This window comes from Streptomyces thermospinosisporus, assembly GCF_039526425.1.
In the GTDB taxonomy this organism is placed as follows: domain Bacteria; phylum Actinomycetota; class Actinomycetes; order Streptomycetales; family Streptomycetaceae; genus Streptomyces; species Streptomyces thermocarboxydovorans.
Genome location: NZ_BAAAIZ010000017.1, coordinates 50242 through 106665 on the forward strand (window position 1 = coordinate 50242; position 56424 = coordinate 106665).

52 protein-coding genes and 2 pseudogenes (1 of these 54 only partly in view) are annotated in these 56424 nt (G+C 71.6%); 32 read left to right on the forward strand and 22 right to left on the reverse strand.

The features are described 5' to 3' along the window. The 3 genes from ABD207_RS07350 to ABD207_RS07360 form a co-directional block, all read left to right on the forward strand. A partial coding sequence (locus ABD207_RS07350; RefSeq protein ID WP_344010991.1) for a hypothetical protein occupies positions 1-869 on the forward strand: 869 nt, incomplete at its 5' end. A gap of 424 nt (positions 870-1293) precedes the next feature. Further along, positions 1294-1968, forward strand: a complete 675-nt coding sequence (locus ABD207_RS07355) for an RNA polymerase sigma factor (protein ID WP_344010993.1) — start codon at positions 1294-1296, stop codon at positions 1966-1968. Continuing rightward, positions 1968-3134, forward strand: a complete 1167-nt coding sequence (locus ABD207_RS07360; protein WP_344010995.1) for a hypothetical protein — start codon at positions 1968-1970, stop codon at positions 3132-3134. Before ABD207_RS07355 ends, ABD207_RS07360 begins: the two co-directional genes overlap by 1 nt. 616 nt (positions 3135-3750) lie before the next feature. Here the strand turns inward: ABD207_RS07360 and ABD207_RS07365 are convergent. Next, on the reverse strand, positions 3751-4668 hold the full coding sequence (locus tag ABD207_RS07365) for a L,D-transpeptidase family protein (RefSeq protein WP_344010996.1): 918 nt from the start codon (positions 4666-4668) through the stop codon (positions 3751-3753). A 168-nt stretch (positions 4669-4836) separates the two neighbouring features. Between ABD207_RS07365 and ABD207_RS07370 the strand changes: the two genes are divergently transcribed. Continuing rightward, on the forward strand, positions 4837-6417 hold the full coding sequence (locus tag ABD207_RS07370) for an acyl-CoA mutase large subunit family protein (RefSeq protein WP_344010998.1): 1581 nt from the start codon (positions 4837-4839) through the stop codon (positions 6415-6417). A gap of 112 nt (positions 6418-6529) precedes the next feature. After that, the gene (leuE, locus tag ABD207_RS07375) at positions 6530-7186 is read left to right on the forward strand and encodes a leucine efflux protein LeuE (protein ID WP_344010999.1); all 657 of its coding nucleotides are present in this window, start codon (positions 6530-6532) and stop codon (positions 7184-7186) included. 90 nt (positions 7187-7276) lie between these two features. Here the strand turns inward: leuE and ABD207_RS07380 are convergent. Next, positions 7277-8156, reverse strand: a pseudogene (locus tag ABD207_RS07380) (FAD-dependent monooxygenase); the annotation flags it as partial. On the opposite strand from ABD207_RS07380, the pseudogene ABD207_RS07385 reads away from it, so the two are divergent. Then, positions 8144-8485, forward strand: a pseudogene (locus ABD207_RS07385) (TetR/AcrR family transcriptional regulator C-terminal domain-containing protein); the annotation flags it as partial. The pseudogenes ABD207_RS07380 and ABD207_RS07385 sit on opposite strands and share 13 nt — an antisense overlap. A gap of 61 nt (positions 8486-8546) precedes the next feature. Here the strand turns inward: ABD207_RS07385 and ABD207_RS07390 are convergent. From ABD207_RS07390 to ABD207_RS07400, 3 genes are read right to left on the reverse strand one after another with little or no spacing between them, the layout of a single operon-like run. After that, positions 8547-9668: an acyltransferase family protein gene (locus ABD207_RS07390; protein ID WP_344011001.1), complete on the reverse strand. Its 1122-nt coding sequence runs from the start codon at positions 9666-9668 to the stop codon at positions 8547-8549. 40 nt (positions 9669-9708) lie between these two features. Next, positions 9709-11052: a polysialyltransferase family glycosyltransferase gene (locus tag ABD207_RS07395; RefSeq protein WP_344011002.1), complete on the reverse strand. Its 1344-nt coding sequence runs from the start codon at positions 11050-11052 to the stop codon at positions 9709-9711. After that, positions 11049-12029, reverse strand: coding sequence for a glycosyltransferase family 2 protein (locus ABD207_RS07400; RefSeq protein ID WP_344011004.1), 981 nt, complete (start codon positions 12027-12029; stop codon positions 11049-11051). The genes ABD207_RS07395 and ABD207_RS07400 overlap by 4 nt, the downstream gene beginning before the upstream one ends. Positions 12030-12249: 220 nt before the next feature. On the opposite strand from ABD207_RS07400, the gene ABD207_RS07405 reads away from it, so the two are divergent. The 4 genes from ABD207_RS07405 to ABD207_RS07420 all read left to right on the forward strand — a co-directional run bounded on the left by ABD207_RS07405 (position 12250) and on the right by ABD207_RS07420 (position 17187). Then, positions 12250-13569, forward strand: coding sequence for a DUF6716 putative glycosyltransferase (locus ABD207_RS07405; protein WP_344011005.1), 1320 nt, complete (start codon positions 12250-12252; stop codon positions 13567-13569). 134 nt (positions 13570-13703) lie between these two features. Then, the gene (locus tag ABD207_RS07410) at positions 13704-14990 is read left to right on the forward strand and encodes a cytidylyltransferase domain-containing protein (RefSeq protein ID WP_344011007.1); all 1287 of its coding nucleotides are present in this window, start codon (positions 13704-13706) and stop codon (positions 14988-14990) included. A 107-nt stretch (positions 14991-15097) separates the two neighbouring features. Continuing rightward, positions 15098-16033, forward strand: coding sequence for an N-acetylneuraminate synthase family protein (locus tag ABD207_RS07415; RefSeq protein WP_344011009.1), 936 nt, complete (start codon positions 15098-15100; stop codon positions 16031-16033). Between the two features lie 8 nt (positions 16034-16041). Next, entirely contained in the window at positions 16042-17187 is a 1146-nt protein-coding gene (locus tag ABD207_RS07420) for a hypothetical protein (RefSeq protein WP_344011010.1), read from the forward strand. Here ABD207_RS07420 and ABD207_RS07425 read toward each other — a convergent pair. Then, positions 17114-17788 (reverse strand): class I SAM-dependent DNA methyltransferase, encoded by a 675-nt coding sequence (locus ABD207_RS07425; RefSeq protein WP_344011012.1) that lies wholly within the window; start codon positions 17786-17788, stop codon positions 17114-17116. The genes ABD207_RS07420 and ABD207_RS07425 overlap by 74 nt on opposite strands. A 329-nt stretch (positions 17789-18117) precedes the next feature. On the opposite strand from ABD207_RS07425, the gene ABD207_RS07430 reads away from it, so the two are divergent. The 8 genes from ABD207_RS07430 (at position 18118) to ABD207_RS07465 (ending at position 28502) form a co-directional block, all read left to right on the forward strand. After that, entirely contained in the window at positions 18118-19347 is a 1230-nt protein-coding gene (locus ABD207_RS07430) for a M20 family metallopeptidase (RefSeq protein WP_344011171.1), read from the forward strand. A 243-nt stretch (positions 19348-19590) separates the two neighbouring features. Beyond that, positions 19591-20634, forward strand: a complete 1044-nt coding sequence (locus ABD207_RS07435) for a BMP family lipoprotein (protein ID WP_344011013.1) — start codon at positions 19591-19593, stop codon at positions 20632-20634. 889 nt (positions 20635-21523) lie between these two features. Then, a complete protein-coding gene (locus tag ABD207_RS07440) occupies positions 21524-22570 on the forward strand; it encodes a BMP family lipoprotein (protein ID WP_344011014.1) in 1047 nt (348 codons plus the stop codon). A 195-nt stretch (positions 22571-22765) separates the two neighbouring features. Beyond that, positions 22766-24343, forward strand: coding sequence for an ABC transporter ATP-binding protein (locus ABD207_RS07445; RefSeq protein WP_344011015.1), 1578 nt, complete (start codon positions 22766-22768; stop codon positions 24341-24343). Then, a complete protein-coding gene (locus ABD207_RS07450) occupies positions 24343-25467 on the forward strand; it encodes an ABC transporter permease (protein WP_344011017.1) in 1125 nt (374 codons plus the stop codon). The genes ABD207_RS07445 and ABD207_RS07450 overlap by 1 nt, the downstream gene beginning before the upstream one ends. Beyond that, positions 25464-26738, forward strand: coding sequence for an ABC transporter permease (locus tag ABD207_RS07455; protein ID WP_344011019.1), 1275 nt, complete (start codon positions 25464-25466; stop codon positions 26736-26738). The genes ABD207_RS07450 and ABD207_RS07455 overlap by 4 nt, the downstream gene beginning before the upstream one ends. Next, positions 26735-27145: a cytidine deaminase gene (locus ABD207_RS07460; RefSeq protein ID WP_344011020.1), complete on the forward strand. Its 411-nt coding sequence runs from the start codon at positions 26735-26737 to the stop codon at positions 27143-27145. Before ABD207_RS07455 ends, ABD207_RS07460 begins: the two co-directional genes overlap by 4 nt. 79 nt (positions 27146-27224) lie before the next feature. After that, the gene (locus tag ABD207_RS07465; protein WP_344011172.1) at positions 27225-28502 is read left to right on the forward strand and encodes a thymidine phosphorylase; all 1278 of its coding nucleotides are present in this window, start codon (positions 27225-27227) and stop codon (positions 28500-28502) included. Positions 28503-28585: 83 nt separating this feature from the next. Here the strand turns inward: ABD207_RS07465 and ABD207_RS07470 are convergent, their stop codons facing one another. After that, positions 28586-30850 carry an NACHT domain-containing protein gene (locus tag ABD207_RS07470; protein WP_344011022.1) on the reverse strand — a complete coding sequence of 755 codons (2265 nt, stop codon included), beginning with the start codon at positions 30848-30850 and terminating at the stop codon, positions 28586-28588. A 78-nt stretch (positions 30851-30928) separates the two neighbouring features. Between ABD207_RS07470 and ABD207_RS07475 the strand changes: the two genes are divergently transcribed. Further along, positions 30929-31258, forward strand: a complete 330-nt coding sequence (locus ABD207_RS07475) for a hypothetical protein (RefSeq protein WP_344011024.1) — start codon at positions 30929-30931, stop codon at positions 31256-31258. A 70-nt stretch (positions 31259-31328) separates the two neighbouring features. On the opposite strand, the gene ABD207_RS07480 is transcribed toward ABD207_RS07475, so the two are convergent. Next, positions 31329-32369 (reverse strand): bifunctional lytic transglycosylase/C40 family peptidase, encoded by a 1041-nt coding sequence (locus tag ABD207_RS07480; protein ID WP_344011026.1) that lies wholly within the window; start codon positions 32367-32369, stop codon positions 31329-31331. A gap of 324 nt (positions 32370-32693) precedes the next feature. Between ABD207_RS07480 and ABD207_RS07485 the strand changes: the two genes are divergently transcribed. From ABD207_RS07485 to ABD207_RS07510, 6 genes are all read left to right on the forward strand, one after another. Next, positions 32694-33170 carry a hypothetical protein gene (locus ABD207_RS07485; RefSeq protein WP_344011027.1) on the forward strand — a complete coding sequence of 159 codons (477 nt, stop codon included), beginning with the start codon at positions 32694-32696 and terminating at the stop codon, positions 33168-33170. Positions 33171-33172: 2 nt separating this feature from the next. Continuing rightward, on the forward strand, positions 33173-33463 hold the full coding sequence (locus tag ABD207_RS07490; RefSeq protein ID WP_344011029.1) for a hypothetical protein: 291 nt from the start codon (positions 33173-33175) through the stop codon (positions 33461-33463). Between the two features lie 81 nt (positions 33464-33544). Continuing rightward, the gene (locus tag ABD207_RS07495; RefSeq protein ID WP_344011173.1) at positions 33545-34264 is read left to right on the forward strand and encodes a DUF8175 domain-containg protein; all 720 of its coding nucleotides are present in this window, start codon (positions 33545-33547) and stop codon (positions 34262-34264) included. After that, entirely contained in the window at positions 34261-35739 is a 1479-nt protein-coding gene (locus ABD207_RS07500) for a hypothetical protein (RefSeq protein ID WP_344011031.1), read from the forward strand. Before ABD207_RS07495 ends, ABD207_RS07500 begins: the two co-directional genes overlap by 4 nt. Beyond that, positions 35736-37190 carry an SCO6880 family protein gene (locus tag ABD207_RS07505; protein WP_344011032.1) on the forward strand — a complete coding sequence of 485 codons (1455 nt, stop codon included), beginning with the start codon at positions 35736-35738 and terminating at the stop codon, positions 37188-37190. The genes ABD207_RS07500 and ABD207_RS07505 overlap by 4 nt, the downstream gene beginning before the upstream one ends. 7 nt (positions 37191-37197) lie before the next feature. Then, the gene (locus ABD207_RS07510) at positions 37198-38793 is read left to right on the forward strand and encodes an ATP-binding protein (protein ID WP_344011033.1); all 1596 of its coding nucleotides are present in this window, start codon (positions 37198-37200) and stop codon (positions 38791-38793) included. 619 nt (positions 38794-39412) lie between these two features. On the opposite strand, the gene ABD207_RS07515 is transcribed toward ABD207_RS07510, so the two are convergent. Beyond that, positions 39413-39883, reverse strand: a complete 471-nt coding sequence (locus ABD207_RS07515) for an HIT family protein (protein WP_344011034.1) — start codon at positions 39881-39883, stop codon at positions 39413-39415. Between the two features lie 74 nt (positions 39884-39957). Further along, positions 39958-40878, reverse strand: coding sequence for an AEC family transporter (locus tag ABD207_RS07520; RefSeq protein ID WP_344011036.1), 921 nt, complete (start codon positions 40876-40878; stop codon positions 39958-39960). Between the two features lie 286 nt (positions 40879-41164). Between ABD207_RS07520 and ABD207_RS07525 the strand changes: the two genes are divergently transcribed. Further along, positions 41165-41551, forward strand: a complete 387-nt coding sequence (locus ABD207_RS07525) for an STAS domain-containing protein (RefSeq protein WP_344011038.1) — start codon at positions 41165-41167, stop codon at positions 41549-41551. On the opposite strand, the gene ABD207_RS07530 is transcribed toward ABD207_RS07525, so the two are convergent. Next, positions 41435-42448 carry a sigma-70 family RNA polymerase sigma factor gene (locus ABD207_RS07530; protein WP_344011040.1) on the reverse strand — a complete coding sequence of 338 codons (1014 nt, stop codon included), beginning with the start codon at positions 42446-42448 and terminating at the stop codon, positions 41435-41437. The genes ABD207_RS07525 and ABD207_RS07530 overlap by 117 nt on opposite strands. Before the next feature lie 260 nt (positions 42449-42708). Further along, entirely contained in the window at positions 42709-44121 is a 1413-nt protein-coding gene (locus ABD207_RS07535) for an MFS transporter (RefSeq protein ID WP_425580642.1), read from the reverse strand. A gap of 63 nt (positions 44122-44184) precedes the next feature. Here ABD207_RS07535 and ABD207_RS07540 point away from each other — a divergent pair, with 63 nt between their 5' ends. Continuing rightward, on the forward strand, positions 44185-45153 hold the full coding sequence (locus tag ABD207_RS07540; RefSeq protein ID WP_344004527.1) for a LysR family transcriptional regulator: 969 nt from the start codon (positions 44185-44187) through the stop codon (positions 45151-45153). Positions 45154-45202: 49 nt separating this feature from the next. Here the strand turns inward: ABD207_RS07540 and ABD207_RS07545 are convergent, their stop codons facing one another. Then, the gene (locus ABD207_RS07545) at positions 45203-45958 is read right to left on the reverse strand and encodes an alpha/beta hydrolase (protein ID WP_344011046.1); all 756 of its coding nucleotides are present in this window, start codon (positions 45956-45958) and stop codon (positions 45203-45205) included. A 168-nt stretch (positions 45959-46126) separates the two neighbouring features. Between ABD207_RS07545 and ABD207_RS07550 the strand changes: the two genes are divergently transcribed. Then, positions 46127-47284, forward strand: a complete 1158-nt coding sequence (locus ABD207_RS07550; protein WP_344011048.1) for an adenosine deaminase — start codon at positions 46127-46129, stop codon at positions 47282-47284. A 138-nt stretch (positions 47285-47422) separates the two neighbouring features. Continuing rightward, complete coding sequence (locus tag ABD207_RS07555; protein ID WP_344011050.1) at positions 47423-47776, forward strand: ATP-binding protein; 354 nt, start codon at positions 47423-47425, stop codon at positions 47774-47776. Between the two features lie 135 nt (positions 47777-47911). On the opposite strand, the gene ABD207_RS07560 is transcribed toward ABD207_RS07555, so the two are convergent. The 5 genes from ABD207_RS07560 to afsQ1 form a co-directional block, all read right to left on the reverse strand. Then, on the reverse strand, positions 47912-48118 hold the full coding sequence (locus ABD207_RS07560) for a PspC domain-containing protein (protein ID WP_344011052.1): 207 nt from the start codon (positions 48116-48118) through the stop codon (positions 47912-47914). A gap of 60 nt (positions 48119-48178) precedes the next feature. After that, entirely contained in the window at positions 48179-48760 is a 582-nt protein-coding gene (locus tag ABD207_RS07565) for a VanZ family protein (protein WP_344011054.1), read from the reverse strand. A 175-nt stretch (positions 48761-48935) separates the two neighbouring features. Next, positions 48936-49586, reverse strand: a complete 651-nt coding sequence (locus ABD207_RS07570) for a hypothetical protein (protein WP_344011056.1) — start codon at positions 49584-49586, stop codon at positions 48936-48938. Continuing rightward, complete coding sequence (locus ABD207_RS07575; RefSeq protein ID WP_425580645.1) at positions 49586-51520, reverse strand: sensor histidine kinase; 1935 nt, start codon at positions 51518-51520, stop codon at positions 49586-49588. Before ABD207_RS07575 ends, ABD207_RS07570 begins: the two co-directional genes overlap by 1 nt. Next, positions 51517-52194 carry a two-component system response regulator AfsQ1 gene (gene afsQ1, locus ABD207_RS07580; RefSeq protein ID WP_309141370.1) on the reverse strand — a complete coding sequence of 226 codons (678 nt, stop codon included), beginning with the start codon at positions 52192-52194 and terminating at the stop codon, positions 51517-51519. Before afsQ1 ends, ABD207_RS07575 begins: the two co-directional genes overlap by 4 nt. A 242-nt stretch (positions 52195-52436) precedes the next feature. Here afsQ1 and ABD207_RS07585 point away from each other — a divergent pair, with 242 nt between their 5' ends. Both ABD207_RS07585 and ABD207_RS07590 read left to right on the forward strand, forming a co-directional pair. After that, a complete protein-coding gene (locus ABD207_RS07585) occupies positions 52437-53174 on the forward strand; it encodes a SigE family RNA polymerase sigma factor (protein ID WP_344011058.1) in 738 nt (245 codons plus the stop codon). Between the two features lie 303 nt (positions 53175-53477). Beyond that, on the forward strand, positions 53478-53624 hold the full coding sequence (locus ABD207_RS07590) for a hypothetical protein (RefSeq protein ID WP_344011060.1): 147 nt from the start codon (positions 53478-53480) through the stop codon (positions 53622-53624). A gap of 185 nt (positions 53625-53809) precedes the next feature. Here ABD207_RS07590 and ABD207_RS07595 read toward each other — a convergent pair whose 3' ends face one another. Further along, entirely contained in the window at positions 53810-54526 is a 717-nt protein-coding gene (locus tag ABD207_RS07595; RefSeq protein ID WP_344011062.1) for a uridine kinase family protein, read from the reverse strand. Positions 54527-54584: 58 nt separating this feature from the next. Between ABD207_RS07595 and ABD207_RS07600 the strand changes: the two genes are divergently transcribed. Beyond that, positions 54585-54992, forward strand: a complete 408-nt coding sequence (locus tag ABD207_RS07600) for a hypothetical protein (protein WP_344011064.1) — start codon at positions 54585-54587, stop codon at positions 54990-54992. Between the two features lie 105 nt (positions 54993-55097). Here the strand turns inward: ABD207_RS07600 and ABD207_RS07605 are convergent, their stop codons facing one another. From ABD207_RS07605 to ABD207_RS07615, 3 genes are all read right to left on the reverse strand, one after another. After that, a complete protein-coding gene (locus ABD207_RS07605) occupies positions 55098-55349 on the reverse strand; it encodes a type II toxin-antitoxin system RelE family toxin (protein ID WP_344011065.1) in 252 nt (83 codons plus the stop codon). Continuing rightward, positions 55350-55598 (reverse strand): type II toxin-antitoxin system Phd/YefM family antitoxin, encoded by a 249-nt coding sequence (locus ABD207_RS07610; RefSeq protein WP_344011066.1) that lies wholly within the window; start codon positions 55596-55598, stop codon positions 55350-55352. Positions 55599-55748: 150 nt separating this feature from the next. Continuing rightward, positions 55749-56424: the 3' portion of an aldehyde dehydrogenase family protein gene (locus ABD207_RS07615; RefSeq protein WP_344011068.1), read on the reverse strand. It continues 218 nt past the right edge of the window; the window shows 676 of its 894 coding nt (coding positions 219-894); its start codon lies beyond the right edge, outside the window — the gene reads right to left on this strand; its stop codon occupies positions 55749-55751.

Genomic DNA, 56424 nt, shown 5'->3' on the forward strand with positions numbered 1-56424 from the left:
GCCGCTTCTCCTACTCGAACACCAACTACGTCCTGCTCGGCCTGGTCGTAGAACGGGTCACCGGCCGTTCCTACGCCGCCGAGGCCGAGCGGCGCGCCCTCGCCGCCTTCCGCGCCGCCCGCGACAGCGGAGCACACCGGGCGCGCACCCGGCGCCGCGACGACTGGCGCCCACGCCGGCGGCGGCTGGGCGGCCACTCCGTGAAGGCCCTGCTCGGCGTGGTGCTCGGCGGCCTCACCCTCAGCGGCGTCGCCGTCGCGGGCATCGGCACCCCCGGATCCGGCCAGGACGCGCCGGCCGACCCCGACCGCACCACCACCCCCTCCTCTCCCCGTTCGTCCGCCCCGCCCACCGGGCGCCCGGCGCCCGGCGCCACGGCCACCGACGAGACGTCCGACCCGTCTCGCCCCGCCCCCGCCCGGGACACCGAGGCCCACTGCCGCGCCTACGAGAAGGTCCGCGACCGGGGCAAGGCGCTGCAGGCCCCCGCCTGGCAGCGCCTGGTGACCGCGGCGGGCGGCGAGGAGAAGGTCGACGCCTACTGTGCGGAACTGACCGGGGAGCGGAACGCCGGGAACGCGGAGACTTCCGAGGAAGACGAGAACGCGAACAACGCGAACAACGCGAACAACGCCGGAAACGCGCAGAGCGGGGAGAGCGCGGGAAGCCAGGAGATTCCGGAGATCCCGGAGAACGCGGGGATCCCGAAGAAGGCGGAGATCCCGGAGATCCCGGACAAGGTGCCCACCGGGCCGGCCCGGGAGGCGAACGGCGCCGGGAGCCTGCCCACCGCCGGTCAGGGCGGCGGAACCGAGGACGAGAGCGGCGACCGGGGTGCGCCTGGCCGGCCGGGCGGCGCGACCCCGTAACCTGCACACCCGTAACCTGAACAGGTCACCAGGCGGAACGCTCAGGCCGTACGACACCGGACGCGCCTGTGGCGGCGGCGGTGTGCCACGGCCAAAGCAACGGCCGGGGCCGCCACCCCCCACAGGAGAGGCCCCGGCCGTCGCGCGGCACGGACCGCGCGGCGGCCCGTACTTCCTACAGCGCCGGGGGTGCGTTTTCTGTCACACCCCGCTGTGTCACGGGTTAGTTGCATCCTGGACAGACATGGACGGCGAGTGGTTTCAGGTCGTAACGTGCCTTTCGCGCCATCGTGGCGGGTGCAGGATCACCGCGACCACCTGCGGTTTCTGACGCCGCGACGACCGCACGACCAGACGAGGAAACACAACGGCGAGCGACCCGGTCCGCGTAAGCGGCGCCGGTTGGGGCGCAGAAGGGCCTGCGGTGCTGGGGGACGACGCGGAGCTGACCGCCGCGGTGCGTGCGGCACAGGACGGGGACGAGACCGCGTTCCGGACTGTGTATCGCGCCGTGCATCCGCGGCTGCTGGGATATGTGAGGACACTCGTCGGCGAACCCGACGCCGAGGACGTGACCTCCGAGGCCTGGCTGCAGATAGCCCGTGACCTGGACCGGTTCAGCGGTGACGCGGACCGTTTCCGCGGCTGGGCCGCCCGGATCGCCCGCAACCGCGCCCTGGACCACATACGCATGCGCGGCCGCCGTCCCGCCATCGGCGGCGACGAGACCGAGCTGGCCGGGCGGGCCGCCGAGTCGGACACCGCGGGCGAGGCTATCGAGGCCCTCGCCACCGACGGCACCTTCTCCCTCATCTCCCGGCTGCCGCAGGACCAGGCCGAGGCCGTGGTGCTGCGCGTGGTCGTGGGCCTCGACGCGAAGACCGCCGCCGAGACGCTCGGCAAGCGGCCCGGCGCCGTACGCACCGCCGCGCACCGGGGCCTGAAACGGCTGGCGGACATGATCGGCGACGACCCGGAGACACATCCGGAATCCGCCGGGGTGCTCGACGCCCTTCCGCCGCAGCGAGAACCGCACCGGCGTGCGGTGACGTCCGCGAGTGTGACGCATATGCGAGCGCGGACGCAGAAGGACATGTGATGGCCGACGAGCAGCACAGGTGGCTGGACCGCGACACGGCGGAGCGTTTGCTGAGCGGACTGCCGCCCGAAGCCGCCGATCCGGCTGCCCGGGAGAAGGCCGAACGGCTCGCCCGGACCCTGGGTGCGCTCACTCCGCCCCCGCTGACCTGCGAAGAACTTCCCGGCGAGGCGGCGGCCCTGGCCGCCTTCCGCAAGGCGCGCGAGGAGCGGGAGGGCCGGTTCGAGACGGCCGGCGCCGAACGCGGCGGAGGCGCCCGGACCCTGGAGGCGGGGCTCGTCCGCATCGGCGGTTCGCGCCCCGATGCAACCGCAACCGTTCGCCGGTCGCGCTGGACCCGCCCGGTGCGGCTGGCGCTGGCCGCCGCGATGGCCGCCGGCATGGTCGGCGGGGCCGCTGCCCTGGCCGGAACCGGAGCCTTCCCCGGCCCGGCCGGCGACCCCGGGACCGACCCGGCCGCCTCCGTGACGGCCAGCGCCACACCGAACGAGCGACCCCTGGTGACGCCCCCGCCGGACAAGGGCACGGGCGGCGGAGCCACCCCGGACGAGGACGGTGGGCGGCCCTCCCAGGGCGCGGCCGGCTCGGCCCAGCCGGGCGGGCCCGCCACCTCCGGTGACCAGGGCCAGGACACGGGCGCCCCGGCGGCGCCCGGCACGGACTCGAAGGACCCGGGGTCCCGTGCGGGCCGGGGCTGGAAGGAGACCGTCGCCGCCTGCCGCGCACTGCGCGAGGGCCGGCACCTCGACGGCGACCGCCGCCGCCTGCTCCAGAGCGCGGCCGGTGACTCCGCCCGCGTCGGCCGCTACTGCAAGGGCGTGCTGGCAGCGGCGGGTTACAGCTCCAAGTTCCGCAAGGGCGATCAGGACTCCCGCGAGCGTTCGGACTCCCGCGAGGGTTCCGACTCCCGCGACCGCACGGACGACGGCGGTGACGCGGACAAGGACGGCGACAAGCGCGGCGGTCACGGCAGACACGGCGACAAGAAGCACCGGCACGGCGGCAAGAACCGCTACGACCGGAACGACCGGAACGACCGGCACACCCGCGCCGAGCGCCGGCGTGCCGACGACACGGGCTCCGGCATCCGCCGCGCCGGGCACGCCCGTCTCACCGCCCAGGCCGGCGGCACCGGAGTGACGGGCACCGTCTCACTGACCGCCTGACCTGACGCAGCCCCCCGCCCGACCAGACCCGACGCCCTGCCCGGTCCGGCGCTCGACCCGCTCCGGTGCCCTGCCCGGCTCGCTGTGACGCCCGGGCTCGACCCGCTCCGGTGTCCTGCCCGGCTCGCCGTGACGCCTGGCCCGACCTGCCCCGGTGTCCTGCCCGGCTCGCTGTGACGCCCGGGCTCGACCCGCTCCGGTGTCCTGCCCGGCTCGCCGTGACGCCTGGCCCGACCTGCCCCGGTGTCCTGCCCGGCTCGCCGTGACGCCTGGCCCGACCTGCCCCGGTGTCCTGCCCGGCTCGCCGTGACGCCTGGCCCGACCTGCCCCGGCGCCCAGCCCGCCCCGGTGCCGTCCGGGTCCTCGCTCCCTCCTCCGACTCACCGGCGCCTCTGACCTGCGATTTTGTCAACGCCCAAAATTTTTTCGTTGAGGGTGTGACGTTTTTGGAGGCCGCGGCGCAGTAATGAGTGAGCCGACTGGTCATCGGCCGTCGCACAGAGCCGGGGTTCCCCCCGTACCTGCGGCTCGTGCATCGGCGCGGGCGGGACACGTTCCCCCGGTCCCGCCCGCGCCCCGAATCTCTTCTCCCGCTTCTCCGTCGCCGTGCCCGGTCTCACCAGTGCACGACGACCTTGTCGCCCTTGCGCACCTGCCCGAACAGCCGGGCGATGGCCGCCTCGTCCCGTACGTTGACGCAGCCGTGCGAGGCACCGGCGTAGCCCCGGGCGGCGAAGTCGGCCGAGTAGTGCACCGCCTGCCCCCCGCTGAAGAACATCGCGTACGGCATCGGCGAGTCGTAGAGCGTGGAGACGTGGTGCCGGGACTTCCAGTAGACGCGGAAGATGCCCTCGCGGGTCGGGGTGCCCCGGGAGCCGAAGCGCACCGGCAGGGTCATGAGGGTGCGCCCGTCGATCATCCAGCGCAGGGTCCGGCTCGACTTGCTGATGCACAGCACCCGCCCGGTCCGGCAGCGCGGGTCGGGCGTGTCGGCCGGCTGCCCGCCCATCAGATACAGCTCCCATTTGCCGGGCTCACGCGTCATCCGCACCAGCCGCTGCCAGGTCGCGGCGTCGACCGACCCGGTGCGGGGCAGCCCCCGCTTGGCCTGGAAGCCCCGTACGGCCTTCTCCGTCGGCGCGTCGTACCGGCCCGTCGGCCCGTGGAACAGCCAGGCTGCCTGGCGCAGCCTCGCCTGGAGCTCACGGACGTCGCGTCCGGTGTCACCGCGGGACCACAGCACCTTCGAGGGCGCGGCCGGCGGGGGCGCGGGCTTCCTCGGCGGGGACTTCTTCGGCGCGGGCCGCGGCGGTGCGGGGCGCGGAGGTGCGGCCCGCGGCGGTGGGGTGGCCCGCGCGTCGGCGGACTTCTTCGGCCGGGGCTTCTCCGCCCCGGACGGCGTCTCGCTCGGCCAGTAGATCCGGATGGGAGCCTGCTTGCCGTCTCCGTCGCCAGGCTGCACCGTGCACCCGGCCGCCGCACAGAGCGACACGGCCGCCAGCGCCGAGACGGCGGCGCTCGTTCTCTTCCTCATGCCCGTCCTACGCACCCAAGCCCCCCGCCGTCTCACCGGGACACCACCTGGCCCTCGTCTGACAGATGTCTCCCCTGGCGTGAAGGGTTCCGAACAACGGGGCATGGTGGTGAGTGACCGAACGACATCCTGTACCCATCACCCACCAACCGGCGGGAGGCTCACACCATGGCGCGCGAGTCGGAGTCCGGACTGCCCATCGAGCCGGTGTACGGGCCGGGGGCGTTGGAGGGCTGGGATCCGGGGGAGAAGCTGGGTGAGCCGGGGTCGTATCCGTTCACCCGTGGGGTGTACCCGACGATGTACACCACTCGGCCCTGGACGATGCGCCAGTACGCCGGGTTCGGGACGGCCGCGGAGTCGAACGCCCGCTACCGGGATCTGATCGCCCACGGCACCACGGGGCTGTCGGTGGCGTTCGACCTGCCCACCCAGATGGGCCACGACTCGGATGCGCCGATCGCGCACGGCGAGGTCGGCAAGGTGGGCGTGGCCATCGACTCGGTCGAGGACATGCGGGTGCTGTTCGCCGGGATCCCGCTGGACCAGGTGTCGACCTCGATGACGATCAACGCGCCGGCGGCGCTGCTGTTGCTGCTGTATCAGCTGGTGGCCGAGGAACAGGGCGCCGGTGCGCGGCAGCTGACGGGGACGATCCAGAACGATGTGCTCAAGGAGTACATCGCGCGGGGCACGTACATCTTTCCGCCGAAGCCGTCGCTGCGGCTGACGGCGGACATCTTCAAGTACTGCCGGTCGGAGATGCCGCGGTGGAACACCATCTCCATCTCCGGCTATCACATGGCCGAGGCGGGGGCCTCGCCCGCGCAGGAGATCGCGTTCACGCTGGCGGACGGGATCGAGTATGTGCGCACGGCGGTGGCGGCGGGGATGGAGGTGGACGATTTCGCGCCGCGGCTGTCGTTCTTCTTCGTGGCGCGCACCACGCTGCTGGAGGAGGTGGCCAAGTTCCGTGCGGCGCGCCGGATCTGGGCGCGGGTGATGCGGGAGGAGTTCGGGGCGAGGAATCCGAAGTCGATGATGCTGCGGTTCCATACGCAGACGGCGGGGGTGCAGCTGACGGCGCAGCAGCCGGAGGTGAATCTGGTGCGCGTGGCCGTCCAGGGGCTGGCGGCCGTCCTCGGCGGGACGCAGTCGCTGCACACGAATTCGTTCGACGAGGCGATCGCGCTGCCCACGGACAAGTCGGCGCGGCTGGCTCTGCGTACCCAGCAGGTGCTGGCGTATGAGACGGATGTGACCGCGACGGTGGATCCGTTCGCCGGCTCGTATGTGGTGGAGTCGATGACGGACGAGCTGGAGGCGGCGATCGTGGAGCTGATGGGGAAGGTGGAGGACCTCGGCGGGGCCGTGAACGCCATTGAGCGTGGGTTTCAGAAGAGTGAGATCGAGCGGAACGCCTACCGGATCGCTCAGCAGACCGACAGCGGTGAGCGGGTCGTGGTCGGCGTCAACCGCTTCCAGCTCGACGAGGAGGAGCCCTACGAGCCCCTGCGCGTCGACCCCGCCATCGAGGCCCGGCAAGCCGAGCGCCTGGCCCGGCTGCGCGCCGAACGCGACCAGCGGGCGGTGGACGGCGCCCTGACCGCGCTGCAGAAGGCGGCGGAGGGCGAGGACAACGTCCTGTACCCGATGAAGGAGGCCCTCAAGGCCCGCGCCACCGTCGGCGAGGTCTGCAACGCCCTGCGGGAGGTCTGGGGCACCTACGAGCCGAGCGACGTCTTCTGAGCCGCTCGCCGGTCCGCCCACGCCGGTGTCTCACACGGGGTGTCTCACACGGGTGTCTCACCTGGCGAAAAGCCGGAGATGACAGTCGTGTCTCCGTGCGACACTCCTGTCCATGTTCGGTGTGCACGATCTTCCCACCTACCTCGCAGGTCTCGTCCTGATCGTCCTGCTCCCCGGCCCCAACTCGCTGTATGTGCTCTCGGTGGCCGCCCGCAGGGGCGTACGCACCGGCTATGCGGCGGCGGCCGGAGTCTTCACCGGGGACACCGTCCTGATGACGCTGGCGGCGCTCGGCGCCGCCTCCGTGCTCAGCACGACCCCGCTGCTGTTCCTGGTGGTGAAGTACGCCGGAGCCGCCTACCTGGCCTGGATGGCGTACGGGATGCTGCGCTCGGCGTGGGCCATGTGGAAGGAGCGGGGCGCGCCCGCGAAGCCGGCGGAGGCGCCCGCCGCTACGTCCGCCGCCGACGAACACCCCTACCGGCGCGCCCTGATCGTGTCGCTGCTCAACCCGAAGGCGATCCTCTTCCTGATCTCCTTCTTCGTGCAGTTCGTCGACCCCGGCTACCCCTACCCCGCGCTCTCCTTCCTGGTGCTCGGCGCGCTGCTGCAGACGGCGAGCTTCCTCTACCTCTCGCTGCTGATCTTCAGCGGCACCCGGCTGGCCGAGGCGTTCCGCCGCAGGCGGCGGCTGGCGGCGGGGGCCACCTCGGCCGCGGGCGCGCTGTTCCTCGGCTTCGCGGCCAAGCTCTCGCTCGCGAGCGCCTAGCAACCTAGCCGCTCTCCGCGTTCCGGGGACGGCCGGTCAGCGCCGGGTTCCGGGGACGGCCGGTCAGCGCCGGGTTCCGGGGACGGCCGGTCAGCGCCGGGTTCCGGTGGGGGCCGGCCGGAGCCCGATTGCCGCGAAGTACCCGCCCAGTCCGTCCGCCGTGTCCCCGGTCCAGCCGACGTAGCCGTCCGGGCGGACCAGGAAGACGCCGGGGCCGTACGCCTCCGGGGCCGCGGGCAGGGTGCGCACCCGCTCCGGTGCGTCGTCCGCCTGCCCGGCGCCCAGCAGGGTCCAGTGCGGTCCCCGGAACGCGTCGAAGAGACGGACGCCGATCACCGTGCCGTCGGGTGCGCGGTCGCCGGCGCGCACCCGGCCGGGGGCCGTGCGGGTCTCCCGGCTGAGTGACGAGTCCCGGTAGCCGAGCCCCAGTTGCCGGGTCGCCGCGCCCCGGCGCACCTCGCCGCGGTGGACGCCGGTCGACAGGCGCAGCATGTCCGCCGCGATCGGGCGCCGCTCCTCCTCGTAGGTGTCGAGCAGCGCCGGGTCCGCTCCCTCCCGCAGTACCGCGCCGAGCTTCCAGCCCAGGTTGTAGGCGTCCTGGACGCTGGTGTTGAGGCCCTGCCCGCCGGCGGGGGAGTGCACATGGGCGGCGTCACCGGCGAGGAAGACCCCGCCCGCGCGGAAGCGGTCGGCGAGCGCGGCGCGCCTGACGGAAGTCCGATGCCCAGCGGACCTCGGTGACGTCCGAGGGGGAGAGATGGGTGCGTTCGGCGACCACCCGCCGCACCCCTTCCGGTGAGAGGTCGACCCGCGTGCCCTCCGGGAAGCGGGCGACCAGCTGGAAGTCCTCCCCGGGCAGCGGGCACAGCGTGAGGAAGTCGCCGCCGTCCCCGCGCGGCGGGAAGATGTGTCAGTTGTCCCGGTCCAGGCCGGTGACCCGCACATCGGCGACCAGCATCGGGCTCGGCTCGCACCGCCCTGGTCCACGCCGAGGCCCAGGAGGACAACCTGCGCCTGCTCACCGGCGCCGGACTCACCCTCGCCCAGGCGGTCCGGGCGCTCACCACGACCTTCGTCTACACGCTCGGCTTCGTCACCGAGGAGCAGGGCGTCCAGCCGCTGCCCGGTGAGCGCCGCGAGGGCTACGACCTCGAGGAACGCGCCCGCCTGATGGCCGACTTCCCGCTGGCGGCCCAGGCCGGCGCGGAGCTGTTCGCCGACTTCGACCGGCACTTCGAGGAGGGCCTGGCGCTGATCCTCGCGGGCATCGAGGCCAGTTACCGGCCGAAGCCCGCCTGATCCGGCCCGGCCCGCCTGATCCGGCCCGGCCCGCCTGATCCGGCCCGGCGGCCGGCGCACCTCAGCGCGATGGTGAGGACAGCAGCGCCCGCAGCCGCGGAGTGGCCGGCCTCTCCACCCGGCGGTGGATCAGCCACGCCAGCAGCAGCATCGAGGCGACCGTCAGCGCGAACGTCACCGCCGACGGCAGACGCAGCCCCCGGTGCAGGGCGCCGATCACCACCCAGCCGAGGTGCTCGTGGACCAGGTAGAACGGGTACGTGAGCGCCCCGGCCACCGTCAGCCAGTGCCAGTCGGCCCAGTCGAGCCGGCCCAGCGCGACCGCCGCGACGGCGGCGAAGCCCAGGGTCACGATCAGGACGATGACGGCGGAGGAGCGGTGGGAGAACGCGTCCCCGCCGGGCGCGTGCCACAGCTCCCGCACCGCATGGTGCTGGCCCAGCAGCCAGCTCACGCCCACGATGCCCCAGGCGTGCACGTCCCGCCGGTCACGGTGGACCAGGTACAGACCCACCCCGCCGACGAAGAACGGCGCGTACTCGGGCATCAGCACCAGGTCCAGCAGCGGCTCCCGCGCGGCCTGCGCGATCACCGCCGCCGGCGTCCAGCCCGCGCAGAACAGGACGACCCGACGCCGGCTCGCCCCGGGCACCACCACGCACAGGGCGAACAGCGCGTAGAAGCGCAGCTCCGCCCACAGCGTCCAGCACACGCCCAGCACCCGGTCCGCACCCAGCGGCATCTGCAGCATCGTCAGATTCACCAGCGCGTCGCTCGGCGCCACCGCCTGGTACGCCACCACCGGCAGCGCGAACACGGCCACCACCAGGGCGACGGCACACCAGTAGGCCGGCAGCAGCCGCGCCGCACGCGAGGCGAAGAACGCCCCGAGCGCCCGGCCCCAGCCGCTCATGCAGATCACGAACCCGCTGATCACGAAGAAGACCTGCACACCCAGGCACCCGTAGGCGAACCAGGTGTGCAGGGTGGGGAACTGGAGCTTCGGGGACGTGCCCCAGGCCTCGGCGACCTCACCGCCGCGACCGCCGTAGTGGTAGACCGCCACCATCAGCGCGGCCAGCAGGCGCAGGCCGTCCAGGGCCCGCAACCGGCCTTGGCGGTGCGAGGTGTGCGGCCGCAGGGTCGTGTCGTGGGCCGGGCGGCCGGCGGTCAGGCTGGTCATGTACGGCTCCCAGGGCCGTGAGCCGGGATCGGCGCCCCGCTCATCGCCGCACCAGCCGTCGCAGCCGTCGCAGCCGTCGCAGCCGCGGTGCCGCCCGCCGCACCGTGGGGCTGCGGAGCAGGAAGGCGAGCCGCGCCGGCACCCCGCCGGGCAGGCCCAGGGAGGTCAGCCGCTTCCGTTTGAAGTAGCGCCGGGTGCGGTCGTCCAGCCGCGTCGACAGACAGCGCTCGGCGTCCTGCCGCAGCTCCGGCAGGATCCTCGGCTGCATGGCGAAGCCGACCGCCCGGATCAGTTCGCCGAGGCTTTCGGTGTCCTGGCCCCGGCGGCCCTCGGCCACCGCATCACGGTCCGTCAGCTCGGGCAGCAACGCGTCGACGATGGTGACGGGCACGCGGTTGCTGTTCTCGAACGGCGTCAGCCGGTCCAGCAGCAGCCCCGTCCCCGCTCGCGCCACCGGCAGCCCGTACAGCTCGGAGGCGGTGATCAGGGCCGTGGAGAAGCAGCCGGTGACCAGCGCCGGACGCATCCGCTGGTACAGCACCTCGGCGAGCACCGGAGCATCCAGCACCGTCAGTTCGGCGCCGAGCCGGTCCGCCTCCGCCTCCAGCAGCCGGCTGAAGCGGGCCGGTGCCGTGGGATGCGGCTTGAACACCACCCGCCGGTGACCGAGCCGGACGACGCCCCGCAGCATCTCGGCGTGCAGCCGCTCCTCCTCCTCGGCGGAGAGGATGTCCAGCGCCGACAGATACTGGCCGAGCAGCAGCGCGGGCCTCTCCACCTCCGGCAACCGCATGTCGGCGTCGGCCAGTTCGGCCAGCACCTTGGTGAACGCGGGCGTCGGCACCAGCTGTGCCGGGACGCCGAACTCGGTCAGCAGCAGCGGGCGCAGCCCCGGTACCAGGTCCAGATGCAGCAGCCGTTCCACCCGCGTGCCGACGAGCGGGTCCAGCTTGTTGCGGGTCGGCCCGTAGCTCATCAGACCGTCCGCGTAGACCGTCAGGGGCGCGTCGGTGAAGATCTGCGCCAGCCCCAGCGCCGGGTTGACCTGGATCGACTCGACGGCCAGCGACACCTCGTCGTCGCCCAGCCCCCACGCCGCCCGCAGGAAGCGTTCCCACAGCGGGGCGTCCTCCGGGCGCGGCGCCCAGCCTCCGGGATGGAACGGGAAGATCGTCTCGTTCCACGACGCCACCTCGTCGAAGCGGCCGCGCAGCCGCTCGAAGCCGGGCAGTTCGTCCACCGCCGGTGTCGTCTCCGGAGTCGCCGCGTTGTTGGACACCAGCAGCAGCCGCCGGCCGGCCGGGGCGAAACACCCGGCGTCCAGGGCGGCGGCCAGCGTTGCCGTGCCGTACAGCGTCGACGCCATGAAGATCTGCGTGGTCATGCCGCCGCCCTCCCCGCCAGGACCGGGCGCCGCCGCAGCCGGCGCAGCCGGGCGGCCCGCTCCAGGTCCATCGACGCCAGCGCCTCGTCGAGCACGTCCTGCGGCATCCGCCGCAGCGCCGCCGCGCTCATCGCCTTCAGCTTCCGGGCCACGGGCGCCTCGAACTTCTCGATGGAGGCCAGGTGATGGGCGATGATCGCGCAGTAGGTGCGCACGGCCTTCGGCAGCAGCGCCGCCGCCTCCGCATCCGCCGCGGTCTCCGCGACCACCTGGTCGAAGGCGCGGATGAAGTCCAGCTGCCGGGCGTCCCCGATCTGCGTCAGCGAGGAGGACACCCCGCGCCGGTAGAACACCCCGAGCAGGCCGGTCACCGCGAACGACTCCGCCTCACGGTGCAGCCTCCAGATCCACGGCCGGTCCTCGGCGGTGCGCAGCCCGTCGGTGAAGTGCAGCAGCCCCCGGTCGGCCAGACGGCGGTGGTAGATGCCGGCCCAGGCGTAGGCGTAGTCCACGGCGGTGCTCCGGTGCGCGGGCAGGATGGCCGCACGCGGCGAGAGCACCACATTGCGGCGGCCGTGCGGCACCCGCTGCACCGAGCGGGCCCGGGCCGTGCACCGCACATGGTCGGTGCGCACGAAATCGCAGCCCAGCCCTTCGATCGCCTCGAGCAGCCGCGCGTAATAGCCGGGCGCCAGCCAGTCGTCGCCGTCCAGGAACGTCAGATACTCCCCGCGCGCCCGGTCGATACCGGTGTTGCGGGCGGTCGCCAGACCCCCGTTTCTCTCGTGCCGGACCAGCACCGCGCCCGGCAGTTCGCGTTCGCCGCGCGCGAGAAGTTCCGCGGTCCCGTCCGAGGAACAGTCGTCGACCAGAATGAATTCGAAGTCCTCGCGCGCGTTCGCACGAAGACTGCGCAGGGCATCGGGGACGTATTGCCGCACGTTGTAGAACGGCACGATGACAGAGAGCTTCGGCACCCCGCAGACGTTAGGTGGCACCCCGGCATCCGTCTTGACCTGCACCTTGAGGCAGAGTGAACGACGCGTGGCGAAGTGGTGAACCGGTCACTTCCGCGCCGGTGAAAATCCGTTCGCGACTTTCCGGGCCGGGCCGATTCGCCATTCGGCGGCGCGCTGTTCACCTTTTGTTGGATTCGGGTTGGGCGGCTCCTTGGAATTCCTTCCTAGCGTCATCGACGTGCCAGCAAGTGCAACGAAAGCCCTGCGGGTGGCGGTCCTCGCGGATTCCGACACCCGGTGGAAATGGGGCGCGCTCACCGCGATACGCCTCGCCCCGGCCGGCGGCGACCGGCCGGCCCTGCGGCTGGACGGATTCCTGCTGCGCGGCCGGGCCACCCCGACCGCCCGCCAGCTGACCGAGGTCGGCGTCCGCGCCGACTCGATCGGCGAGGTGACCGCGGCCGAGTTCCTGCGCACCATGCGCGACACCGGCCACGACGTCCTGGTGCTCGCCCTGGTCGGCGGCAGTGTCCAGGCCCTGCTGCACGGCCTGCGGCACATCTGGCAGGACCGGCGGGACCGTCCCGTCGTCGTCACCGGATACGTCGGGGTCGTCTACGAGAAGCTCGCCGACGGCCTGCTGCTGCGGCACGGCGCCGACCTGGTCCTCGCCAACTCCCGCCAGGACGCGAAGCGTTTCCGCGCGGTCTACGAGGGCGTCGGCGCCGACGCCGGTGCGGTCACCGAGGTCGCGCTGCCGTTCCTCGGCGGTGCGCCGTACACCGGCCCCCGCGAGCCGTACACGGTGGTGTTCGCCGCCCAGCCGTCCGTGCCGGAGAGCCGCAAGGACCGTACTTACCTGCTGGAACGGCTGATACGGCACGCCCGCAGCCACCCCGAGCGCGAGGTGCTGCTCAAACTCCGCTCCCGGCCCGGCGAACACACCACCCACATCGAGGAACTGCCCTACCAGAAGCTGGCGCAGAAGCTCGACCTGCCGCCCAACCTGCGCCTGGTGTACGGGCACATGGGCGAGGTGCTGGACCGCACCGACCTGCTGGTCACCGTCAGCTCCACGGCCGCCCTCGAGTCCCTGCACCGCCGCATCCCCACGGCGATCCTCACCGACCTCGGCGTGCGCGAGTCCCTCGGCAACCACCACTTCATCGGCTCCGGCTGCCTCGCCTCCTTCGACCAGCTCGACGCCGGCCACCGACCGGAGCCGGACCCGGAGTGGACCGCCCGGCAGGGCGTCGCGGCGGACGGGACGTACGAGACGGCCTTCGACACGGCCCGCGAGCGCCTGCTCAAGCTGCTCTCCTCGCCCGCACTGCCGCCGCTGACCCCCTACTACACACCGGCCACCGCGCCCGGCTACCTCCCCGGCATCCTCGCCCGCCACCACCTCGCGCCCGACGGCAGCCTGCTGCCCGGAGCGCCGGCAGCGGACCAGCGGCCCGGGCCGGTGCGCCGGATCGTGCGGCGGGCCGCCCGCGGCGCCTACCGGCACGGGGTGCAGCGCGTGGCGCCGGTCATCCGGCGGATGGGGGAGCTGTGAACGCCCGCGCCCAAGACGGCCGTACGCCGCCCAGCGCAGCACCGCCGGGAGCGGCTGTCCCTCAACGGAATGGCCCCGCACCCGTCCTCGGTACGTCCGCCTCACCCGCCCCCTCGCCTCCAGGAGTGCACGCCATGCCCGAACCCCCGGCCGCGTCCGCCGCGTCCGCCGCGTCCGCCGCAGCCGTGCGGCGCCGGGTGCTTGCCGTCATCCCCGCGCGCGGCGGCTCCAAGGGCGTGCCCGCGAAGAACCTCGCCCCGGTCGGCGGCGTCCCCCTGGTGGCCCGCGCGGTGCGCGAGTGCCGGGCCGCCCGGCGCGTCACCGACGTGGTGGTGTCCACCGACGACCAGGCGATCGCCGCCGCCGCACGTCAGGCCGGCGCCGAGGTCGTGACCCGGCCCGCCGCCCTCGCCGGGGACACCGCCACCTCCGAGGCCGCCGTCCTGCACGCCCTGGACGCCCACGAGGCACTGCACCACGCCCCGGTGGACGCCGTCCTGCTGGTCCAGTGCACCAGCCCGTTCCTCCTCGCCGAGGACATCGACCGGGCGGCCGCGGCGGTCACCGAGCAGGGCGCCGACACGGCGGTGACCGTGGCCCCGTTCCACGGCTTCCTCTGGCGCGACGGCAGCGACGTATCCGACGGCAGGGACGGAGCGAGGGAGACGGCCGCACCCGCCGGAGGCTACGGCGTCAATCACGACAAGGCCTTCCGCCCCCGCCGCCAGGACCGCCCCGAGGACCTGCTGGAGACCGGTGCCGCCTACGCCATGGACGCGCACGGGTTCCGCACCCACCGGCACCGCTTCTTCGGCCGCACCGCCCTGGTGCGCACCGACCCCGCCCGGGTCCTGGAGATCGACGACCCGCACGACCTCGCCCGCGCCCGGGCCCTCGCGCCGCTCCTGGACGCCCACCGCCCCGGCGCCCTGCCGACCGCGGACGACATCGACGCGGTCGTCCTGGACTTCGACGGCACCCAGACCGACGACCGGGTGCTGATCGACGCCCACGGACGGGAGCTGGTCGCCGTGCACCGCGGCGACGGCCTGGGCATCGCCGCGCTGCGCCGCAGCGGACTGCGGATGCTGATCCTCTCCACGGAGCAGAACCCGGTCGTCGCCGCCCGCGCCCGCAAGCTGCGCGTGCCCGTGCTGCACGGCATCGACCGCAAGGACCTCGCCCTCAAGCAGTGGTGCGAGGAGCAGGGCATCGCGCCGGAGCGCGTGCTCTACGTCGGCAACGACGTCAACGACCTGCCCTGCTTCGCCCTGGCCGGCTGGCCCGTGGCCGTCGGCAGCGCCCACGACGCGGTGCGCGGCGCCGCCCGCGCGGTCACCACCGCCCCCGGCGGTGCGGGCGCCATCAGGGAGATCGCCGGCTGGCTGCTGGGCCCGTCCCTCGACTCCCTCCCCCTCTGACCCTCCCTCCCCCTCTGACCCCCTCTGACCCCCTCTGACCCCGAATCCCCGAGCGCCCCCAAACCCCCGAGCAACCCCGAGCAACCCTCAGTAAGGAAGCGCCACTCATGAGCAACTCCCGTATCCGCACCCTCGGTTCCCGCGAGATCGGCCCGGGCCGCCCCGTCTACATCACCGGCGAGATCGGCATCAACCACAACGGCGACCTCGACAACGCCTTCAGGCTGATCGACGCAGCCGCCGGCGCCGGCTGCGACGCGGTCAAGTTCCAGAAGCGCACCCCCGAGATCTGCACCCCGCGCGACCAGTGGGACCTCGAACGCGACACCCCCTGGGGCCGGATGACCTACATCGACTACCGGCACCGCGTGGAGTTCGGCGAGGACGAGTACCGGCAGATCGACGACTACTGCCGGCAGAAGGGGATCGCCTGGTTCGCCTCCCCGTGGGACATCGAGTCCGTCGCCTTCCTGGAGAAGTTCGACGTGCCCGCCCACAAGGTCGCCTCGGCCTCGCTCACCGACGACGAGCTGCTGCGCACCCTGCGCTCCACCGGCCGCACGGTCATCCTGTCCACGGGCATGTCCACCCCGAGGCAGATCCGCCACGCGGTGGAGGTCCTCGGCAGCGACAACATCGTCCTCTGCCACGCCACGTCCACCTACCCGGCGAAGGCCGAGGAGCTGAACCTCCGCGTCATCGACACCCTGCGCCAGGAGTACCCGAACGTGCCGATCGGCTACTCCGGCCACGAGACCGGCCTGCAGACCACGCTCGCCGCGGTCGCCCTCGGCGCCTGCTTCGTCGAGCGGCACATCACCCTCGACCGCGCCATGTGGGGCTCCGACCAGGCCGCCTCGGTCGAACCGCAGGGTTTGCAGCGCCTGGTCCGCGACATCCGCACCATCGAGGCCTCCCTCGGCGACGGCGTGAAGAAGGTCTACGAGTCCGAGCTGGCCCCGATGCGCAAGCTGCGCCGCGTGCCCGGCGTCGTCGCCGAGGCGGAGATCGCCGCGGCCGCGGGCGAGCCGCTGACCGTCTGAGCGGGCCGGTGATCCCCCGCGCCGGGAAGGCCGGCCCCCACACCCTCGCCTTCGTCGAGAGCCCGGTACAGCTGCTGAACGTGCTGGAGTGGGCGCACCTGCACGCCCCCGGCGCGGGGATCACCCTCGTGGTGCCGGCCCCCGTCGACCCGATGACCCGCGGCCAGCTGCGCCGCATGGCCGGACTGGCCCGCGAGGAGGGCCACACCGTCCGCTGGGAGGAGGCGCGCGGCGGCCCCACCGCCCCGCTGCGGACCGTGGGGGGCCTCGCCGGCCTGCTGCGCCGCGCCCACCGGGTCCTCCTCGGCGACCCCTTCTCCCGCTACGTACAGCTGCTGCTGACCGTCACCCGCGCCCGCGAGGTGGTGGTCGTCGACGACGGCACGGCCACCATGGAGTTCGTCGGCCAGCTCGCCCGCGGGGAGCGGCTGGTCCGCTGGCACCGCAAGGGCGGCAGGACCGGCCCCCGTGACCTGCTCCTCGCCCCCGTCTCCGCGGCCGCCCGGCGCCGCCTCACCCCGCACGGTGAGCGCCGCGTCGAGGTCTTCTCCTCGATGCCGGTGGCCGACAGCCCGCCCGGCGTCACCGTCACCGCCAACACCTTCGCCTGGACCCGCGCCCGCTTCGGCCCGCCCCGCATCGCCGAGGGCACCGACCTGGTGGGCACCTCCCTGGTGGAGACCGGCGTGGTCGACGACGGCGCCTACCTGGAGGCCGTCCGCGCCCTGGCCGCCACGCACGGCGCGACCCGCTACTTCGCCCACCGCCGGGAGAGCGCGGACAAGCTCCACCGGCTGGCCGTGCAGACCGGCCTGCAGATCGTCCGCCCGGAACTCCCGCTGGAGCTCATAGCCCGCCGGGGCCCGATCGGCTCCACCGTCCTCAGCTTCCCCTCCACGGTCGTCCACACCCTGCCCCTGGCGCTCGCGGGCACCGGCGTCCGCGTGGCGGTCTGCGACATCGACCCCGCCTGGCTCACCGGGCACGCCTCCCCCCGCGCCCGCGGCTTCCTCTCCACCGTGACCGCCACGGCCCGCGACGCCCACCGCCTGGCAGCGGCGGCGGGCCCGCGCTCTTCCGCTACGCCTCCTCGGGCCTGCGGGCGAGGAGCAGGGCGCGGGGGCGCTTCTCCTCGCCCTCCGGCTCCCGCATGACCTGCGCGGTGAGCTCCAGGCCGCCCTTGCGGAGGTGGCCGGTCACGGTGGCCGGGGTGCGCCAGTAGTAGTCGAGGGAGACGGCGTGCCCGAAGCGTTCGTCCAGGTGCAGGGTGCCGTCCTCCTCGCCGGACTGGAAGGCCAGCAGCACCGGGGCGCCCGGCAGCAGCACCCGCCGGAACTCGGCGAACAGCGACGGCAGATGCGCGTCGGGCACATGGATCACCGAGTACAGCGCCACGATCCCGCCGAGCGTCGCGGACGGCAGGCCCAGGTCGGTCATCGACCCCACGTGAAACCGCAGACCGGGATGCGCCTCGCGGGCCAGCGCCACCATGCGGGGCGAGAGGTCCACGCCGAACACCGGCAGCCCCATCCGGTGCAGCCGCGCCGTGACGTAGCCGGGCCCGCAGCCCAGGTCCGCCACGGGGGCGGGTGCGCCGTCCCGCCTGCGGCCCGCCAGTTCCGCGAAGGCGGCCAGCAGGGCGCGTTCCAGGGGCTGGTCGCTCAGGCCGTCCGCACAGCGGTCGGTGTACTCCTCGGCGAAGGCGTCGTACGCGGCGCGGGTACGGTGCAGGAACTCCGGGTCGGGTGCGCGCATGGCCCCGAACCTAGCCAGCACACCTGGCCGGTGTCCGCCAGTTGAACCGGTCCGCGTGGAAGGCGCCATGCGTGGTAACCGTGTGGAGAACGGGCGCATGCCGCCGCCGAGGCGGAAGATGTGAGAGAAGTCACTCTCCGCAGGTCGGGCAGCCGGCCCGAGGCGGGCCGTGCGGCCCGACCTCAATGAAAAGAGCGAGAAGCCTACCCATCTCGATGGGCAGCCATGCGTAGGGCGGCAAGATTTTCTTCCCCTAAGGGGTTGAATTTTCTTGATCAGGGGTCGGTCGGGGGCCTCCGCGCCCTACTCTTCAAAGGGTGAAGCCACTGATGTCACTGGAGTCCGAGATCGATCTCCCCGGGGGAGCGGTGCTTCCCGGTGCGCTCCCCGAGGCCCTGCGGGCCGAACTCGTGGCGTTCCGGCGCGATCTGCACATGCACCCCGAGCTCGGCAACCAGGAGTTCCGCACCACCGCCGCGATCAAGGAACGGCTCGTACGCGCCGGCCTGAAGCCGCGCGTCCTCTCCGGCGGAACCGGACTCATCTGTGACATCGGCGTACCGCAGGACATGGCCACCGGCTCGGCGATGCTCGCCATGCGCGCCGACATCGACGGCCTGCCCATCCCCGACATGAAGGCCGACTGCCCGTACCGCTCCGTCGTGCCCGACCGCGCCCACGCCTGCGGCCACGACGTGCACACCACCGTGGTGCTCGGCGCCGGCCTCATCCTGGCCGAACTGCACCGCCAGGGCCTGCTGCCCCGCCCCGTGCGGCTGATCTTCCAGCCCGCCGAGGAGGTGCTGCCCGGCGGTGCCGCCGACACCATCGAGGACGGCGCGCTCACCGGCGTCGGCCGGATCATCGCCGTGCACTGCGACCCGCGCGTCGACGCCGGCAAGATCGGGCTGCGCGAGGGCGCCATCACCTCCGCCTGCGACCGGCTGGAGATCGCCCTCGACGGCCCCGGCGGCCACACCGCCCGCCCGCACCTGACCACCGACCTGGTCACCGCCGCGGCCCGGGTCGTCACCGACGTGCCCGCGCTGGTCGGCCGGCGGGTCGACAGCCGCAGCGGGCTCGCCGTCACCTGGGGCCGGGTCGAGTCCGGCCACGCCCCCAACGTCATCCCGCAGCACGCGGAGCTCTCCGGCACGGTGCGCTGCCTCGACCTCGACACCTGGCGGCAGGCGCCGGACATCGTGGTCGCCGCCATCGACGAGGTGGCCAACCTGCACCGGGCCAAGTCCGAGATCAACTACGTGCGCGGCGTCCCGCCGGTCGTCAACGAGCCCGGGGTCACCGAGCTGCTGCGCGACGCGATGATCGCCCGGCGGGGTGTGGAGTCGGTGGACGGCACGGAGCAGAGCCTCGGCGGCGAGGACTTCTCCTGGTATCTGGAGCACGTCCCGGGCGCGATGGCACGGCTCGGGGTGCGCACGCCGGGGGAGCGGATCATCCGTGACCTGCACCAGGGTGACTTCGACGTGGACGAGCATGCGATCACGGTCGGGGTGGAGCTGTTCACGGCGGCGGCGTTGCTGGACGCGTTGCGCTGAATCGCTGAATCCCGGTCACTCCAGCCTCAGCAGTCTCTTCTGCCCTCCTCCGCTTGCATGGGCGGCGGGGGAGGTGCAGCGTGGTCCCAGCCTCACAGGTAAGTGCGCTCAGCACCGATGCGCCGGCCATCGGCACGAATGGATAACGGCCCCGCGGTACCCCGTTCCCAGGAGTGTCTACGCGCGTTAATGTGCGCCGAACCGAGCACCCGCTGCGGGGCTTTGGAGAATGGGGAACTTCAGATGCGTCGGATATCCAAACTGACCCGCGTCGCGGTGGGGGTCGCGTCGCTCGCACTCGCCGCCACTGCCTGCGGCGGCACCAGCAGTGACAACGGAGGGTCCTCCAAGCAGGACCGCGGGCTCGCCATCGCGTACGACATCGGCGGCAAGGGCGACCAGTCGTTCAACGACGCCGCCTACTCCGGCCTGCAGAAGGCCCAGAAGGAGTTCGGCTACAAGACCGCCGACGTCGAGCCGACCGAGGGCGAGACCGATGCGGACAAGGAGCAGCGGCTGGCGTCCCTGGCCCGGCAGGGCTACAACCCGGTCATCGGCGTCGGATTCGCCTACGGTCCGGCGATGAAGGCCGTTGCCTCCAAGTACCCGGACACCACCTTCGGCATCGTCGACTCCGTGGTCGAGGGCGACAACGTCGCGTCCCTGGTCTTCGCGGAGGAGCAGGCGTCCTACCTGGCCGGCGTGGCGGCGGCCAAGGCGACCAAGACGAACACGGTCGGCTTCGTGGGCGGTGTGGACATTCCGCTGATCCACAAGTTCGAGGCCGGTTACAAGCAGGGTGTGCAGGACACCAACCCCAAGGTCAAGGTGATCTCGCAGTACCTGACGCAGACCGCCGAGGAGGGTGGCTTCTCCAGCCCCGACAAGGGCAAGGCGGCGGCCGAGGGGCAGATCGAGAAGAACGCCGACGTCATCTACCAGGCGGCGGGTCTCTCCGGTCAGGGTGTCATCGAGGCGGCGGCCAAGGCGAAGGTCTGGGCCATCGGTGTCGACTCGGACCAGTACAAGCAGGAGGCGCTGGCCAGCTACAAGGACTTCATCCTCACGTCCGCGCTGAAGGACGTCGGTGGTGCGGTCTACGCGCTGGCCAAGTCGGTCCATGACGACAAGCCGCTGACCGGCACGCAGGTGTTCGACCTCAAGGTCGACGGTGTGGGCCTGTCCGAGAGCAACCCGAAGATGAACGAGATCGAGGGCCTGAAGGAAGCGGTCGCCAAGGCCAAGGAAGGCATCATCGACGGCTCCATCAAGGTCAAGACGGAGTAGCCCTCCCTCTCTCCACTTCTCAGCGGGCGGCGACCCTTGCGGTTGCCGCCCGCTGCGGCTGGGTGGGGGTGCGCGTTGGATGCCTGCACCTCCGGTGGGGTGCGCGGTTGTCGGGCTGCGGCTTCGGTGGGGTGCGCGTTGGATGCCTGCGGCCCGGTGGGGGTTCACGTGGGGATGCCTGCGGCCCGGTGGGGGTTCACGTGGGGATGCCTGCGGCGCATCTGCGGCTTCGGTGGGGGTGCGGGTGGGGATGCCTGCGGCGCATCTGCGGCTTCGGTGGGGTGCGCGTAGCGCCTACGGTGGGTGGGTGAGTCGGGGCCGGGGCGGTGGTATCCGTCCTCGGTCTGGCGCGGAATCGGTTTCTCACCGGAGTACGGGTGCGGACGCGCCAGCCGCTGCGGGCGGACACCACCACCCCGACCCCTCCCCGCCGCGCGCGTCCGCGCCACGCCTACGGCCCGCTTCGGCGGGGTTGCGTCCCGCGCGGCTAACGCGCCTCCGTAGCTGCGGGCAGTCGTGCCGCTTGGGGCGGCACGGGTGGGCGCAGCGGCACCCTGCTAGCGCCGGGAAGCGCAGCCCACCCCCGTCCAGCACACACCCCGGGTGCCCAATCCAGGCGCAGCCCCGTGCACGCGCACGCGTGAACGGGAGAGCAGGGCGCAGCCCAGCACCAACGCGCACTCCACCCACCCCCATGACGCCCCACCAGACCCGCCCCGAAATCCGCCACTCACCGTAACCGCCCCGCTCCCCTCAGCCCCCTTCAGCACGGGCGGATAACAAGGTGGACAGAAGGGGTTTTCAGGCAGGTCTACGCGCGTTACTCTGCGGCGAAGCCAGCGCCGAAGCTGAAACGTCCCGGCGCTTTGTACGACTAGGAGCACCACACATGCGCCGGATTTCCCGGATCACGGTCGCAGGCGCAGCGACCGCCTCCCTCGCCCTCACCCTCACCGCCTGCGGCGGCACCTCCACGTCGGCCAACGCCGAGGGCAAGGGGGACAAGGGCCTCGCCATCGCCTACGACGTCGGCGGCAAGGGCGACCAGTCGTTCAACGACGCCGCCTACGCCGGCCTGGAGAAGGCGAAGAAGGAGTTCGGCTACGAGACCCAGGACGTCGAGCCGACCGAGGGCGAGACCGACGCGGACAAGGAGCAGCGCCTGGTCTCGCTGGCCAAGCAGGGCTACAACCCGGTGATCGGTGTCGGCTACGCCTACGCCTCCGCCGTCAAGGGCGCCGCCGAGAAGTTCCCGGACACCACCTTCGGCATCGTCGACGACGCCACCATCAAGGCCGACAATGTCGCCGACCTGGTGTTCTCCGAGGAGCAGGCGTCCTACCTCGCCGGTGTCGCCGCCGCCAAGGCCACCAAGACCAAGACCGTCGGCTTCGTCGGCGGCGTGGACATCCCGCTGATCCACAAGTTCCAGGCCGGCTTCGAGCAGGGCGTCAAGGACACCGACCCCAAGGTCAAGGTCATCTCCCAGTACCTCACGCAGACCGCGGAGGAGGGCGGCTTCTCCAGCCCCGACAAGGGCAAGACCGCCGCCGAGGGCCAGATCGAGAAGAAGGCCGACGTGGTGTACGCCGCCGCCGGCCTGTCCGGTCAGGGCGTCATCGAGGCTGCCGCCGCCAACAAGGTGTGGGCGATCGGTGTCGACTCCGACCAGTACAAGCAGGAGGCCCTTGCCAAGTACAAGGACTCCATCCTGACCTCGGCGATGAAGGACGTCGCCAAGGCGGTGTACAACCTGGCGAAGTCGGTCGAGGAGGGCAAGCCCGAGACCGGTATCGTCAGGGGCGATCTGAAGACGGGTGAGGTGAGCCTGTCGAACTCCAACCCGAAGTTCGCGGACAACGCCGAGATCCAGGAAGCCGTCGCGAAGGCGAAGGAGAAGATCGTCAACGGCGAGATCAAGGTCAAGTCGAGCTGAGCCAGCAAGACCCCCGCGGGGTCGTGCGCGCTCGGCGGGGTGCGGGAGTCCGACCTCCCGCACCCCGCCGAAGCAGTGCGCCGCCCCTCCGTATGCCGTAGGGGCGCTACGCGTGTAGACGACCCCCGTCCCCATGGAGAGTGCGCCATCAACGCGTCCAGCAGCCCTCCGGCCGGATCGGCGGCGGGCGGTCAGGTGACCGCCGTCGAGCTCGCCGGGATCACGAAGCGTTTCCCCGGCGTCGTGGCCAACCACGACATCCACCTCACCGTCCGCAAGGGCACCGTTCACGCCCTCGTCGGCGAGAACGGCGCCGGCAAGTCGACGCTGATGAAGATCCTCTACGGTATGCAGAAGCCGGACGAGGGCACCATCGCCGTCGACGGCGAGAAGGTCAGCTTCTCCTCGCCCGCCGACGCCATCGCCCGCGGTATCGGCATGGTCCACCAGCACTTCATGCTGGCCGACAACCTCACCGTCCTGGAGAACGTCGTCCTCGGCAGCGAGAAGCTGTACGGCATCGGCGCCCGGGCCCGCCGGAAGATCAAGGAGATCTCCGAGCGCTACGGCCTCGAGGTCCGCCCCGACGCCCTCGTCGAGGAACTCGGCGTCGCCGCCCGCCAGCGCGTGGAGATCCTCAAGGTCCTCTACCGCGGCGCGCGCACCCTGATCCTGGACGAGCCGACCGCCGTGCTCGTCCCGCAGGAGGTCGACGCCCTCTTCGCGAACCTGCGCGAGCTGAAGTCCGAGGGCCTGTCGGTCATCTTCATCTCCCACAAGCTCGGCGAGGTCCTCTCCGTCGCCGACGAGATCACCGTCATCCGGCGCGGCACCACGGTCGGCACGGCCGTCCCCGCCGAGACCACCTCCCGCCAGCTCGCCGAGATGATGGTCGGCAGCGAGCTGCCCACCCCCGAGACCGCCGAGTCCACCGTCACCGACCGGCCGGTCATCGAGGTCGAGAAGCTGCGGCTGGCCGCCCCCGGCGGCAAGGCGCTGCTCGACGACATCAGCTTCACCATCCACGAGGGCGAGGTCCTGGGCATCGCCGGCGTCGAGGGCAACGGCCAGACCGAACTGGTCGACGCGCTCATCGGACTGCGCCACGCCGACTCCGGCGTGATCCGGCTGGCCGGCGAGGAGATCACCGCCTGGCCCACCCGCAAGCGCCGCGAGCAGGGCGTCGGCTACATCCCCGAGGACCGCCACCGCCACGGCCTGCTCCTCGAGGCCCCCCTCTGGGAGAACCGTATCCTCGGCCACGTCACCGAGAAGCCCAACGCCAAGGGCTTCTGGCTGGACCCGAAGGCGTCCCAGGAGGACACGCGCCGCATCGTCGCCACGTACGACGTCCGCACCCCCGGCATCGACGTCACCGCCGCCTCCCTGTCCGGCGGCAACCAGCAGAAGCTGATCGTCGGCCGCGAGATGAGCCACAAGCCGCGCTTCCTGATCGCCGCCCACCCCACCCGCGGTGTGGACGTCGGCGCGCAGGCCGCGATCTGGGACCACATCCGTGAGGCGCGCCGCGAGGGCCTCGCCGTCCTGCTGATCTCCGCGGACCTGGACGAGCTGATCGGCCTGTCCGACACCCTGCGCGTGATCTACGACGGCAAGCTGGTCGCGGACGCCGACCCGTCCACCATCACCCCGGAGGAGCTCGGCTCCGCCATGACCGGCGCCGCCTCCGGCCACCTCGAGCACGACGAGACCCCCGAGACCACGGCCGGGGTGTCCAAGGCCCCCGAGTCTCCGGAAGACGAGGCCCGCTGATGAAGAAGTTCGACAAGGAGCGCGTGCTCCTCGCGGTGGCCGGACCGGTCATCGCGCTCGCCGTGGCCTTCGTGCTGAGCGCGATCGTGCTGGTCGCCTCCGGCAAGAACCCCGTCGAGCCGTTCGCCCTGATGTTCGAGCAGGCGACGTTCTCCGATGTCCAGGTCCTGATCATCAACCAGGCCTCGATGTACTACATCGCCGCGCTCGCGGTGGCCATCGGCTTCCGGATGAACCTGTTCAACATCGGTGTCGACGGCCAGTACCAGCTCGGCGCCATGCTGGCCGCCATCGTCGGCGCCCACATGAACCTCCCGGCCGTGCTGCAGATCCCGCTGCTGCTGCTCACCGCGATCCTCACCGGCGCCTTCTGGGCCGGCATCGCCGGCGTGCTGAAGGTGACCCGCGGCGTCAGCGAGGTCGTCGCCACGATCATGCTCAACGCGATCGCGACCTCCGTCATCGGCTACCTGTGGCTGCCCACCGTCTTCGGCGTCAAGGTCGGCAACAACAACACCACCGGCGAGATGCACGAGTCCGGCTGGATCCCCGGCATCGACCTGGGCCCCGCCGGCGAGATCTACGGCCTGGTGGTCCTGGCCGTGCTGCTCGGTATCGGCTACTGGGTCGTGCTCAACCGCACCCGCTTCGGCTTCGACCTGCGCGCCTCCGGCGCCTCCGAGACCGCCGCCGCGGCCAGCGGTGTCGACCCCAAGCGCATGGTGCTCACCGCCATGCTGCTCTCCGGCGCCATCGCCGGCCTCGCCGGCCTGCCGATCCTGCTCGGCGACGCGCACACCTACAACCTCAGCTTCCCCACCGGCATCGGCTTCCTGGGCATCGGCATCGCCCTGCTCGGCCGCAACAGCCCGGTCGGCATCGCCTTCGCCGCGCTGCTGTGGGCCTGGCTCGACAAGGCCTCGCCCGAGCTGGACTTCCACGGCTACGACAAGGAGATCGCGGTCATCATGCAGGGCCTGATCGTCCTCTCGGTCGTCGTCTCCTACGAGGCCGTCCGCGAGTGGGGCCTGCGCCGCCAGCAGCGCCGGGTCGGCGCGGAACTCGCCGCGGGCCACTTCATCGGCGCCGAGAACAACGTCAAGAAGGAGGTGGCTGGCCGATGACCGCTCCGACCTCCGCCGTCGACGTCAACCAGCCCACGCTGCAGCCCGCGGCGCCGACCGGCCGCCGCCTGTCGCTGCCGGTGCTGATGCTGGTCATCGCCGGAGCCCTGGCGCTGACCTCGATCGTCCGTCTCATCACGGGCGCCAACGGCATCACCAACGTCAGCCAGATGTCCACCGCGCTGGAGCTCGCCGTCCCGATCGGACTCGCCGGCCTCGGCGGTCTGTGGGCCGAGCGCTCCGGTGTCATCAACATCGGCCTCGAAGGCATGATGATCCTCGGCACCTGGTTCGGTGCCTGGGCCGGCTTCCAGTGGGGCCCGTGGACCGGTGTGCTCGTCGGCCTCGCCGGCGGCGCCGTCGGCGGCCTGCTGCACGCCGTCGTCACCGTCACCTTCAAGGTCAACCACATCGTCTCCGGTGTGGCGATCAACATCCTCGCCCTCGGCGCCACCCGCTACCTCGCCCCGCTCGCCTTCGTGGGGCACCAGGGCGGCTCCGCCAAGCAGTCCCCGGCGGTCGAGTCCCTCGGCGAGTTCACCGTGCCCGGACTCTCCGGCTGGCTGCGGGACCTCAACAACCAGGGCTGGTTCTTCATCTCCGACATCGCCGGCCTGCTCGGCGGCCTGGTCACCAACGTCTCCTGGCTGACCCTGATCGCCGTCGCGCTGGTCCCCGCCACCTGGTGGGTGCTGTGGCGCACCGCCTTCGGCCTGCGGCTGCGCTCCTGCGGCGAGAACCCGATCGCCGCCGAGTCCCTCGGCGTCAACGTCTACAAGTACAAGTACATAGCGGTCGTCATCTCCGGCGCCCTGGCCGGCCTCGGCGGCGTGTTCCTGTCCATCGTGGCCAACCCCTTCTACCTGGAGGGCCAGGTCAGCGGCCGCGGCTTCATCGGCCTCGCCGCGATGATCTTCGGCAACTGGATGCCGGGCGGCCTCGCCATCGGCGCCGGCCTGTTCGGCTACACCGACAGCCTCAACCTGCGCGGCGGCTCCGCCAACGTGCACGCCCTGCTGCTGCTCGGCGCGCTGCTGCTGGTCATCGGCGCCATCTGGCTGGCCATTCGGAAGAAGTACACCGGCGCGGGCATCACCCTTGTCGTCGGCCTGCTGATGTTCACCTGGTACTCCGTCACCAACGAGGTGCCCAACCAGGTCGTCGCCGCCACCCCGTACGTCGTCACCCTCGTCGTCCTGGCCCTGTCCGCGCAGCGGTTGCGGATGCCGAAGGCGAACGGGCTGCCCTACCGGAAGGGGCAGGGCAAGTGACCGGCCCCCAGGGCGCCGACGACATCGACTGGGAGGCGCTGCGCGCCGTCGCCCGGGACGCCATGTCCCACGCCTACGCCCCCTACTCGGGCTACCCGGTCGGTGTCGCGGCCCTGGTCGACGACGGGCGCACCGTCTCCGGCTGCAACGTGGAGAACGCCTCCTACGGGCTCGGCCTGTGCGCCGAGTGCGGCCTGGTCTCCGAGCTGCAGCGCACCGGCGGCGGCCGGCTGACGCACTTCACCTGCGTCGACGGCGACGGCGAGATCCTCGTCCCGTGCGGCCGCTGCCGGCAGCTGCTCTACGAGTTCGGCGGCCCCGGACTGCTGCTGGAGACCCCCAAGGGCATCGTGCCCCTGGCGGAGATGCTGCCGCAGGCCTTCACCCCGAAGCACCTCGACAAGTAACCCTCCCGCGGCCCCTGGGACCACTGCGGTTCCGGGGGCCGCCCCCTTCGCACTCCCGGAAGGAACGCCAGCCATGGCCATGGACGCCATCTCCGTCATCCGCACCAAGCGGGACCGCGGCGAACTCAGCGACGAGCAGATCGACTGGGTCATCGACGCGTACACCCGCGGGGAGGTGGCCGACGAGCAGATGTCGGCCCTTGCCATGGCCATCCTGCTGAACGGCATGAACCGCCGGGAGATCGCCCGCTGGACCGCCGCGATGATCGCCAGCGGCGAGCGCATGGACTTCTCCTCCCTGTCCCGCCCCACCGCCGACAAGCACAGCACCGGCGGAGTCGGCGACAAGATCACCCTCCCGCTCGCCCCCCTGGTCGCCGCCTGCGGCGCGGCCGTCCCCCAGCTCTCCGGCCGCGGCCTCGGCCACACCGGCGGCACGCTCGACAAGCTGGAGTCCATCCCGGGTTGGCGCGCACTTCTCTCCAACGAGGAGATGCTGCACGTCCTCGACGAGGTCGGCGCCGTCATCTGCGCCGCCGGCGACGGACTCGCCCCCGCCGACAAGAAGCTCTACGCCCTCCGCGACGTCACCGGCACCGTCGAGGCGATCCCGCTCATCGCCTCCTCCATCATGTCCAAGAAGATCGCCGAGGGCACCGGCTCGCTGGTCCTGGACGTCAAGGTCGGCAGCGGCGCCTTCATGAAGACCCTCGACGACGCACGCGAACTGGCCTCCACCATGGTCGGCCTGGGCACCGACCACGGCGTCAGGACCGTCGCCCTCCTCACCGACATGTCCACCCCCCTCGGCCTCACCGCGGGCAACGCCCTCGAGGTCCGCGAGTCCCTGGAGGTCCTCGCCGGCGGCGGCCCCAAGGACGTCGTCGACCTCACCCTCGCCCTGGCCCGCGAGATGCTCGACGCGGCCGGCCTGAAGGACGCCGACCCGGCCAGGGCCCTCGCCGACGGCTCCGCCATGGACGTCTGGCGCCGCATGATCTCCGCCCAGGGCGGCGACCCCGACGCCCCCCTGCCCACCTCCCGCGAGCAGCACGTCGTCAAGGCCCCCGCCTCCGGCACCCTCACCCGCCTCGACGCCTACGACATCGGCGTCGCCGCCTGGCGCCTCGGCGCGGGCCGCGCCCGCAAGGAGGACCCGGTCCAGGCCGGCGCCGGCGTCGAACTGCACGCCAAGCCCGGCGACCAGGTCACCGAGGGCCAGCCCCTCCTCACCCTCCACACCGACACCCCCGACCGCTTCGCCTACGCCCTCCAGGCGATCGAGGGCTCCTACGACATCACCGCCGAGGCGGCCGCCTTCACGCCGTCGCCGGTGGTGCTGGAGCGGATCGCCTGAGGCGGGCCCACTTGGCTCGGTGAACGGGACCGGTGGGGGCGCGGGGCGCCCAACGGTCCCGTTCGCGCAGGTCGTCCCGGGCGTCATGGGTCGATGCGAAGACGCTTCCGCGGTTCCTCGAGACCGTCCAGAACCAGGTTGGGAGTCTGCCATTCGATACGAAGCGTGCACGGCCGGTCGTCCAGCCTGCGGAAGGTGAGCGAGGACGAACGGCTCCCGGGCGAGGCGGGCCGATCGAGGTCGACGCCGTCGACCCGGCTGCCGTTGCCGAGGACGAACCGGGCCGGCGGCTCGTCGGCCAGCGTCAACGTCACCCGCACCTTGCCTCCTTCACAGCCGGACGCCTCCATGGGGCCTCCCCAGCCGACGAAGGGGGACTGACCCGACGCAATCGGCTCCCAGTTCGTGTGCCGGGTCGTTCCCGGCGGCACCTTCCACGCGAAAACCTTCGGTGGTACGCACACGAGACCTGCTGGGCAGCCGGTCGAGACGTAAACGAAATCCGGTTTGTCTCCGGAGCGATAGGTCAATTCCGGCCGCGCGCTGCCTGCGACGATCACGGCAATGAGCAGGAGCGCGCCCAGAGAAGCTCCCACCTGGGCCAGGCTGGCGAAGACGGGCAGCACCGGCCTCCAGCGCAGCCACTTGGCGGGCCAGTCGCCGAGTACCGAACGGCCCGATTGCTGAACCACGCCGCCACCCAGCTGATCGAGGAGGCGTTCGTGGCGGAACTGGTACACCGAACCGGTCTGCCGCAGTACACCCAACTCACGGGCGTCGTCGAGGAACCGCAAGGGATCCTTCGGAAGGTCGCCGCGCAACCTGAACCACCGGCGGCTGACGGCGTAGGAGCCCCATGCCGAACCGAGCATGACGGCAACCCCGGACAACGCCCCGATGCCCAACCCGTAAGCCGTCGACAACCAGCGATCCGCTCCCAGCGTGCCCGACATCCATGTTCCGACGCCGATTCCCGTGACGGCGCCCGCCAGCAAAGCCGAGGCCAGGCCCAAGTGTCTGTAGCGGCGTGCCAGGTACTCCGGCCCGTGCTCCCCCTTCTTGGGCACGAAGACCTGCTTGAGGTCGGCTCTGACGATCTCGTGAACGAGGAAGCTCACGAGCGCTATGAGGAACCCGGCGCCGGCTCCGCGGCCTGGACCGAACAGGGCACCCAGAAAAGCGCCCCACACCACTCCGTACATCAAGCCCACGAGGGGACCGGTGATCCCGGCACTGATCTGCCACCAGGCGAAGTCGACCGTGCGGTCCCGGCGCATCTGGCGTGCGATCAGCCGCAGGTACCGCATGGCACGTTCCGCTGGTGGATCCTCGTCGGTGTAGACCGCGGGCAGGTACCTCTTCAGCAGTTCGTCCTCGATGGCTTGCCGAGTGGGATAGTCCTCCCGGGACAGCAGTTCACCGGGGTCCGTGGACTTCGCGCCGAACGCGGTCTGAGCGAGGTACAGCATCAGGGGCGAGGTCAGCGCGCGGGACAGCGGGCAGTCCGGGTCGTTGCGCATCGCCTCGAAGACAGGTGTCCAGCGGGTGTCGCCGGCCGTTCTCGCCTGTTCCAGGTAGTCGATGGCCAGATCGGGCTCCACCTCGCCGAGTTCCACCACGGCGGCACGAGTGAGGCGTGCCCCGTCCCCGTGTGCCGTCTCGTACTCGTCGGCCCGACAGGTGACCATGAACCAGCAGCCGTCGTGAACGTATCTGTTGATGGCGCGGACGGCCTCGGCGTGCAGATGATCGGGGAGCTCGTCGAGCCCGTCCAGCACGGGCATCACCCGGCCCTTGTCGAAGAGGTCCCTCGCTGCGTCCGGGCCGTACCTGTATGGATCGCCGAGGTCAGGGCTGATCTGCCGGATCTGCCGGAGAATCCATTCGCGCATCGTGAGGGCCGGCCGCCACGACGACAGGGACATCATCACCGGGACCGGATCTCCTGGCTGCGGATCCGAGGCCAGATCGTGGACGAGCCGGACGGCCAGGACGGTCTTGCCAGTGCCTGGCTCCCCGAGGGCCAGGAGCTGGTGACGGGGCAGATCTCGGCAGACCTGCGCGATCTCGCTGACGGTGCCCACCAGTTCCAGGGGGTCCACGCCCAGTACCTGCTGCGCCGACTGCACAGGACGTGAGGAGCCCCGCCACGGAAGGTCGATGGTGGCGGGTTGCTGCAGGCCCATCCGGGCCATGGTGAGCCGTACCTTGGACAGGACGTCCTTGCGCAGTCGGGACGTGGCCCTGTCCAGCACCTTCTCGTCAGGCTCTGGGAACGCGCCCATGAAGAGGTTTACGTCACCACGGATCCAGCTCCACTTCACCACCTGCAGGAGCTTGCTCCACATGCGGTTCCCCCAATGGCTCAACCGGCAATGAATACTAGTGACTTGGCGGCTCCAAAGGGTGTGCAGGAGGAGAGGATCATGACCACGATGAGGGCCTGGGCCATTGGTGGGTCGGTCGTTCTTGCGGGAGCGGTGAACGTCGCCACCGGCATGCTGACACAGAACTGGTCTGTCGCCTGGGGTGCCTGTGCGGCAGTGCTCGTGCTGTTCTCCGCAGCCCTGGCTGTCTGGCGGGCCCGGTCGGAGGGAACACCTTCCCCGCCGGGTTCACCACCCGGGCCCAGCCAGGACATCCAGCGCGTGAAGAGCGGCGGCTCCGTGCGGGTGTCCATGAATGGGGTGGCCGGCAATCAGAAAACTCGTCGGCTCGATGCGGCAGGCGACGTCACCATCGAGCAGAACGACTAGGTGGCCTACAGAGCAAAAGCCCGAGCGGTACTCGCCAGGACATCGCCCTTATGCTGCCCGGCCCTGTCCCTCAGGGCCGGGTGGCGCCGAAGTAGTCGCCGGCCGGCATCGCGGAGGCGAGCGGGGCGACTTCCACCTGGCGGCCGGTGCGCGGGGCGTGGATGACGTTGCCGTCCCCGGCGTACAGGGCGACGTGGTAGATGCCGCCCGAGCCGCCGCGGCTCCAGAACAGCAGGTCCCCGGGCTCGAGGTTCCGCCGGGACACGGGGCGGTCACTGGTGGCGCCGTACTGTGCGGCCGCTGTGCGGGGCAGTCGCAGGACCGGCCAATAGGCGTACTGCACCAGCGAACTGCAGTCGAAGCCGACGGTGGAGGAGGCCACGCACCTTCCGCCGAGGTAACCGGCGTTGCCGTCGCAGAAGCCGGCCGAAGGTCCCTGCGGTCCGCCACCGCCGTAGGAGTAGGGCGTACCCAGCCTGCCGGCGGCCTTGCGCACGGCGTCCGCCCCTGAGCCCGAGCCTTCGACCTCGAGCGGGCTCGGCCCCTGGAACCGCTGCATCGTGGACAGGATGATCCGGACGTAGGTGCGGGTCTCCTCGTAGGGCGGAATGCCCCGGTACTTCTCGACCGCGCCCCATCCGGCGTTGTAGCCCGCCAGCGCGAGGGCCCGGACGTCACCGCCGAAGCCGGACGCCTTCGCCTGCCTCAGCAGGGAGCACATCATGCGGCCCTGCGCCATCACGGCGTCGCCGATGTCCCGCGGGCTGACCGCACCGTTGCCGTCGGCGTCGTGTCCCCAGGTGGCCCAGGTCGCCGGCATGAACTGAGCCGGGCCCTTGGCGCCGACGGGGGAGGTGGCCGAGGTCTGGAACCTGCTCTCCTGGTGGAGCTGGGCGGCGAGGAGAGCCGGGGTGAGTTCGGGCTCCGCACACTCCTTGGCCGCCTTGAGGATCCAGGGGCGGAACTCCTCCGGGACCCCTCTCAGCCCTCCGCCGCCAGTCTCGGTGGCCACTGCGCCGTCCTCGTCGACGAGCACCGCTGCCACCACGGCGAGGATCGCCAGAACGAACAGGGCGGTGACCGCGGCGACGGCACGGATGAGCACCTTCACGCGCTGTCCCCCGTGGTGGTTCTCATCGTTCGCGCGATGGAAAGCGGGGTGGCCGCCCGGTTCTTTCCGCTGCCGGAACGTGTCATCAGTGACGTGCTGAATTCGTAAGTGCGAACGACAGGGAACCCTCGATGAGCCGCCATTCCCGGATTCGCTGTGTAAACACGGGCCACTGCCCCGTCGCGTGACCGCATCGGCTCCCTGACCTCCCGGAACATGGGGGACGACAACGCATCGTCACCGAGCGCCGACACGCTAGCCTCTGGTGCCCCGCAGGCCAAATACAGGTCGAGCAACTGCATTGGAATCAGGGGGAGTTAAGGCGTGATCACCCAATCCGACAATGTGATTTCGCTGGTCGATGGATCGGTTGGGCTTCGCTATGCCCTGATCCCTGTCCAGTGCTGCGGCATTGCAGTGGCGACGGTTGCTCGAATGCTTGATCCACACGGCGCCGGTTTTGCCCGGACATTGCATCCGCAAGAACCGCTCCCCTGCGGCGCGCTTCCCGTGCTGCTGACGGAGACCACGCTCTACGGCGCCGTATGCGCAGAGCACATGCTGCGCAGCTGGCCGACCTCCCTGCCGCGGCCCTGGCTCGTGCTCATCGCCGACGCCCCCGTCCGCCCCGCCCCGGCCGCCCGCTACCGCTTCCGCGCCCTGCACTCCCGGCTCGCCGGAACGGCGAGGGTGCCGTACCTGCCTGCCCTGCGCGCGGTCGAGGGAGCCGACGAGGCCCTCGAGCACAAGGACGTCCAGACCGCGGCCGAGAGGCTGCGGCGCACCCTGGAAGGAAAGTGACGATGCAACTGGCCAACGAGCTGATCACGCTGGCCGCCGCCGAGATCCCCGGAGCCGAACCCACCGAGATCCCGGGACTCGCCGAGCCCGTCGCCAAGCTCTTCGGCTACGGCCTGTGGCTGCTGGTCCTGGCAGGAGCCGGGGGTGCGGGCTTCGGCGTCTACAAGCTCGCGATCGCGGACAAGAGCCGCCACGGCGGCGGCAGTGAGCCCTTCAAGTGGATGGGCGCCGGAGTGGCGACGATCCTGCTGGCCGGTTCGCTGATCACCATCCTCAACGGCATCGCGGGCTAGGCGGTGGTGATGTCGGGGAAGAGGGGGACGTGGAACACCCGTGGCACGTGGATCACGGGTGCGGCGCTTGCAGCCGTGCTGATGCTGACGGGCTATGTGATGTTCAGCGGGGACGAGAGTGGGGCCGACCCGCAGGGCAAGGGCTGGGCGGACCTTCCGGCCTCCGCGAGCCCCGAAGCCGGCTATACGCAGCCGGCGGAATGGGTCGAGCCGGAGCGCTGGACGGCTCTGCCGTCCGGGAAACGCCTCGACGTGCGTGGCAGTGAGGTGGGATTCCCGCACACGCTCGAAGGTGCCGTGGCCGCGGCGGCGGCAGCCAACACGGTCAATATCGAGGGCAGCCGCAGCACGGTCGATGAGCAGTTGCGCATCTACTACTCGTACGTCGCCAAGGCCGAACAGAGCGACGAGAACGCCGAGAAGATCGAGCTTGCTGCGGTCGAAACCGACAAGATGCTTCACCGCGAGATGGGTGTCCGGCCTGGCGGCCCGCTGCCCTCCGGTGCGTACATGCGCAACGTGGTGATCGGATACAAGGTGATCCGCGAGTCAGACGACGAGGTCAGCGTGTGGGTGCTGGCCCGGGTCACGCAGAAGGCGGGTGAGACGAAGAAAGAGACCGTCGACTACACCCGCACGCTGAACGCATTGGTGTGGAAGGGCGGCGACTGGAAGCTCTCCGCAGCGGCCACAGAGCGTGTCGTGCAGAAGGCCTTCAAGGACGGCAAACCGGCGATCGTGGCTCCCGGCGACGCTGTCTTCAACGAGGCCGGATGGACCGCCATTCGGGAGGCGTCGTGAAGACGCGGCCTCTGGTGTCTCTGCTGCTCGCGCTTGTCGTGGTGTTCGGCGTGTCGATGTCCGTGGCGCAGTCGGCCAGCGCGGACGTGAGCGATGTGATCGGAGGCTCCTGCAAGATCGCCACGGGGTCCGTCATCGGCCCGATGGGCGTAGGACCGGAGAACCCTCCCAGCCTGCAACTGTGCGACACCATCGGCAAAGCCGCGGAGGAGAAGTTCAAGGAAGCCTGGCAGGACGTCTGGGACAGCGTTCTAGGCGATCTCATCAAGAGCTCGGCCGACGTAGCGAAGTGGATCATCAAGAAGGTTCTCACGGTGGCACTGCTCGGCCCCAGCCTGGACCTGGAAGCCACGGGCCTGTTCGGCAGGGACGCCACCCTGGCAGGCATGCTGACCTGGCTCGGACTGGTCATCGCCGCCGCCGGAGCCATGTGGCAGACGGGCAGGATGGCCCTGACCGGCCAGAGCAAGCACCTCGGGCGGGCGGCGTTGGGATGGGTGGAGAACACCGTCCTCTCCGCCGTCGGTGTCGCCATGATCGCGCTACTGCTGTCCGCGGGGGACGCCCTGACGACCGGACTGGTCAACGCCACGTTCGCGGACGACGCCACCGCCTACGAGAAGATCGTGGCGGTCATGGTGCCCTCGGGCGTCTCCAACCCCATCACGATGCTGTGCGTCATCGCGATCCTGCTGCTGCTCGGCTTCATCCAGCTCGTGATGGTGTTCCTGCGGCAGTCCGCCATCCCGATCATGTGTCTGCTGCTGCCGGTGGCCGGCGGCGGCCGGGTCGGCGGGCACGTCACCCGCCAGTGGGCACCCAAGCTGATCACCTCCATCTGCGTGGTGATCGCCTACAAGCCGATCCTGGCCATCATCATCTGCACCGGCTTCGCGGAGTTCGGCCACGCCAAGACACTGGCGGAGTGGCTGCGCGGGTGCGCCACCCTCATCCTCGCAATCCTCGCCCCCGGCCCCCTGACGAGAATCTTCGCCCCGTTCGGGGATGCCGTCGGGTCCTCGATGGCATCCGGCGGCATGGGCCCGGCCCTCTCCGCGGCCGGGGCCTACTTCAAGGGCAGGAAGGACGGCGGCAGGGACGGTGGCGAAGGCGTCCTTCCCATGACCCCCATGGAATACGCCCGGTACGTCGAGCAGTCCATGGGCCGCAACGGCGGGAAGGGCAGCCAGGGCAGAGAAGTCGGCGGTCAGGGCCACGACGCGCAGGCCCACGCAGCTCGTAACGAGGCCAACCGGGTCCCTCGGCAGGCCAATGCCGATGATTATGCGTCCGATCCAGCTGTTGCCGGAGCCGTCGACGGCGCAGTAGTCGGCAGCGCAGGTCAGACCACCGCAGCAGGCGCCGCAGTCACACCCACCCGCAGCTCAGGCATCGCCATCCAGGTCCTGGACGGCGTCAACAACGGCATCCAGAACTCGCACGGACAGATCGACAACGGGGGCGACTCGCAGTGAGCACCCAGCATGAGGTTCCCAAGGCCCTCATGGTCGACGGGTTCCGCACCCGTCGCAGCTTCGGCGCCTTCGGTCTGTCCAAGGGCGCCACCATGGCCGGTGCCGGGGCCCTGGTGGCCGAGGGCATCGTGGGCACCCAGGTCCCCGTCACCCTCCTGGTCACCGTTCCGCTGACCCTCGCCTTCCTGGCGCTTGCCGCGTCCCGTCGTCACGGCATGTCCGCGCCGGCCTACTACTGGGCCGAGTTGGCGTGGCGGCGGGCCGCCCGGGCGGAGGCCACCTCCTACCGGCGGGTGCTGCTGCCTCAGCCCTACGCCCTCGATCTGCCCGGCGTGGGCGCCAGTTCCACCTTGATCAGGGCCTACGACCCGACCACCGGCAAGAGCGTGGGAGTCGTCCACGACCGCGCGACCGGGTACATGACCGTCACCACGCTGCTCGCCCCCGGCGGCAGCCTGATGGCTCCCACCAGCAGCGTGCGGAGTTCCCTGCGCACCTGGTCGTCGGTGCTGGACGCCATGTCCACCGACGAGCAGGTCAAGGGGGCGAGCGTGACCATCCAGATCACCCCGGGCGCGGGGGAGGCCCTCGGGGACGACGTGCGGTCCCGCCAGGACCCGGCAGCCCCGCGGCTCGCCAAGAACGTCATCGACGAGCTGGTGCGCACGACTCCGCACGCCACCGCCTCGGTGGCCCCGTGGATGTCGGTGATCGTCGACCCCACCGCCGGCCCCAACCCGCCCCAGGAACTGTCCGACCAGGTCGCCGAGGCGCTCAGGGTCGTGGACTCGCTGGACCTGTCCGGGACCGGCACCGACATCGAGCGGCGGGCCACCGATGTCGACGTACGACGGCTCGTCAGAAGCGCCTACGACCCCGATGTGTTCAACGCCCGCGATGCGGAGTTCGAGGAGCTGTCGTGGTCGGAGTGCGGGCCGCAGGCCGCCGACGACGGCTGGGAGGGGTACGCGCACGACGGCGGCGTCAGCATCTCGTGGGTGCTGCGGGAGATGCCTCGCCACCCCATCGCCTACAGCGTGCTGCTGCCCCTGGTCGCCCCGGGCCGCTTCCAGCGCAGGATCACCCTCGCCTACCGGGTGCTGGACCCGTGGGAGGGCGAGGCCGTGCTGGAGCGGGAGATCTCCCACGCCCATCAGCGCGCCCAGGCGACCGCCGAGGTCAAGGGGCGTGCCAAGTGGAGCCAGAAGGCCGACGCCCAGCGCGCCGAGCAGGCCGCCGCGCTGATGGCCGGAGGTTCCCAGGTCGTCGACTGGACGCTGATGGTGACCGTCACCGCCCGCAGCACCGCGGATCTCCCCGCGGCCCGCCAGGAGCTGGAACGCGCGGTCAAGGCCACCCGCGGTATCCGCATGCGCCCCGCCTACGGGGCCCAGGCCGCCGTGTTCGCGGCCGGGCTGCCGCTGGGCTACAACCCGCTCGTGAAGGACTGACCAGCTCATGGCACGCAAGTCGAAGCCGACGCCGGTGACCACGCCCCGGCGGCTGGCTCCCCCGGCCGAGCAGGGCCCGACCCGCGCGGAACGGCGCGAGCAGCGCAAGCTGCGGAACCGGTTCGCACCCCGCCTGGGGTGGAGCGGCCGGTTCGGCGGCCGCGTCCCCGTGGAGGACGCCGGCACCGTCTACACCGGCCCCACCTCCCAGGCGGGCGCCATCTACCCCTTCCTCCTCGGCTCCGGCCTGCCCCCTCGGGGCGTCCCGGTCGGGCGGGACGTCCTCACCGGCGAGCTGGTGTGCATCGACCCGTCCGGCTGGACCGGCAGGCTCACCACCAACCCCGGTGTGTGGGTGATGTCCCAGCCCGGCGCAGGCAAGTCCGCGCTGGTCAAGCGGGTCTGCCTGGTCTACTCCGCCTACGGGCACATGGTCGTCGTCCCCGGAGACGTCAAGGGCGAGTACACCCAGCTGGTCCGCGAGCTGGGCGGCTCCGTCGTACGCATCGGTGACGGCATCGGTCGCATCAACCCGCTCGACTCCGGGCCGCTGAAGGGCCGTGTGCAGTCCCTGCCCACCGACCGGCGCGAGGCGCTGCTGGACGTGCTCAACGGCCGCCGACTGGAGACCCTGGTGGCCCTGCTGTCCACCACACACGGCCTCGGACGCTCTCCGGACGAGATCGAGCGCAGCGCGCTGGACACCGCCGTCCAGGTCGCTTCCGCCGCACAGCCGTCTGGCAGCGACCCGATCGTCAAGGACGTCGTCGATGTCCTGCGGGCCGCGCCCGCGCAGCTGCGCGGCAAGCTCGCCGCCGAGGGCGAGCGTTACCGGGACCTGACTCGCAGCGTCATCGCCGGACTCGACAACCTGATCGGCGGCCCCCTGAAGGGCCTGTTCGACGGGCCCACCACCCAACCCCTGGACATCAACGCGCCCGCCGTCTCGGTGGACATCAGCGCCCTGCGCGCCCGCGGCAACGACGTCGTCTCCGCAGGCATGATCGCCACCTGGGCGTACACCTACTCCAGCATCGACTCCGCCCGCAGCATCGGCCTGATGGACCGCAAACTCGTGCTGCCCATGGACGAGATGTGGCGGGCCCTGCGCTCCGGCCCCGGCCTGGTCGACGCCATGGACGCCATCTCCCGCCTCAACCGCACGACCGACGACGTCACCATCTACGTCACACACTCCCTGCTCGACGTCGAAGCACTGCCGACCGAGACGGACCGTGCCAAGGCCCGCGGCCTGATGGACCGCTGCGACACCTGGGTCCTGGGTGCCTCCACCACCGAGGAACTGCAGCGGGTCACCGGCAAACGGATGCTCACCGAGCAGGAGGTGATGATGGTCAGCTCATGGGCGTCGGCGACGTCGACCGGGCTCGACATCGACCCCACCTACGACACCGGGGACGACGTGGCGGCCGCGGAGGAGGAGACCGCCCGCCACCCCGGCCGCGGCAAGTACCTGATCAAACTCGGCTCCCGCCCGGGCATCGCCGCCGCGCTCGAACTCACCGCAGCCGAAAAGCGCTTGTACTCGACCGACAACAACCGGAGGCGGGCCATCAAGAAGGAGAGCACCGACCGACGGTGATCGCGAGGCCTACCCCCAGGCCTGGCGGCAGAGGCTCACGACGTCCGAGGACGCGACGCCGTCCGCCCGGCGGCACAGCCGGCGCATCTCCTCCGGCCGAGCGTCCGGTCGAGGCCGTGACCGGGGCGGCACCCCGGGCACAGACCGCTGCTCCTTCGGCCCGTGCTGCTCGGGCCGTGCGGAAGCGGGTGGACGCGGACGGACAGCGGGCCGCTCCTGCGGTGCTGCGGACCGGGGCAGCTGCACAGCAGGCGGCGTGCGACGCCCGGGCGCATGACCGCTCTCGGGCGTGCGCCGCAGCGGGCCGGGCTCGGTCCGGACCAGCGCAGAGCGCGGCGAGGGAGGGACAACCAGCCGCGTAGGTGACGGAGACGCCACCCGCTCCGGGGCGGCCGAGCCGCGCACGCCCTGCGGACGGCCGTCGGCCGGCGTTGGGCCGGCCGTCACCGTGGCGCAGCCCGTGGTGGTCAGCAGGACGAGGACCCAGAGCAGGAACGTCAGCGGGCGATACAGCACTTGCCTACTGTGCGGGACGAGCAGATTCCGGCGGGCGGAATCATGCCGTTGGTCACCGCAAGGAGGTACTCACCGAAGGCTGCTGACCTCACCTCACCGCACATCACTGCATCCCTGAGCCGGACTCGTACGCCTCAGCCAGCACGCTTCTCAGCGCGCGCGTGATGTCCGCCCGCAGGACATCGTGCTGCGGGCTCAACCGGTGCTCCGGAGCGGTCCGTTCCGGACCGTAGCGCCAGACGGGGCCTCGCAGCAGCTCCGGCGGCTCCCAGGCGTAACGCGGGTGGATGTGGCCGTGCAGGTGTTGCCAGGAGTTGCCCAGTACTTCGTAGTTCAGCCGCCGGAAGGCCCGGTCGTGCTGCTTGCACGCGGTTTCTACGGCCTCGCCTAGCAGGGAGAGGTCGAGCAGGAACTGCGCACGCTCCGGGCGCGGCAGGTCGGTCAGGTGGTTGGTGCGGCCCGCGTAGAGCAGCAGGCAGTAGCCGGGGAGGTGCTGCGTGTCCCCGATGACGGCCCAGCCGGTCCTCATTCGTGCCAGCACCGTGGGGTTCTCGCCCCTCTCGGCGCTGCCCACGCGATCCTTCGTCCAATCGTCCACTGCCCCTGCCGTCCCTTCGCCCGCTGCCGCATGCCCTTCATTCACTTCCTTTATCCGAAGAGCGCCGCCACCACGACCAGTACCGGAACGGAGAGTGCCGTGGAGATGAGGATGGCGTCCCGGGCCAGGCGTTCGCCCACGCCGTAGGTGGCGGCGTAGGTGTAGAGGTTCTGGGCGGCCGGGAGGGCCGAGGTCACCACCACGTCGAGGAGTCGCGGGCCGGTCAGGCCGAAGACGCCCGCCGCCAGGGCCCAGGCCGCCAGCGGCTGGCCCGCCGACTTCAGGGCCACGGCGAGCAGGACCGTGCCGCGTTCGCCATCGCGTAGCGGCAGGGTGCTGCCGCGCAGGGAGATGCCGAAGGCGAGGAGGACGGCGGGGACGGCCATGTTGCCGATCAGGGTGACGGGGTCCATGACCGGGCCGGGGACGGTGATCCCGGAGGCCGATACCGCGACGCCCGCCAGGGATCCCAGGGCGATGGGGTTGCGCAGCGGGGTGAGCAGGCGCCGCCAGAGGGGGCCCTTCTCGCCCGTGGTCGAGAGGTCCAGGACGGTGAGGGCGATGGGGGTCACGCCGATCAGCTGGAAGAGGAGCACCGGGGCGACCAGTGAGGCGTCGCCGAGTACGTACACGGCGATCGGGATGCCCAGGTTCCCGGCGTTGACGTAGCCGGCGCACAGGGCGCCGATGGTGGTGCGGGCGACTCCCCAGCGGCGTACGACACCCACCGCCACGAAGACGCCGGCTACCGCCGCCGTGCTCAGGGCGGTGACCAGGAGGCGCTCGGAGAAGACCACGGACAGGTCCGCCCGCGCGAGGGTGGTGAACAGCAGAGCGGGTGAGGCCACGTGGAAGGCGAGCTTGGTCAGCACCGCGCTGCCCTGGGTGCCCAGGAACCCCCGCCGTCCGATGACATAGCCGACGCCGATGACGACCGCGATCACCGCGAACCCGCTCAGCACCCCCTGCACGCCGGCCCCTCGGACGGGAAGGACGGGAAGGACGGGAACGATCTATGGCACATACAGCCAACCCTCGGCGCAGGCCCGCCCCGGGGTCAATGTGACCGCTCGCACCCGCGGTGAGCCACGGGCCCCCGCACCCGCGGTGAGTCACGGCTCCCGCACCCGCGGTGCGTCACGGCTCCCGCACCCGCGATGAGTTACGGCTCCCGCACCCGCGGTGCGTCACGGCTCCCGCACCCGCGGTGAGTCACGGCTCCCGCACCCGCGGTGAGTCACGGCTCCCGCACGCGCGATGAGTTACGGCTCCCCGCGCGGTCTACCGATCGTGGACGCCAAGACACCCCCTGTGCTCGTGCTGCGGGGCCCCCTCCTCGCCAGGGACGAGGTGCAGGGGCCGTGCGAGGTCGTGCAGGCACTGCTGGACGGCTCCGGCACGGTGGTGGTGTGCGACGTCGGTGGCCTGGGCCCGCCCGGCCTCGCCGCCGTGAACCTCCTCGCCCGGCTCCAGCTCGCCGCTCGCCGGGCGGGCGGCCGGATACGGCTGCGCGACCCGGACCCGGCCCTATGCTCCCTGCTCGACCTGGTCGGTCTCCGCTTCGAGGTGGAGGGGCAGCCCGAACAGCGGGAACCAGCGCTTGGTGTCGAGGAAGCAGTGGAACCCGGTGATCCGGCCGTCTGAGATCTCCAGCGCCTGCACGGCCCACGGGGTGAAGCCCCCGCTCTCCGGGTCGGGCTTGTACTGGGCGAACCCGGGCAGCCCGTTGACCTGCACCGGCACGAGCTTCGAGCCGGCGCATGCCGCGCCCAGCGTCGTCATGAAGCCGGTGATGTCGGCCGGGCCGGTCAGCCACAGGTCGAACGGCGGCATCGTCATGATGGCGTCCTCGTGCAGCAGCTGCGTCAGCGCCGACATGTCGTACCCCTCGAACGCGGCGACATAGCGCTCCAGCAGCTTCTGCTGCTCCTCGTCCAGCGGGTCGGAGACCGCCGCCTCCTCGCCCGGCTGCCGGCGTTCGGCGAGGGTGGCCCGGGCCCGCTGCAGCGCGCTGTTGACCGAGGCGACGGAGGTGCCGAGCAGCTCGGCGACCTCGTTGGCCTTCCAGGCCAGCACCTCGCGCAGGATCAGCACCGCGCGCTGCTTGGGCGGCAGCTGCTGCAACGCGGCCATGAAGGCGAGCCGCACGGACTCCTTGGCGACGGCCGCCTCCGCCGGGTCCTCGGTGGTGGGCAGCACTCTCGAGTCCGGCATCGGCTCCAGCCAGGTGTTGTCCGGGCGCGGCGACAGAGCGGCCTGCGCGAGCGGCGTGGACTCGGTCAGGTCCATGGGGCGGGCGCGCTTGTTGCCGGCCGTCAGCATGTCCAGGCAGACGTTGGTCGCGATCCGGTACAGCCAGGACCGCAGGCTGGAACGACCCTCGAACGTGTCGTAGCTGCGCCAGGCGCGGACCATCGTGTCCTGCACCGCGTCCTCCGCCTCGAAGGAGGAGCCGAGCATCCGGTAGCAGTACCCGGTCAGCTCGACGCGGTACGCCTCCAGCCTGTCCTCCAGGTCGGTCGTCGCCGTGCCGTTCGTCATCGCTCACCCACCCCTGTGGCTTCCGTGGCGGCGCTCCTTCGCGCCCACACTCCGGAAGCTACAGCAGCCCACTGACAATGGCGCCCCGAGTCGGAAAAGCCGCTCAGGTACCCACATCGGACGCGAGGCGCCATCCCGCCGGACAGCCCGTGGCGAGACCGCTCACCAGCCAGCGGTGCGTCTCAGATCGGCAGCCCGCGATGCGACCCCGTTCAGCAGCCGACGCTGCGACCCGCTCACCAGCCCGCGCTGGGGCCCGCTCAGCAGCTCGCCGAGCGCACCTTCACCGGCGCCCCGGAGCGCATCGCCGCCAGCGACCCCACCACCGTGATCGCCACGACGCCCGCCACCGCCAGCAGGCCGACGCCGACCGTCCCGGCCCAGCCGCCCGCGTGGAAGGCCACCGCGCCCGCCGTGCTCCCGGCGCTGGAGCCGACGTAGTACGCCGACTGGTACAGCGCCGCGGCCTGCGCCCGCCCCTGCGTCGCCGTCTTCCCGACCGCCGACGAGGCGACCGCGTGACCGGCGAAGAAGCCCGCCGTGATCAGCACCAGGCCCAGCAGCACCGGCACCAGCGCGTGGGCCAGGGACAGCAGCAGGCCCGCCGCCGTCGTACCGCCGGCCGCGTACAGCGCGCCCCGGCGGCCGAGGCGTGCCACCAGGCGTCCCGCCGCCGACGCGGAGACCGTGCCGACCAGGTAGACCAGGAAGACCGAGCCGACGATGCCCTGCGGCAGCGAGAACGGGGCCTCGGTCAGCCGGTACCCGATCACCGTGTAGACGCCGCCGAACACCGTCATGAAGAGCGCGCCGATCGCGTACAGCCGCCGCAGCAGCGGATTGGCGAGATGGTCGCGCACGGTCCGCGCCAGGACACCCGGCCGCAGCGAACCCGCCCGGAAGTGCCGCGGCGCCGGCAGCAGCAGCCGGAAGGCCACCGCGCAGCCCACCGCGATCACCCCGAGCAGCCCGACGGCGACCCGCCAGCCCCACTCCTGGGCGGCCCACCCGGTGATGACCCGGCCGCTCATCCCGCCGACGCTGTTCCCGGCCACGAACAGGCCGATCGCGGTGACCAGCGCCTTCGGCCGGACCTCCTCCGCGAGGTACGCCGTCGCCGAGGCGGGCAGTCCGGCCAGCGCCGCACCCTGCACCGCCCGCAGGGCGACCAGCCAGCCCAGCGACGGCGCGAAGGGGACCAGCAGCCCCACCGTCACCGCGACCGCCAGCGACGCCGTCATGACCGTGCGCCGCCCGAACCGCTCCGACAGCGCGCTCATCGGCAGCACGAACACCGCGAGCCCGCCCGTGGCCGCCGCCACCGTCCAGCTCGCGTCGCTCGCGCTGACCCCGAAGTCGCCGGAGATCAGCGGCAGCAGCGCCTGCGTGGAGTACAGCAGGGCGAACGTGGCCACACCCGCGAGGAAGAGAGCGAAACTCATCCGCCGGTAACCCGGTCCACCAGGAGCCATACGCGCGTCCACAGCAGAGGAAGACGTCCCGGACGACCCAGAGGAAGACGTCCCGGACGGCCCAGACATCCCAGACGTCCCAGAGGGAGTAGCGGAGGCAGGAGTAGCAGAAGCAGGAGTAGCAGAAGTAGCAGAAGGAGTGGCGGAACGAACGGATCCGGCGCCCGCTGTGGCGGACGCCCCGGTACTGGCGGGAGTCATGCCTCGAAGCTACGTACGGCGGCACTCATCCGTCCAATGCATGGATTCGCCATAATCGTTCCCATGGTGCATCAGCAGAGTTCACGGCCCCGCCTGTCACAGTCCGGTGACACAGAAGACATTCCGGAGCGGGAGATGTCGCTGCTGCTGGCCCCCCGCCTCGCCCACTTCGCCGGTGTCGCCCGCACCGAGCACGTGACCCGGGCCGCCCAGCAGATGCAGGTACCGCAGTCGACGCTGTCGCGCGCCATGGCCCGCCTCGAACAGGACCTCGGTGTGGATCTGTTCGCCCGCCACGGCCGCACCGTCTCCCTCACCCCCGCGGGTCGCACCTTCCTCACCTCGGTCGAGCGGGCCCTCGCCGAGATCGAACGCGCCGCCGAGGAGGTGCGCGCGGATGCCGACCCGGCCACCGGCAAGGTCGCCTTCGGCTTTCTGCACACCATGGGCGCCGAGACCGTCCCCGGCCTGCTGCACGCCTTCCGCGCCGACCACCCGCGCATCCGCTTCAGCCTGGTCCAGAACTACGGCGAGGCCATGCTGGAGCGGCTGCGCGCCGGTGAACTCGACCTGTGCCTGACCTCCCCGGTGCCCGACGCCCCCGACCTCGTCGCCCGGCGCCTGGACGAGCAGAAGCTGCGCCTGGTCGTCCCCGCGGATCACCGGCTCGCCTCACGCCGCCGCATCCGCCTGGCCGAGGCGGCGGACGAAACCTTCGTCACCCTGGAGCCCGGCTACGGTCTGCGGCGGATCACGGACAACCTGTGCGCCCAGGCCGGCTTCCGGCCGAAGGTCGCCTTCGAGGGCGAGGAGGCGGAGACCCTGCGGGGCCTGGTGGCGGCGGGTCTGGGCGTGGCCCTGCTGCCGCCGCCGACCGTGCCCCGGCCCGGGGTGGTGGAGCTGACGGTCACGGCGCCGAGGGCGGTGCGCGAGATCGGCGTCGCCTGGCTGGCCGGCCACCCGGACACGCCCCCGGTGGCCGCCTTCAAGAAGTTCCTGCTCTCCCGGCGGGGCAATCTGCTGCCCACGTGACGCGGACGACGCCCTTCCCGGGGAGCACACGTGCCGCTGCGGCTGTTCGCTACCGCCACCGGCCGAATCCGGAGGCCAGCGGCATCCGCAGTCCCAGTGGAGGCGGTGCCGCCAGCGCGTCCCGCACCGGACGCGCGAAGTTCCTGCCGAACAGCACACCCATCACGAAGTCCTCGGTGAGGGCGAGCACTTCGTCCCGGTACTGATGCAACCCGTGGCCGTCGGCGTGCACTTCGAACCGGCACACGTCCCGGTTGGCCTTCTTCGCCCGTGCGGCGAGGCGGAAGGACAGCTCCGGGTCGGTGCGGGCGTCTTTGGTGCCGTGCACGATGAGCACCTGACGCCCCACCAGCTGCTTCACCGGTTCGGGTGAGGTCGCGCCCTCCTCCCGGGGCAGCCAGGGGGCCAGCGCCACAACGGAGTTGACGGCCTCGTGCCCGCCGGCCCGCAGCGCGGCCCGGGCGCCCATTCCGGTGCCGGCGAGGCACACCGGCACGTCCCCGTACCGCCGTACGACCTCGTCGGCGGCCCACGCCCCGTCGCCCGCCAGATGGGCCGCGTCCCCGTTCCAGCCCCGGTAGCGGTAGTGGACGACATGGACGGCCAGCCCCTCCTCCCGCCCGGCGCGGCCCAGGCGGCGGCCCAGCGCCCGGACGGAGGCGGCGGCCAGCAGCGGGGACGGTCTGCGGTCGGAGGTCTCCTCCCCGTCCGGGAGCAGCAGCACCACTCCGCTCACCGCTGTCGGCTCGGGGCCGAACGCCCTCCCCAGCCGGGCCCTGCGGACCGGCGTCGCTTGCTGTGCCATGGCAGAACATTGTCAGAAGGGCGGGTGTACGCCACCCGTCCGTGCGGTCACCGTTGCGTATCGGCGACCAGCAAGCCCGGCCAGCACCGTCCAGCACCGCTGAATGGCGACGAATTCCCTCCGCTCGGCATCTACGCGCGTAGGACGGCAAGGGGTTATGGTGCGGAAATGACGAGCCAGACCATTGCGAACACCCCGACACCGGACCAGATCCGCCGGGCGCCCAAGGTTCTGCTGCACGACCACCTCGACGGCGGCCTGCGCCCCGGCACCGTCGTGGACCTGGCACGGGAGACCGGCTACTCCCAGCTGCCCGAGACCGACCCGGACAAGCTCGCGCTGTGGTTCCGGGAGGCCGCCGACTCCGGCTCCCTGGAGCGGTATCTGGAGACCTTCTCGCACACCGTCGGCGTCATGCAGACCCGCGAGGCGCTGGTCCGGGTCGCCGCCGAGTGCGCCGAGGACCTCGCCGAGGACGGCGTCGTCTACGCCGAGGTGCGCTACGCCCCCGAACAGCACCTGGAAGCCGGCCTCACCCTCGAAGAGGTCGTCGAGGCGGTCAACGAGGGCTTCCGGCTGGGGGAGCGGCGCGCCAAGGAGAACGGGCACCGCATCCGGGTCGGCGCCCTGCTCACCGCGATGCGGCACGCCGCCCGCGCCCTGGAGATCGCCGAACTCGCCAACCGCTACCGGGACCTGGGCGTGGTCGGCTTCGACATCGCGGGCGCCGAGGCCGGATACCCGCCCACCCGGCATCTGGACGCCTTCGAGTATCTGAAGCGGGAGAACAACCACTTCACCATCCATGCCGGTGAGGCCTTCGGACTGCCGTCCATCTGGCAGGCGTTGCAGTGGTGCGGCGCCGACCGGCTCGGCCACGGGGTGCGCATCATCGACGACATCACGGTCCGCGACGACGGCACCGTGGAGCTCGGCCGGCTCGCCTCCTACGTCCGCGACAAGCGCATCCCGCTGGAGATGTGCCCCAGCTCCAACCTCCAGACGGGGGCGGCCTCCTCCTACGCCGAGCACCCGATCGGGCTGCTGCGCCGGCTGCACTTCCGCACCACGGTGAACACCGACAACCGGCTGATGTCCCACACCAGCATGAGCCGTGAATTCGAGCATCTGGTCGAGGCATTCGGGTACACGCTCGACGACATGCAGTGGTTCACCGTCAATGCGATGAAATCAGCGTTCATTCCTTTCGACGAACGACTGGCCATGATCAATGACGTGATCAAGCCGGGCTATGCGGAACTCAAATCCGAATGGCTGTTCCGGCAGACGGCCTCCACCAGCGGCTTTTCCACCGAGAAGGAGTGAGGGGCAGGCGTCCCCGCACATGGGCCACGGTTCGCGTTCACAATCCGTCCGCATTTCGATGTTTGCGGGCGGCAGCGGCGCGTGTTTACGGTCACAGCACCGCTCACATCCCCGTATCCCATTCGAGGACGCATTTTCATGAAGCAGTCTGCTGCCAAGACCCTCGGTGTCGCCGCTCTCGGTGCCGCCTTCGCCGCTGTCGGTGCGGGCACCGCTGCCGCTGCCCCGGCCGTCCCGGAGGCCGCTCCCGCCCTGGGCACCGCCGCCCAGACCCTCCCGGCGGAGAACACCGCCGCGCTGCCGGCCGCCGCGCAGACCCTCGGCACGGGGAGGGACCTGGCCGCCACGGGGCTGACGGCCGCGGAGCCGGCCGCGAAGGACGTGGTCACCAAGGACCCGACGGCCCCGGCCAAGGGACTGCTCGGCGGTCTGCCGCTGGACCAGCTGCCCACCAAGGGCCTCAATGTGAACGGCCTCCCGCTCGGCGGCTGACCGCCCGCACGGCGACGACAACGATGGGGCGCCCCGCCACGCGGGGCGCCCCATCGGCGTTGCACGCAGGGCACTCAGGGCACTCAGGGCACTCAGGGCCTCAGGGAGATGGCCGGCGGAACGGCGCCGCCGGGCTCACCAGGCCGTTCGGGTCTGGGTCTTGTCCTCCGACGGCAGCAGGATCCACAGCGCGATGTAGAGCAGGAACTGCGGGCCGGGCAGCAGGCACGACAGCAGGAAGATGACCCGCATCGTGGTCGCGGAGGTACCGAAGCGCCGGGCCAGCGCGGCGCAGACTCCGCCGATCATGCGGCCGTGGGTCGGGCGGGCGAGGCGAGACATTGCGGCTCCTTCGTGAGCGGTGCGAGGCCTCCCGTCCGGACGCCTCATCTGCCGTCCACGTTACGGAGACGAAGGGGGCAAAGCGTCGCTCCACGGGGCGATCCCGACCCTGGGAATCGTCGGGGTCCTACCCTGAGCCGGCTCCTCCTGAGGGGCGGCCGTCCCGGCCAGGCGCACCGCCCGGCGGCGCAGCCAGGAGCGGCCCGCCGGCACCACCGCGGCGTGCGCCAGGCCCGCGCCCAGCGTGTTCAGCAGCAGCGAGTCGATGTCGACGACCTGGCCGGGCACCGCCGTCTGCAGCATCTCGATGCCCAGCGACAGCAGGGCGGCCGCGGCCATGGTGCGGATCAGGGAACCCAGGGGCGAGACCACCAGCCGGCCGCCCGCCATCGGCAGCAGCACGCCCAGCGGGGCCAGCAGCGCCAGCCCCTCACCGATGCGCCGGGCCCCCTCCACCCAGCCGAGCGCGAAGTCGGCCCGGATGCCGTCCAGGGGGCGCAGATTGGCGGGCATCACCCAGGGGACGTCGAGGGGGCGCAGCGTGAACCAGGCGATGAACGCCAGATATGCGGCCAGGAGGAGACCACCCAGCACACGGATGCGGATCGCGGCGGTGCCGCCGATGGAGCCTTGACGCTGCACGCCCCCCAAGACGCGGCCTTCGGCACGATCGGTTCCGGGATGTCACCCGTTCCGCCGATGAGGCATACGCCACAACGCACCAGCCCTGGGCCGGAGGTGTGAGACGACGGCGGACGCCCCCCGTACGAGGGCGCCCGCGTCACTAGTCGGTTCACTCGGCAGTTCACTCGGCAGTTCACTCGTCGGTGAGCTGTGAGGCGGGCGGGCGTTCGCCGGCCGGGCGGGCGCGGACCTGGTCCGTGCACTCGTAGCGCAGCGGTGCGGCGGAACCGGGCCCGCCCAGGATGACCGAGCCGTTGTCCGTCGCCGCCGAGTCGGAGAAGGTGCACACGATCTGCGCCAGCGCGGTGGAGCTGAGGCCGGCGGGAGCGGCGCTCAGCCGCAGCGTGTCCTCCGGATCGCCGGGGCGCGGCCCGCTCACGGTGAGCCCGTCCCGCACCAGCGTGGTGTACCCGGCCTCCTTCTCGTCGGCCGAGGGCGGCGCGGAGAGCTCGTCCAGCAGCGCCTGCGCGATCAGCGTGCGCCGCCCGGAGTCGGCCGCCCCGTCCGGCACCCGCACCGTGCGGTCCACGGCCACCAGCGACGCCCCGCACAGCAGGAACACCTGCACGGGCAGTCCGCGGTCGGCCCGCGAGGAGATCCCCGGCTCACCCAGCGAACAGCGCACCCTCGAGGGCGCGGGACCGAAGTCGGTCGGCACCTCGGTGGCGCGGATGCCGCACCCGGAGAGCAGGGCGCCGAGCGTGGTGACGGCGAGCAGACCGGCGATCCGGCCCCGGACCGCCCGTCGCCCGGCCGGCCGCCGCCCGTTCGTCAGGCCGTACATCAGGCGTCCCCCTTAGCGCCTTCACCCTTGCTGTCAGTTCCGCCGCCGGTGCCGTTCGCCGTGGCGCCGGTGCCGTCCGCGGAGTCCGTGGCGTCGGCGGAGCCCGCGGTGCCGCCGGAGCCGTCGGTCCCGCTCTCGTCGGGGCCGCCCCCACGGCGCCCGTCGCCCTGCTCGCCGCGGCCCTTGCTGTCTTTGCCGTCCTTGCTGTCCTTGGTGCCCTTGGCGCCCTTTCCGCTCTTCTGGCCCTTGCCGGCGTCGCCGTCCCGCTTGTCCTCCGCCAGGGCGGAGGCGTCCTGCGGCAGGCGCAGGGTGAACACCGCCCCGCCCTCGGGGGAGTTGGCCGCGGTGATCTCACCGCCGTGGATATGGGCGTTCTCCTGGGCGATGGACAGCCCCAGACCGCTGCCTTCGGAGCGGGGCCGGGAGGCGCTGGCCTTGTAGAAGCGGTCGAAGACATGCGGCAGCACGTCCTCGGGGATGCCGGGCCCGTTGTCCCGCACCTCGATGACCACCACGCCGCCGTCCGGCGCCCGCTCGTCCCGCTCGTCCCGCTCGTCCCGCTCAGACCGGTCCGTGCGGTCGCCGCGGTCCGAACGCTCCGCCCGCTCCCCGGCCTCCGGACCGGTCCCGGCGTCCGTGCCGCCGGCCCCGCCGGGCTCCTCCCGCACCGACACCCGCACCGGCGAACCGCCGTGCTTGAGCGCGTTGCCGATGAGGTTGGCCAGGATGACGTCCAGACGGCGCGGGTCGATCCGGGCGTGGATGCCGCGCTCGGCGTCCAGCTCGACGGCGTCCAGCCAGGCGCGGGCGTCGATGCAGGCGGTGATCTGGTCGGCGATGTCCACATCGTCGAGCACCAGCCGGGCGGTGCCCGCGTCGAAGCGGGTCACCTCCATCAGGTTCTCGACCAGGTCGTTCAGCCGCCGCGTCTCGCTGATCACCAGCCGCACCGCCGGCTGGATCATCGGGTCGATGCCGCCGCCCTCGAACTCCAGCTCCTCCTCGAGGACTTCGGTGACGGCGGTGATCGCGGTGAGGGGGGTGCGCAGCTCGTGACTCATGTCGGCCACGAACCGGCGCGAGGCCTCGTCACGCGCCGCCATGTCCGCGACCCGCTTCTCCAGCGCCTCCGCGGCCTTGTTGAACGTCCGGGACAGATCCGCCAGTTCGTCCGTCCCCGACACCCTCAGCCGGGTGTCCAGCCGTCCCTCGCCGAGCCGGCGCGCGGCCGTGCCGAGCCGCTGCACCGGCTTCAGCACGGTGGTGGCGGCCGCCTGAGCGAGCAGCGCCGAGCCGATCAGCGCCAGCCCGGTGGCGATCCCCAGCGACCAGGCCAGCGAGTTGAGGTCCTTCGCCTCCGGCTCCAGCGACTTCAGCATGTAGCCGGTCGGCCCGCCGTCGATCATCCGCGTCCCCGCCACCAGGTACGGGGTGTCGTCCTCGACGATCCGCTGCCAGTACAGGTGGTACGGGTACTTGTTGGTCGAGGTGACCTTCTGCCGCTCGGTCACCGCCTGGCGCAGCGAGGCCGGCACGTCCTGCAGCGAGAAGCCGTTCAGCCCGCCGGAACTGCCGTAGACCGTACGGCCCTCGGGGTCCTGGGCGACCAGCAGCACGGTGAAGCGCTGGCTGCTGTTCGCCATCTGCCCGGCGGTGTGCTGCAGTTCGTCCTGCGTCGGGTGCTCGGGCAGCGCACCCGCGCGGTTCTGCATCTCCTGCTCGAAGTCGCGCAGCACCGCGTCCTGGGTGCGGGTGAGCACCGCCTCGCGGTTCAGCCAGTACGCGATCCCGGACGCGGACACCGCCGCGGTCAGCGCGACCAGCCCGAACACCACGACCAGCCGCAGCCGCAGGCTGGTGAAGCGCAGCCGTGACCAGATTCCCTTGCGCGCCGCGGACCAGCCGCGGGACTCCCCCTGGTGCTCCTGTGTCACTGAGGCGGATCCAGCCGGTAGCCGACACCACGCACGGTACGGATCAGCGTCGGGGACGACGGCACGTCCTCGACCTTGGCACGCAGCCGCTGGACGCAGGCGTCCACCAGACGCGAGTCGCCCAGGTAGTCGTGCTCCCACACCAGCCGCAGCAGCTGCTGCCGGGACAGCGCCTGGCCGGGGCGGCGGCTCAGCTCGAGCAGCAGCCGCAGCTCGGTCGGCGTCAGCTGCAGATCCTCCCCGTTCTTCGTCACCGTCATCGCCGCACGGTCGATGACCAGGTTGCCGAAGGTGGCGGAGTCGCTCGACTCGCGCTCGCCGCGTCGCAGCACCGCGCGGATCCGGGCGTCCAGCACCCGGCCCTGCACGGGTTTGACCACATAGTCGTCGGCGCCGGACTCCAGGCCGACCACGACGTCGATGTCATCACTGCGCGCCGTGAGCAGAATGATCGGCAACTGGTCCGTGCGCCGGATGCGGCGGCACACCTCGAACCCGTCGATGCCGGGCAGCATCACGTCCAGCACGATGAGATCCGGCCGCTGCTCGCGCAGCAGCTTCAGACCGTCCTCACCGCTGGCAGCGGTCGCCACCCGGTGTCCCTGGCGCGTCAGGGAGAGCTCCAGGGCCGTGCGGATGGCGTCGTCGTCCTCGATCAGCAACAGGGAAGGCACCCGCTCATTCTGGCCCATGGAGGGGTCCCTGTTCGACCCGAGGGCTCAGATGCCCGGCTGGCCCCCATAAGGGCGGCTACGTGCGCGGACAGCCGTGAACATTTCGTGTCCGGGGCGCGGCGGACCCCTGTGACAGCTCTGTGACAGTCGGCGGACACTGCCATGAAGTGCCAGGGGCAGGATTTTCGGCACAGGCAAGCCAGCACCGAATCCAGCCGGAAGTCCACGACGGGGGGCGCGAGATGAACACGCTGCACAGCACCAGCACCAGCGCAGTGATCACGCGTCTGCACGACGTGCACCGGGCGGGAGAGAAGTCCGGTGCTGTGAGCGGGCGGGGGTGCGCTCGCAGCACCGGGCGTCAGCACACCGCGTTCATGACGGTGGTTGACGCGCCTACGGGGGAGACGCACGGGGGAGCAGCGTACGGGGAGGACCCGGGGGAGCGCCGTTCCGTGTCGGAGGCGGAGTTCACCGCCTACGTGCAGGAGCGCCGCGCCTCCCTGTACGCCACCGCCTACCACCTGACCGGTGACCGCTTCGAGGCCGAGGACCTGCTGCAGAGCGCGCTGTTCTCGACCTACCGGGCGTGGGACCGGATCAGCGACAAGGCGGCCGTCGGCGGATACCTCCGCCGCACCATGACCAACCTGCACATCAGCGCGTGGCGCCGCCGCAAGCTGAACGAGTACCCGACCGAGGAACTGCCGGAGACGCCCGGCGACACGGACGCGATGCGCGGCACGGAGCTGCGCGCGGTCCTGTGGCAGGCGCTCGCCCGGCTGCCCGAGCTCCAGCGCACCATGCTGGTCCTGCGCTACTACGAGGGCCGCACGGACCCGGAGATCGCGGACATCCTCGACATCAGCGTCGGCACGGTGAAGTCCAGCATCTGGCGGTCGCTCCGCCGGCTGCGCGAGGACGAGGCCCTCAGCTTCGGCCGTGACCAGGAGGACGCCTTCGGCGAACTGGTCGCCTGAAGGTCCGGGGGACCTGGAGGCGGACCGGGGGGGATCACGGGGGAAACCGGGGGAGGAAAAGGCGGGGGCCGCGGGGCGTCGGGGGACGCCGGGGAGACGCCGGGGGGGCGTCACCGCGGAGCACCACCGGGGGGAACACGGGGGGAGTACGGGGGAACTCGGGGGAACACGGGGGGTTCCACGGGGGAGGCAAGGAGCGGGACTGGAGGGCCGGGGGGTCCGTCCAGTCCCGCTTTTCGCTTGTCGGCCTCCTCCTCACGGCGGAAACCCCCGCTCTACGCCGTCGGCGGGCTCCTCCCGGCGATGACGGCCGTCACGGCGTCCATGACCGGCAACCGCCGGGTCGAGGCGGCGCTGCGCGCAGCCGCCCCGGCCGGCGGCCCGGACCACCCGGCGCCCGGGCGTCCCGTCCGGGCGAGTGCGCCGGACAGTGCACCCGAGGCGGTGTGACGTCTGCCGTGACGGCATTCGAGGTCGTGTGACGTCTGCCGTGACGGCACCCGAGGTCGTGTGACGTCTGCCGTGACGGCATTCGAGGTCGTGTGACGTCTGCCGTGACGGCATTCGAGGTCGTGTGACGTCTGCCGTGACGGCATTCGAGGTCGTGTGACGTCTGCCGTGACGGTCGGCGGGGTTCAGGCGATCGCGCTCGCGCTGGGGTCCGTAGCCGCGCGGCCGCGGACCGCCGCCGCCGCCATCCGGCCCAGCGCCTCGTCGCGGTCGCAGGCGTAGGCGCCCAGGGCCGTCTGACGGGCGATGATCGAACGCTCCAGGCGCATCAGGCGCCACCCGCGCCGCAGCAGGAACGGCACCGACTTGCGGCCCTCCCTCAGATCCCGCACGAAGCGCCGGCGGAAGGTGCGCACCGGACCGCGGTTCAGGCAGAGCGCGTCCGCCAGCAGGCCCAGTTCGCGGCAGCGGGCGACGATCTCCGCGGCGAAGATGCCCTCGGCGACGAACAGCGGAGCGGCGCCGATGTCCACGGAGCCCTCGCCGGTGCGGGCGCTGAGCGAGATGTCGTAGACCGGGATGGGCGTACGGCCCGTGCGGCACAGCCGTTCGATCGCGGCGACCGCGGCGTCCGCGTCCCAGGAGTCGGGGTGGTCCCAGTCGACGGCCGAACCGTCCGGCAGCAGCGGCAGCGTCGGGTCGTCGCCCTCCTTGTAGAAGTCGTCGAGGCGCAGCACCGGCAGGCCGGAGCGGGCCGCGATCAGGGACTTGCCGGAGCCGGAGGGGCCGCAGAGCAGCACGACTCGCGCGGATATGGGCGACTGGGAACTCACGGGACACCAGTGTGAGGCATCGATCGGGCGCCGTACGACCCCGCGGGTCCGCTTTGATGCGTGCGTCACATCTCAACTACGCTTCGCGTCGACCTGATTACCCAGTGAGATCGAAGGTGGCACACAGATGGCCCGACAGGACTCCCCCAAGACGTCGACCGCGCGACGTGTCCTCGCCGTCCTGGCGACCGCGTCCGTGGCGCTGGGCGCTGCCGCGACGACGGCGGCAGCGGCGGACTCCGAGTCGCTGCTGGGCGAGAGCGGCAGCCGCTCCGGCGCACTCGGCGAACTCGACCCGCAGTCCGGCCTGGACGCGACGACCGGCGCGGTGGGCCACGCCACCGCCCCGGTGACCGAACTCAAGCCCAACGCGCTCGACGGCACCGGCTTCGACGTGCTCAACAACGGGGTCGGCACCCAGGTCGCCGACTTCCAGCCGGTCAACACCCGCGCGGTGACCGACCCGGTGGCCAAGGCCGACTCGGTCGGCAGCATCGGGCCGGTCGCGCAGACGACGCAGATGCTGCGCGGCTGACCGGGAGGCCGGGGAGAAGCGGGACGAAGGCGGAGCGGAAAAGCAGAGCGGAAAAGCGGAGAGCCGCGTCCCTCCTGGACGGAGGGTGCGCGGCTCTGCGGCGGTTCAGGGGGTACGGCCGAGGTGGGTGACCAGGATGCGGATGACGTCATCCTCGATGATGTAGAGCACTCGGTAGTCGCCGACGTACAGGCGGCGCACGTCCTGTGAGCCGTAGGGGACCGAGCCGCGCGGCCGAGGCTGGTCGGCCAGGGAGTCGACGGCTTCATAGACGGCGGCCAGTCCGGCCGGGTCGTCCTTCAGGAAGCGAACGGCCGCATTGGTGGCGCGCGGCTCCCAGATGATTTCGTAGGTCACTTACCGCAGCCCCAGCATCCTGCCGACTTCCTCATGCGGGATGCCCGGCTCCAGTGTTCCCTGCTCCTTCTTCAGCTTGTACTCGGCTACGGCCAGGGCGTCTTCGAGATCCTCTATCACCTGGGGCGAGACGAGGAGGGCGGCCACGTGGCCATGGTCGGTGAGGGCGATGGTCTCGCGGCTGTGGGCGGCCCGGCGGACCAGGTCGCCGAGCTGGGCGCGAGCGGCGCTGATGGCGATCTCAACCATGCACTGATGGTGTCACAAGATTAATGTTGTGTGCAGTTCCTTGGGGAAGTGCCGCCCCCGGCGGGTCCGCTCGGCTGATCGGAACAGCGAAGAGCCACCGCCCCTCCTGGACGGAGGTGGGGCGCGGCTCTCCGGTGTGGGGGGTGGCGGTCAGTAGGAGGAGCCGGACGCGCCCAGCGAACCCGTGGGGTGCCAGACGGTCTTGGTCTCCAGGAACGCCGTCATGCGGTCCAGGCCGGGCGTTGCCGTCCAGTCGTCCACAGGCTGTGGACGAAGAACGCGCTTGAGGTTGTCGGCTGCCGCGATCTCCAGCTCCTTGGCCAGCTCCTCGCCGGCGCCCGCCAGGTCGATCGCGTTGACGTCCATGTGCGCGGCGAGCGGGGCGGCGATCTCCGCCGTACGGCCCGACAGCACGTTCACCACGCCGCCCGGCAGGTCCGAGGTGGCCAGGACCTCGCCCAGGGAGAGGGCGGGCAGCGGGTACTTCTCGGAGGCCACCACCACCGCCGTGTTGCCGGTCGCGATCACCGGGGCGACGACCGAGACCAGGCCCAGGAACGACGACTCCTGCGGCGCCAGCACGGCGACCACACCGGTCGGCTCCGGCGAGGAGAGGTTGAAGAACGGGCCCGCGACCGGGTTGCCGCCGCCCACCACCTGGGCGATCTTGTCGGTCCAGCCCGCGTACCAGACCCAGCGGTCGATCGCCGCGTCCACCTGCGCGGACGCCTTGGACTTCGACAGGCCCTCGGCCTCGGCCACCTCGCGCACATACTGCTCGCGGCGGCCCTCCAGCATCTCGGCGATGCGGTAGAGGATCTGGCCG

Excerpts from the sequence above, each read along its gene's own strand:
- ABD207_RS07360 (WP_344010995.1), top strand. The coding sequence starts at position 1,968 with ATGGCCGACGAGCAGCACAGGTGGCTGGACCGCGACACGGCGGAGCGT.
- ABD207_RS07365 (WP_344010996.1), bottom strand. The coding sequence starts at position 4,668 with ATGAGGAAGAGAACGAGCGCCGCCGTCTCGGCGCTGGCGGCCGTGTCG.
- ABD207_RS07370 (WP_344010998.1), top strand. The coding sequence starts at position 4,837 with ATGGCGCGCGAGTCGGAGTCCGGACTGCCCATCGAGCCGGTGTACGGG.
- leuE (WP_344010999.1), top strand. The coding sequence starts at position 6,530 with ATGTTCGGTGTGCACGATCTTCCCACCTACCTCGCAGGTCTCGTCCTG.
- ABD207_RS07390 (WP_344011001.1), bottom strand. The coding sequence starts at position 9,668 with ATGACCAGCCTGACCGCCGGCCGCCCGGCCCACGACACGACCCTGCGG.
- ABD207_RS07395 (WP_344011002.1), bottom strand. The coding sequence starts at position 11,052 with ATGACCACGCAGATCTTCATGGCGTCGACGCTGTACGGCACGGCAACG.
- ABD207_RS07410 (WP_344011007.1), top strand. The coding sequence starts at position 13,704 with ATGCCCGAACCCCCGGCCGCGTCCGCCGCGTCCGCCGCGTCCGCCGCA.
- ABD207_RS07415 (WP_344011009.1), top strand. The coding sequence starts at position 15,098 with ATGAGCAACTCCCGTATCCGCACCCTCGGTTCCCGCGAGATCGGCCCG.
- ABD207_RS07425 (WP_344011012.1), bottom strand. The coding sequence starts at position 17,788 with ATGCGCGCACCCGACCCGGAGTTCCTGCACCGTACCCGCGCCGCGTAC.
- ABD207_RS07430 (WP_344011171.1), top strand. The coding sequence starts at position 18,118 with ATGTCACTGGAGTCCGAGATCGATCTCCCCGGGGGAGCGGTGCTTCCC.
- ABD207_RS07435 (WP_344011013.1), top strand. The coding sequence starts at position 19,591 with ATGCGTCGGATATCCAAACTGACCCGCGTCGCGGTGGGGGTCGCGTCG.
- ABD207_RS07440 (WP_344011014.1), top strand. The coding sequence starts at position 21,524 with ATGCGCCGGATTTCCCGGATCACGGTCGCAGGCGCAGCGACCGCCTCC.
- ABD207_RS07450 (WP_344011017.1), top strand. The coding sequence starts at position 24,343 with ATGAAGAAGTTCGACAAGGAGCGCGTGCTCCTCGCGGTGGCCGGACCG.
- ABD207_RS07455 (WP_344011019.1), top strand. The coding sequence starts at position 25,464 with ATGACCGCTCCGACCTCCGCCGTCGACGTCAACCAGCCCACGCTGCAG.
- ABD207_RS07465 (WP_344011172.1), top strand. The coding sequence starts at position 27,225 with ATGGACGCCATCTCCGTCATCCGCACCAAGCGGGACCGCGGCGAACTC.
- ABD207_RS07470 (WP_344011022.1), bottom strand. The coding sequence starts at position 30,850 with ATGTGGAGCAAGCTCCTGCAGGTGGTGAAGTGGAGCTGGATCCGTGGT.
- ABD207_RS07475 (WP_344011024.1), top strand. The coding sequence starts at position 30,929 with ATGACCACGATGAGGGCCTGGGCCATTGGTGGGTCGGTCGTTCTTGCG.
- ABD207_RS07490 (WP_344011029.1), top strand. The coding sequence starts at position 33,173 with ATGCAACTGGCCAACGAGCTGATCACGCTGGCCGCCGCCGAGATCCCC.
- ABD207_RS07495 (WP_344011173.1), top strand. The coding sequence starts at position 33,545 with ATGCTGACGGGCTATGTGATGTTCAGCGGGGACGAGAGTGGGGCCGAC.
- ABD207_RS07510 (WP_344011033.1), top strand. The coding sequence starts at position 37,198 with ATGGCACGCAAGTCGAAGCCGACGCCGGTGACCACGCCCCGGCGGCTG.
- ABD207_RS07525 (WP_344011038.1), top strand. The coding sequence starts at position 41,165 with ATGAGTTACGGCTCCCCGCGCGGTCTACCGATCGTGGACGCCAAGACA.
- ABD207_RS07530 (WP_344011040.1), bottom strand. The coding sequence starts at position 42,448 with ATGACGAACGGCACGGCGACGACCGACCTGGAGGACAGGCTGGAGGCG.
- ABD207_RS07535 (WP_425580642.1), bottom strand. The coding sequence starts at position 44,121 with ATGACTCCCGCCAGTACCGGGGCGTCCGCCACAGCGGGCGCCGGATCC.
- ABD207_RS07540 (WP_344004527.1), top strand. The coding sequence starts at position 44,185 with ATGGTGCATCAGCAGAGTTCACGGCCCCGCCTGTCACAGTCCGGTGAC.
- ABD207_RS07545 (WP_344011046.1), bottom strand. The coding sequence starts at position 45,958 with ATGGCACAGCAAGCGACGCCGGTCCGCAGGGCCCGGCTGGGGAGGGCG.
- ABD207_RS07550 (WP_344011048.1), top strand. The coding sequence starts at position 46,127 with ATGACGAGCCAGACCATTGCGAACACCCCGACACCGGACCAGATCCGC.
- ABD207_RS07555 (WP_344011050.1), top strand. The coding sequence starts at position 47,423 with ATGAAGCAGTCTGCTGCCAAGACCCTCGGTGTCGCCGCTCTCGGTGCC.
- ABD207_RS07560 (WP_344011052.1), bottom strand. The coding sequence starts at position 48,118 with ATGTCTCGCCTCGCCCGCCCGACCCACGGCCGCATGATCGGCGGAGTC.
- ABD207_RS07570 (WP_344011056.1), bottom strand. The coding sequence starts at position 49,586 with ATGTACGGCCTGACGAACGGGCGGCGGCCGGCCGGGCGACGGGCGGTC.
- ABD207_RS07585 (WP_344011058.1), top strand. The coding sequence starts at position 52,437 with ATGAACACGCTGCACAGCACCAGCACCAGCGCAGTGATCACGCGTCTG.
- ABD207_RS07590 (WP_344011060.1), top strand. The coding sequence starts at position 53,478 with ATGACGGCCGTCACGGCGTCCATGACCGGCAACCGCCGGGTCGAGGCG.
- ABD207_RS07600 (WP_344011064.1), top strand. The coding sequence starts at position 54,585 with ATGGCCCGACAGGACTCCCCCAAGACGTCGACCGCGCGACGTGTCCTC.
- ABD207_RS07610 (WP_344011066.1), bottom strand. The coding sequence starts at position 55,598 with ATGGTTGAGATCGCCATCAGCGCCGCTCGCGCCCAGCTCGGCGACCTG.